The sequence below is a fragment of the Pseudomonas sp. UV AK001 genome, assembly GCF_046097675.1.
GTDB lineage: Bacteria > Pseudomonadota > Gammaproteobacteria > Pseudomonadales > Pseudomonadaceae > Aquipseudomonas > Aquipseudomonas kribbensis.
Window position 1 is genome coordinate 112,913 of record NZ_JBJUVZ010000007.1, and the last position, 56,328, is coordinate 169,240.

At 58.2% G+C, this 56,328-nt stretch carries 53 protein-coding genes (2 of these 53 only partly in view); 20 read left to right on the forward strand and 33 right to left on the reverse strand.

What is annotated here, in order from left to right; genetic code table 11:
• Both ACKLNA_RS19510 and ACKLNA_RS19515 read right to left on the reverse strand, forming a co-directional pair.
• Positions 1 to 700: the 5' portion of a putative 2-dehydropantoate 2-reductase gene (locus ACKLNA_RS19510; protein ID WP_408986795.1), read on the reverse strand. 257 nt of this gene lie to the left of the window's left edge; 700 of the gene's 957 nt are visible here — the first part of the coding sequence; its start codon is at positions 698 to 700; its stop codon lies beyond the left edge, outside the window.
• Positions 700 to 1,086 (reverse strand): thioredoxin family protein, encoded by a 387-nt coding sequence (locus tag ACKLNA_RS19515; protein WP_408986796.1) that lies wholly within the window; start codon positions 1,084 to 1,086, stop codon positions 700 to 702. The genes ACKLNA_RS19510 and ACKLNA_RS19515 overlap by 1 nt, the downstream gene beginning before the upstream one ends.
• Between ACKLNA_RS19515 and ACKLNA_RS19520 the strand changes: the two genes are divergently transcribed.
• Positions 1,085 to 1,528, forward strand: coding sequence for a PilZ domain-containing protein (locus ACKLNA_RS19520; RefSeq protein WP_085710771.1), 444 nt, complete (start codon positions 1,085 to 1,087; stop codon positions 1,526 to 1,528). The genes ACKLNA_RS19515 and ACKLNA_RS19520 overlap by 2 nt on opposite strands.
• A gap of 129 nt (positions 1,529 to 1,657) precedes the next feature.
• Positions 1,658 to 2,734: a 3-deoxy-7-phosphoheptulonate synthase gene (locus tag ACKLNA_RS19525; RefSeq protein WP_011335309.1), complete on the forward strand. Its 1,077-nt coding sequence runs from the start codon at positions 1,658 to 1,660 to the stop codon at positions 2,732 to 2,734.
• 70 nt (positions 2,735 to 2,804) lie between these two features.
• Here ACKLNA_RS19525 and ACKLNA_RS19530 read toward each other — a convergent pair whose 3' ends face one another.
• Complete coding sequence (locus ACKLNA_RS19530) at positions 2,805 to 3,086, reverse strand: GNAT family N-acetyltransferase (protein WP_007955658.1); 282 nt, start codon at positions 3,084 to 3,086, stop codon at positions 2,805 to 2,807.
• Positions 3,087 to 3,723: 637 nt separating this feature from the next.
• Between ACKLNA_RS19530 and oprI the strand changes: the two genes are divergently transcribed.
• Positions 3,724 to 3,975 (forward strand): outer membrane lipoprotei OprI, encoded by a 252-nt coding sequence (gene oprI, locus ACKLNA_RS19535; protein WP_003183784.1) that lies wholly within the window; start codon positions 3,724 to 3,726, stop codon positions 3,973 to 3,975.
• Between the two features lie 123 nt (positions 3,976 to 4,098).
• Here the strand turns inward: oprI and ACKLNA_RS19540 are convergent, their stop codons facing one another.
• From ACKLNA_RS19540 to ACKLNA_RS19550, 3 genes are all read right to left on the reverse strand, one after another.
• Entirely contained in the window at positions 4,099 to 5,070 is a 972-nt protein-coding gene (locus ACKLNA_RS19540) for a L,D-transpeptidase family protein (RefSeq protein WP_085710772.1), read from the reverse strand.
• Positions 5,071 to 5,218: 148 nt separating this feature from the next.
• Positions 5,219 to 5,512 carry a hypothetical protein gene (locus ACKLNA_RS19545; RefSeq protein WP_007908575.1) on the reverse strand — a complete coding sequence of 98 codons (294 nt, stop codon included), beginning with the start codon at positions 5,510 to 5,512 and terminating at the stop codon, positions 5,219 to 5,221.
• A gap of 57 nt (positions 5,513 to 5,569) precedes the next feature.
• Positions 5,570 to 6,175, reverse strand: a complete 606-nt coding sequence (locus tag ACKLNA_RS19550) for an arylesterase (protein WP_408986797.1) — start codon at positions 6,173 to 6,175, stop codon at positions 5,570 to 5,572.
• A 10-nt stretch (positions 6,176 to 6,185) separates the two neighbouring features.
• Here ACKLNA_RS19550 and ACKLNA_RS19555 point away from each other — a divergent pair, with 10 nt between their 5' ends.
• From ACKLNA_RS19555 to greB, 3 genes are read left to right on the forward strand one after another with little or no spacing between them, the layout of a single operon-like run.
• Complete coding sequence (locus ACKLNA_RS19555) at positions 6,186 to 6,869, forward strand: ABC transporter ATP-binding protein (RefSeq protein WP_114884579.1); 684 nt, start codon at positions 6,186 to 6,188, stop codon at positions 6,867 to 6,869.
• Positions 6,869 to 9,373 (forward strand): ABC transporter permease, encoded by a 2,505-nt coding sequence (locus ACKLNA_RS19560; RefSeq protein ID WP_408986798.1) that lies wholly within the window; start codon positions 6,869 to 6,871, stop codon positions 9,371 to 9,373. The genes ACKLNA_RS19555 and ACKLNA_RS19560 overlap by 1 nt, the downstream gene beginning before the upstream one ends.
• 34 nt (positions 9,374 to 9,407) lie before the next feature.
• A complete protein-coding gene (gene greB, locus ACKLNA_RS19565) occupies positions 9,408 to 9,905 on the forward strand; it encodes a transcription elongation factor GreB (RefSeq protein WP_003226818.1) in 498 nt (165 codons plus the stop codon).
• A 3-nt stretch (positions 9,906 to 9,908) separates the two neighbouring features.
• Here greB and ACKLNA_RS19570 read toward each other — a convergent pair whose 3' ends face one another.
• From ACKLNA_RS19570 to ACKLNA_RS19580, 3 genes are all read right to left on the reverse strand, one after another.
• Entirely contained in the window at positions 9,909 to 10,217 is a 309-nt protein-coding gene (locus tag ACKLNA_RS19570) for a hypothetical protein (RefSeq protein ID WP_085730569.1), read from the reverse strand.
• A 250-nt stretch (positions 10,218 to 10,467) separates the two neighbouring features.
• Positions 10,468 to 10,902: a DoxX family protein gene (locus ACKLNA_RS19575; RefSeq protein ID WP_007950955.1), complete on the reverse strand. Its 435-nt coding sequence runs from the start codon at positions 10,900 to 10,902 to the stop codon at positions 10,468 to 10,470.
• Between the two features lie 106 nt (positions 10,903 to 11,008).
• The gene (locus ACKLNA_RS19580) at positions 11,009 to 12,430 is read right to left on the reverse strand and encodes a transglycosylase SLT domain-containing protein (protein ID WP_408986799.1); all 1,422 of its coding nucleotides are present in this window, start codon (positions 12,428 to 12,430) and stop codon (positions 11,009 to 11,011) included.
• Between the two features lie 235 nt (positions 12,431 to 12,665).
• On the opposite strand from ACKLNA_RS19580, the gene ACKLNA_RS19585 reads away from it, so the two are divergent.
• The 3 genes from ACKLNA_RS19585 (at position 12,666) to ACKLNA_RS19595 (ending at position 15,549) form a co-directional block, all read left to right on the forward strand.
• Positions 12,666 to 13,472 carry a TatD family hydrolase gene (locus ACKLNA_RS19585; RefSeq protein WP_408986800.1) on the forward strand — a complete coding sequence of 269 codons (807 nt, stop codon included), beginning with the start codon at positions 12,666 to 12,668 and terminating at the stop codon, positions 13,470 to 13,472.
• A 109-nt stretch (positions 13,473 to 13,581) separates the two neighbouring features.
• Positions 13,582 to 15,063 carry a methyl-accepting chemotaxis protein gene (locus ACKLNA_RS19590; RefSeq protein WP_408986801.1) on the forward strand — a complete coding sequence of 494 codons (1,482 nt, stop codon included), beginning with the start codon at positions 13,582 to 13,584 and terminating at the stop codon, positions 15,061 to 15,063.
• 120 nt (positions 15,064 to 15,183) lie between these two features.
• Positions 15,184 to 15,549, forward strand: coding sequence for an Mpo1-like protein (locus tag ACKLNA_RS19595; RefSeq protein WP_119429646.1), 366 nt, complete (start codon positions 15,184 to 15,186; stop codon positions 15,547 to 15,549).
• A gap of 1 nt (position 15,550) precedes the next feature.
• Here ACKLNA_RS19595 and ACKLNA_RS19600 read toward each other — a convergent pair whose 3' ends face one another.
• The 3 genes from ACKLNA_RS19600 to ACKLNA_RS19610 form a co-directional block, all read right to left on the reverse strand.
• Positions 15,551 to 16,345: an acyl-CoA thioesterase gene (locus ACKLNA_RS19600; RefSeq protein WP_408986802.1), complete on the reverse strand. Its 795-nt coding sequence runs from the start codon at positions 16,343 to 16,345 to the stop codon at positions 15,551 to 15,553.
• 121 nt (positions 16,346 to 16,466) lie between these two features.
• Complete coding sequence (locus ACKLNA_RS19605; protein WP_408986803.1) at positions 16,467 to 17,234, reverse strand: CHAD domain-containing protein; 768 nt, start codon at positions 17,232 to 17,234, stop codon at positions 16,467 to 16,469.
• Between the two features lie 77 nt (positions 17,235 to 17,311).
• Positions 17,312 to 17,590: a hypothetical protein gene (locus tag ACKLNA_RS19610; RefSeq protein ID WP_041069470.1), complete on the reverse strand. Its 279-nt coding sequence runs from the start codon at positions 17,588 to 17,590 to the stop codon at positions 17,312 to 17,314.
• A gap of 218 nt (positions 17,591 to 17,808) precedes the next feature.
• Here ACKLNA_RS19610 and ACKLNA_RS19615 point away from each other — a divergent pair, with 218 nt between their 5' ends.
• Positions 17,809 to 18,846, forward strand: coding sequence for a patatin-like phospholipase family protein (locus ACKLNA_RS19615; protein ID WP_408986804.1), 1,038 nt, complete (start codon positions 17,809 to 17,811; stop codon positions 18,844 to 18,846).
• On the opposite strand, the gene ACKLNA_RS19620 is transcribed toward ACKLNA_RS19615, so the two are convergent.
• Genes ACKLNA_RS19620 through kdpF form a run of 6 tightly spaced genes read right to left on the reverse strand, consistent with a single transcriptional unit; the run spans position 18,843 to position 26,742 of the window.
• Positions 18,843 to 19,541, reverse strand: a complete 699-nt coding sequence (locus ACKLNA_RS19620) for a response regulator (protein WP_134827679.1) — start codon at positions 19,539 to 19,541, stop codon at positions 18,843 to 18,845. The two genes, ACKLNA_RS19615 and ACKLNA_RS19620, sit on opposite strands and share 4 nt — an antisense overlap.
• Before the next feature lie 48 nt (positions 19,542 to 19,589).
• A complete protein-coding gene (locus ACKLNA_RS19625; RefSeq protein WP_408986805.1) occupies positions 19,590 to 22,241 on the reverse strand; it encodes a DUF4118 domain-containing protein in 2,652 nt (883 codons plus the stop codon).
• 28 nt (positions 22,242 to 22,269) lie between these two features.
• A complete protein-coding gene (gene kdpC / locus ACKLNA_RS19630; protein ID WP_192552149.1) occupies positions 22,270 to 22,815 on the reverse strand; it encodes a potassium-transporting ATPase subunit KdpC in 546 nt (181 codons plus the stop codon).
• 57 nt (positions 22,816 to 22,872) lie between these two features.
• Entirely contained in the window at positions 22,873 to 24,939 is a 2,067-nt protein-coding gene (gene kdpB / locus ACKLNA_RS19635) for a potassium-transporting ATPase subunit KdpB (RefSeq protein ID WP_408986806.1), read from the reverse strand.
• Between the two features lie 10 nt (positions 24,940 to 24,949).
• On the reverse strand, positions 24,950 to 26,644 hold the full coding sequence (gene kdpA, locus ACKLNA_RS19640) for a potassium-transporting ATPase subunit KdpA (protein WP_408986807.1): 1,695 nt from the start codon (positions 26,642 to 26,644) through the stop codon (positions 24,950 to 24,952).
• 8 nt (positions 26,645 to 26,652) lie between these two features.
• Positions 26,653 to 26,742, reverse strand: a complete 90-nt coding sequence (gene kdpF, locus ACKLNA_RS19645; protein ID WP_007963673.1) for a K(+)-transporting ATPase subunit F — start codon at positions 26,740 to 26,742, stop codon at positions 26,653 to 26,655.
• Positions 26,743 to 27,044: 302 nt separating this feature from the next.
• Here kdpF and eat point away from each other — a divergent pair, with 302 nt between their 5' ends.
• Together eat and ACKLNA_RS19655 are read left to right on the forward strand one after the other, a co-directional pair.
• Positions 27,045 to 28,409 (forward strand): ethanolamine permease, encoded by a 1,365-nt coding sequence (eat, locus tag ACKLNA_RS19650; protein ID WP_408986808.1) that lies wholly within the window; start codon positions 27,045 to 27,047, stop codon positions 28,407 to 28,409.
• A 118-nt stretch (positions 28,410 to 28,527) separates the two neighbouring features.
• Positions 28,528 to 28,695, forward strand: coding sequence for a DUF2897 family protein (locus ACKLNA_RS19655; protein ID WP_065257130.1), 168 nt, complete (start codon positions 28,528 to 28,530; stop codon positions 28,693 to 28,695).
• A 46-nt stretch (positions 28,696 to 28,741) separates the two neighbouring features.
• Here the strand turns inward: ACKLNA_RS19655 and ACKLNA_RS19660 are convergent, their stop codons facing one another.
• Positions 28,742 to 29,593: an urea carboxylase-associated family protein gene (locus ACKLNA_RS19660; RefSeq protein WP_408986809.1), complete on the reverse strand. Its 852-nt coding sequence runs from the start codon at positions 29,591 to 29,593 to the stop codon at positions 28,742 to 28,744.
• 175 nt (positions 29,594 to 29,768) lie between these two features.
• Here ACKLNA_RS19660 and ACKLNA_RS19665 point away from each other — a divergent pair, with 175 nt between their 5' ends.
• The gene (locus tag ACKLNA_RS19665) at positions 29,769 to 30,326 is read left to right on the forward strand and encodes a TetR/AcrR family transcriptional regulator (protein WP_408986810.1); all 558 of its coding nucleotides are present in this window, start codon (positions 29,769 to 29,771) and stop codon (positions 30,324 to 30,326) included.
• Here ACKLNA_RS19665 and fabF read toward each other — a convergent pair.
• From fabF to ACKLNA_RS19690, 5 genes are all read right to left on the reverse strand, one after another.
• Positions 30,323 to 31,597, reverse strand: a complete 1,275-nt coding sequence (gene fabF, locus ACKLNA_RS19670) for a beta-ketoacyl-ACP synthase II (RefSeq protein ID WP_408986811.1) — start codon at positions 31,595 to 31,597, stop codon at positions 30,323 to 30,325. The genes ACKLNA_RS19665 and fabF overlap by 4 nt on opposite strands.
• Before the next feature lie 32 nt (positions 31,598 to 31,629).
• Positions 31,630 to 32,424 carry an SDR family NAD(P)-dependent oxidoreductase gene (locus ACKLNA_RS19675; RefSeq protein ID WP_408986812.1) on the reverse strand — a complete coding sequence of 265 codons (795 nt, stop codon included), beginning with the start codon at positions 32,422 to 32,424 and terminating at the stop codon, positions 31,630 to 31,632.
• A gap of 217 nt (positions 32,425 to 32,641) precedes the next feature.
• The gene (locus ACKLNA_RS19680) at positions 32,642 to 32,977 is read right to left on the reverse strand and encodes a ComEA family DNA-binding protein (protein WP_408986813.1); all 336 of its coding nucleotides are present in this window, start codon (positions 32,975 to 32,977) and stop codon (positions 32,642 to 32,644) included.
• A 110-nt stretch (positions 32,978 to 33,087) separates the two neighbouring features.
• Positions 33,088 to 35,082, reverse strand: a complete 1,995-nt coding sequence (locus ACKLNA_RS19685) for a polysaccharide biosynthesis protein (protein WP_408986814.1) — start codon at positions 35,080 to 35,082, stop codon at positions 33,088 to 33,090.
• Between the two features lie 80 nt (positions 35,083 to 35,162).
• Entirely contained in the window at positions 35,163 to 36,200 is a 1,038-nt protein-coding gene (locus tag ACKLNA_RS19690; protein ID WP_408986815.1) for an MraY family glycosyltransferase, read from the reverse strand.
• Between the two features lie 321 nt (positions 36,201 to 36,521).
• On the opposite strand from ACKLNA_RS19690, the gene ACKLNA_RS19695 reads away from it, so the two are divergent.
• The 7 genes from ACKLNA_RS19695 to ACKLNA_RS19725 are packed head-to-tail and all read left to right on the forward strand — an operon-like array spanning position 36,522 to position 42,533.
• Positions 36,522 to 37,541: a glycosyltransferase gene (locus ACKLNA_RS19695; protein ID WP_408986816.1), complete on the forward strand. Its 1,020-nt coding sequence runs from the start codon at positions 36,522 to 36,524 to the stop codon at positions 37,539 to 37,541.
• The gene (locus tag ACKLNA_RS19700) at positions 37,541 to 38,698 is read left to right on the forward strand and encodes an NAD(P)/FAD-dependent oxidoreductase (protein ID WP_408986817.1); all 1,158 of its coding nucleotides are present in this window, start codon (positions 37,541 to 37,543) and stop codon (positions 38,696 to 38,698) included. Before ACKLNA_RS19695 ends, ACKLNA_RS19700 begins: the two co-directional genes overlap by 1 nt.
• Positions 38,695 to 39,432, forward strand: a complete 738-nt coding sequence (locus tag ACKLNA_RS19705; RefSeq protein ID WP_408986818.1) for a glycosyltransferase — start codon at positions 38,695 to 38,697, stop codon at positions 39,430 to 39,432. The genes ACKLNA_RS19700 and ACKLNA_RS19705 overlap by 4 nt, the downstream gene beginning before the upstream one ends.
• Positions 39,429 to 40,376 carry an aldo/keto reductase gene (locus ACKLNA_RS19710; RefSeq protein ID WP_408986819.1) on the forward strand — a complete coding sequence of 316 codons (948 nt, stop codon included), beginning with the start codon at positions 39,429 to 39,431 and terminating at the stop codon, positions 40,374 to 40,376. Before ACKLNA_RS19705 ends, ACKLNA_RS19710 begins: the two co-directional genes overlap by 4 nt.
• A gap of 15 nt (positions 40,377 to 40,391) precedes the next feature.
• On the forward strand, positions 40,392 to 40,763 hold the full coding sequence (locus tag ACKLNA_RS19715; RefSeq protein ID WP_408986820.1) for a GtrA family protein: 372 nt from the start codon (positions 40,392 to 40,394) through the stop codon (positions 40,761 to 40,763).
• A gap of 32 nt (positions 40,764 to 40,795) precedes the next feature.
• Positions 40,796 to 41,290 (forward strand): hypothetical protein, encoded by a 495-nt coding sequence (locus ACKLNA_RS19720; RefSeq protein WP_408986821.1) that lies wholly within the window; start codon positions 40,796 to 40,798, stop codon positions 41,288 to 41,290.
• Entirely contained in the window at positions 41,271 to 42,533 is a 1,263-nt protein-coding gene (locus tag ACKLNA_RS19725; RefSeq protein WP_408986822.1) for a hypothetical protein, read from the forward strand. Before ACKLNA_RS19720 ends, ACKLNA_RS19725 begins: the two co-directional genes overlap by 20 nt.
• A gap of 523 nt (positions 42,534 to 43,056) precedes the next feature.
• On the opposite strand, the gene ACKLNA_RS19730 is transcribed toward ACKLNA_RS19725, so the two are convergent.
• The 9 genes from ACKLNA_RS19730 to rfbA form a co-directional block, all read right to left on the reverse strand.
• On the reverse strand, positions 43,057 to 44,436 hold the full coding sequence (locus ACKLNA_RS19730) for an FAD/NAD(P)-binding protein (protein WP_408986823.1): 1,380 nt from the start codon (positions 44,434 to 44,436) through the stop codon (positions 43,057 to 43,059).
• Positions 44,433 to 45,026 (reverse strand): adenylyl-sulfate kinase, encoded by a 594-nt coding sequence (gene cysC / locus ACKLNA_RS19735; protein ID WP_408986824.1) that lies wholly within the window; start codon positions 45,024 to 45,026, stop codon positions 44,433 to 44,435. The genes ACKLNA_RS19730 and cysC overlap by 4 nt, the downstream gene beginning before the upstream one ends.
• Positions 45,027 to 45,086: 60 nt before the next feature.
• On the reverse strand, positions 45,087 to 49,964 hold the full coding sequence (locus ACKLNA_RS19740) for a glycoside hydrolase family 99-like domain-containing protein (protein WP_408986825.1): 4,878 nt from the start codon (positions 49,962 to 49,964) through the stop codon (positions 45,087 to 45,089).
• Positions 49,965 to 49,968: 4 nt separating this feature from the next.
• On the reverse strand, positions 49,969 to 51,336 hold the full coding sequence (locus ACKLNA_RS19745) for an ABC transporter ATP-binding protein (RefSeq protein WP_408986826.1): 1,368 nt from the start codon (positions 51,334 to 51,336) through the stop codon (positions 49,969 to 49,971).
• Positions 51,326 to 52,144 (reverse strand): ABC transporter permease, encoded by an 819-nt coding sequence (locus ACKLNA_RS19750; RefSeq protein WP_085612176.1) that lies wholly within the window; start codon positions 52,142 to 52,144, stop codon positions 51,326 to 51,328. Before ACKLNA_RS19750 ends, ACKLNA_RS19745 begins: the two co-directional genes overlap by 11 nt.
• A gap of 117 nt (positions 52,145 to 52,261) precedes the next feature.
• Complete coding sequence (locus ACKLNA_RS19755; RefSeq protein ID WP_408986827.1) at positions 52,262 to 53,269, reverse strand: glycosyltransferase family 2 protein; 1,008 nt, start codon at positions 53,267 to 53,269, stop codon at positions 52,262 to 52,264.
• Positions 53,270 to 53,625: 356 nt separating this feature from the next.
• A complete protein-coding gene (locus tag ACKLNA_RS19760) occupies positions 53,626 to 54,588 on the reverse strand; it encodes a UDP-glucose 4-epimerase family protein (protein ID WP_408986828.1) in 963 nt (320 codons plus the stop codon).
• Positions 54,585 to 55,508 (reverse strand): glycosyltransferase, encoded by a 924-nt coding sequence (locus ACKLNA_RS19765; protein ID WP_408986829.1) that lies wholly within the window; start codon positions 55,506 to 55,508, stop codon positions 54,585 to 54,587. The genes ACKLNA_RS19760 and ACKLNA_RS19765 overlap by 4 nt, the downstream gene beginning before the upstream one ends.
• A gap of 58 nt (positions 55,509 to 55,566) precedes the next feature.
• Positions 55,567 to 56,328 carry the 3' portion of a glucose-1-phosphate thymidylyltransferase RfbA gene (gene rfbA / locus ACKLNA_RS19770; RefSeq protein WP_408986830.1) on the reverse strand. 129 nt of this gene lie beyond the right edge of the window, so only the last 762 of its 891 coding nucleotides appear in the window; its start codon lies beyond the right edge, outside the window; it ends in the stop codon at positions 55,567 to 55,569.

Here is a 56,328-nt window from a genome sequence, read left to right on the forward strand (position 1 = left end):
TCAGCGCCTGGATCTGCGCGCGGCTGTCGGCATCGGCCATCAGCGGCGTGGTACTCGCCCCGAGCAACACCGAAAGACCATTGTAGGGAATGTTCCAGACCAGTTTCTGCCAGCGCGCCTGGTGCAGGTTCGGCATGGCCTGGGAGTCAATGCCGGCGGCACGGAACAGACCGACGCCCTCCTCGACAATCGCCATGCGCGCCGCATCATCGGCTGCCGCTCCGCTGTGATAACCGACGTTCACCGCCCCGAGCGCCTGATGGGTGATGTGGCCCGGACCTTCCCGGTGAACGCAGATCAGGCACAGGCCGCCCAACAAGTGCAGGGAATCGGGCAGCAACGCCCTCAGGCTGTCTTCGACGTCGAGGCCGTTCTGCAGCACCAGCACTTTCGCGTCGGGTTGCGCCGCCTGAATGATCGACGGCGCCAGGCCGGCATTGCTGGTGGTCTTGGCGCCAACCAGCAACCAGTCACAGGGCGGCATGTCTTCAGCCGATGAATAGGCTTGCACCGGGTTCAGCGTCAGTGTGCCGTGAACCGCGCTGTCCACCTGCAAACCGCGCTCGGCGACCGCGGAAAACTCGCTGCGCAGCAAAAAGTGCACATCGAATCCGGCCCGGGCCAGCATCAAGCCGTAGAACCCTCCGATTGCGCCGGTGCCGATAATCCCTACCACCGGTTTCTTGACGACTGCCCCCATCACGGCAACTCCTCTGCAATTCGACCCAGCGCCTGCGCCACGGCTGCGTTCAACTCAGCGGCATTCAGACGCGCGTGTACTGCCCCAAAGAACTCGCCGTCGCGCACCACGAACAGCGCCGGCAAATGAAAGACCTGATAACGCTCGACCAGCCCGCCGTTGTCACCAGCATCGATCCAGCACAGGCGATCGACGGCCAGATCGAGCCCCGGCAACACTTCGCGGGCATAACGGCAACTGGCGCAGCCGACACTGGTGAAGATCACCAGCGAAACGCCGCTCATCGCCAGCAGCCGTTGGTCGGCGTCGAAATCGGTCAGTTCGGATTCGAACACTATACTGGGGGAAACAATGTCAGATGGCCGACACAGGGAGTCTGTGCTCATGGGACGGTTTATTCCTCATCCGGATGATGTGCCCGTCGAATTAACGTTGCTCAAACCTGAGTGCATTTCGCGGCAACAGCTGCACACTATCAGCCTCGGCGGCATCGCTTGCAATTACCACCGCGCCTGGCGCCATGGCACCGCGCTGCAAGTGCGCATGCCGACCCTCAATGCCGACATCTGTTATCCGGGTTATGTGGCCTGGTGCCTGCGGCGCAAGAAAGGCTATCTGGTGGGCATCGCCTTCACCGACGAGCAGACCCTGTTCAGCGCCCGAATGGGTGAGCAGGTGTGTCAGATCGAACGCTATTGCCGACTCAACGACGCCCACGACGACCTCCAGGATATTCAGGCCCTGGCCCTGCAATGGGTCGAACAACACGCCGACGAGTTCTCCCACGACACCGTTCGCAAGGCTTTTGCGCAGCCAGTACTGGACTGAACAGTGACTTGCCCATTGTCGACAGGCGCCTGACGCGCTAAGGTTCGGCTCCCCGACGCGCTTAAATCTGCTGTGCTCCGCCGCGCGGGGATCGCTGGCGGCCGGCACCCGTGACCTGACGAGTAACCGATGGCTGATTTACCGATCAACGACCTGAACGTCGCTTCCAACGAGACCCTGATCACTCCCGATCAGCTCAAGCGTGATATCCCTCTGAGCGACGCTGCCCTGCGCACCGTCACCAAGGGTCGCGAAGTCATCCGCAATATTCTCGATGGCACCGACCACCGTCTGTTCGTGGTCATCGGGCCTTGCTCGATCCACGACATCAAGGCTGCCCACGAATACGCCGACCGCCTGAAGGTGCTGGCGGCGGAAGTGTCGGACACCTTGTATCTGGTCATGCGCGTGTACTTCGAAAAACCGCGGACCACCGTCGGCTGGAAAGGCCTGATCAACGACCCGTACCTGGATGACTCGTTCAAGATCCAGGACGGTCTGCACATCGGTCGCCAGTTGCTGCTGGACCTGGCCGAGAAAGGCCTGCCGACCGCGACCGAAGCCCTTGATCCGATCTCCCCGCAGTACCTGCAGGACCTGATCAGCTGGTCGGCCATCGGCGCCCGCACCACCGAATCCCAGACCCACCGCGAGATGGCTTCCGGCCTGTCCTCGGCAGTCGGCTTCAAGAACGGCACCGACGGTGGCCTGACCGTGGCGATCAACGCCTTGCAGTCGGTCTCCAGCCCGCACCGTTTCCTGGGTATCAACCAGGAAGGTGGTGTGTCGATCGTCACCACCAAGGGCAACGCCTACGGTCACGTGGTACTGCGCGGTGGCAACGGCAAGCCGAACTACGATTCGGTCAGCGTCGCCCTGTGCGAGCAGGCGCTGAACAAGGCGAAGATCAAGCCGAACATCATGGTCGATTGCAGCCACGCCAACTCCAACAAGGATCCGGCCCTGCAACCGCTGGTGATGGAGAACGTCGCCAACCAGATCCTCGAAGGCAACCAGTCGATCATCGGTCTGATGGTCGAGAGTCACCTGAACTGGGGCTGCCAGGCGATTCCGAAAGATCTCGCAGACCTGCAATACGGCGTTTCGATCACCGATGCCTGCATCGACTGGTCCGCTACCGAAAACACCTTGCGCAGCATGCACGCCAAGCTCAAGGATGTACTGCCGAAACGTCAGCGCGGCTGACAGCCGTTTCGCAGGCATAAAAAAACGCCGGGCATTGCCCGGCGTTTTTGTGTGTGCGGTGTGAGGTCAGTCAGATCTTGGCAGTACGCCGCTGATGACGCTCCATGTAGCGCTCCACGTAGGAGCACGACGGAATGACCGTGTAGCCCATTTCATCGGCGTACTGCAGTGCCCGCTCGGTCAGGGCTGCCGCGATGCCTCGGCCACGCAATGCGTTGGGCACGAAGGTGCGGTAGATATCCAGGGTCTGTTTCCCCAGATCCATATAGGTCAGGTAGGCACGATGACCGTCCACATTGGTCTCGAACTGATGACCAGCCTGGTCATGGTGGATGGACAACGCCTCGCTCATCACTACTCCTCGCGGGTCTCGAATTCTGACCCCTACCTTACCGATGTTTTCCCGGCGAAGGAACATCTACGCCACCCCGTGCCTGATGGACACCGAGAAGAACCGCACCGATCTCGCGCAACCCGAGCACGTATCAAATAGTAGGCACCAATGACGAAAATGCTCAAGGCGCACTCGTCATCAGGCTGATTGACGGGGCAGTTCCGGTGGACTCAGGACCAGGTCGGGAGAACCTTGTCCCGAACCGAAAGGCTGAACATCGCCGGATGTTGAGACTTAAGACGTGCCTGGTTTTTTAAAGTCACCTGAACATGGACAAAGATATGCGAGCTGTCACGCAAAACCGGAACAAAAGTGTAGACGAACCCATATAGGCAGACTCTAGCCAAGATCGGCAAAACAGCACCTGACAACGGGAACTTTTTCTCAATAACTCGCTCACGACGGGCCTTACAGCTGAATATTTTTTATACAGCCCGGTTAAAAGTTGCTCGAAAAAGAATCAACGCCTACAATTTTTTTTGCTTCTTGCCTTACGTCAGTTTACTTACTACAAGTAATGGGTAGTATGTACGCCGGCTATTTCCTCAATCGGAGGAGACAGCCACTTAATTGAAAGTCCTTGAAGGGGAACACGATGAACAACGTTCTGAAATTCTCTGCTCTGGCTCTGGCCGCAGTTCTGGCTACCGGTTGCAGCAGCGCATCGAAAGAAACCGAAGCACGTCTGACCGCTACTGAAGACGCAGCTGCTCGCTCCCAGGCTCGTGCAGACGAAGCTTACCGTAAAGCTGATGAAGCTCTGGCTGCTGCTCAAAAAGCACAACAGACTGCTGACGAAGCTAACGAGCGTGCTCTGCGCATGCTGGAAAAAGCTAGCCGCAAGTAATAGTCCTTCGGGATTGTTATCAAGCCGACCCGTTTTTCGGGTCGGCTTTTTTTTGCCTGAAATTTTCTTCATGCAATAAAAAACCCGCCGACGCTCACGCATCGGCGGGTTCTGTTTTTCGGCTTACTGTTGCAGGTCGATCGGCGCGCTGGAAACGATCGGCGCCGAGGTGTTCGGTGTGCCGATTTCAGTTGGCAGGCCATCTTCCGCCGCCACCACATCACGCACCACATCCCAGTTCATGCGCAGGTTGTTGGTGATGTCTTCACGCTTGAGCATCGCGTTGATCACGGCGGTGTGCTTGTCGACCACCGACGGGTTGCCCTTGTCGTCGATTGGCGTGTGCGCTTCCAGGTAGATCTTGCCGCCACTGCGACCGAACTTATACGCGTCGTTGAGGATTCGTACCGAAGTCCCCACCGGCACCATGCTGGCCATTTCCAGCACGTTGTTGTTGAACATGCGGAAGCAGCCGTGGCTGGTGCGCATGCCGATACCGAACTTCTTGTTCGAACCGTGGATCAGGTAGCCCGGCGTGCCCAGGGTGAACTTGAACGGCCCCAGCGGGTTGTCCGGGCCGGCCGGCACCACGTTCGGCAGAGGATCGCCATCGGCGGCGTGTTCGGCCTTGATCGAGGCTGGCGGTGTCCAGGTCGGATTCGGCGTCTTGGCGGTGATCGTGGTGTGGGCGATTGGCGAGCCCCAGCCTTCGCGACCGATACCCAGCGGGAAGGTGTACACCACGTTCCGGCCTTTCGGGTAGTAGTAGAGGCGGTACTCGGCGAGGTTGATCACGATGCCTTCACGCGGACCCGGCGGCAGGATGAAGCGCGTCGGCAGGACCACTTCGGTGCCCGCGCCCGGCAGCCAGGCATCGACGCCCGGATTGGCCGCGACCATTTCCGAATAACCCAGATCGTAGGTGGTGCCCAGATCGGCAAAGGTGTCTTCGTACTTGGCCTTGATCACCTGCACCTGGCCGATGATGTCTTCACCAGGTGGTGGCAGGGGAAACTCCAGGGCGGCAACGGGACCGGCCACACACAGGGCGGCAAGAGACAGGCAGCGGGTGACGGCAGGGAAACGCGGCAACATCCGGAGAATCCTTCGCAAGATCGACAAGGGTATAAGAACGCAATTGTACACCGCGCCCAGGGAATTCGGGGAGATGCGCCGATGGGCTGGCAGAAGTCTTCATAATTGAAGCTGCCGCCAGCTCGGGGCGCGTTCTACAGATGCGCGCTTAAAGCTCGAAACGCAGTTCAGGCCAGATCGGCGAGGTTCCACGCTTCTGCGATTCGAGAATCGCCCGGCACAGCGAGCACAGGCGCTGATCCTGGAACACCCGGCGATCCACACTCGACCAGCGCGGTTGCGCCGGCAGAAGACTGCCGCACAGGGTCCGGTCGGCCGAGCCACCGAGCTCCAGTTGACGGGTCACCAGATGCACCCGCACTTCCTGGCAGGCGAACAGATCCAGCTGTTCGTCAGGCTCGATCAGTTGGTAGGCAAACAGGGACCAGGCAGAACGCGACATCGGGGGCTCCATTTAGGGGGGCGCCACATTAGCCGAAAGCCTGCCGCTAGAAAAGCCTCATAACAGCGGTTTTAGCGTCGGCCAGACATTTTCCAGCAACTTGCCCTGAGCCCCGGCTGCCGGGTGCAGACCATCGGCCTGCATCAAGTCCGGGTGCCCGCCCACACCCTCGAGGAAAAACGGCACCAGCGGGATCTTTTTCTCCTCGGCCAGCTTGCCGTAGACCTCGGCGAAGGCATCGGTGTAGCGCTTGCCGTAATTGGGCGGCAGTTGCATGCCGAGCAACAGCACCCTGGCACCGCTTTGGCGGGAGCTGTCGATCATCGAAGCAAGATTTTGTTGCAATTGCGTCGGCGGCATTCCGCGCAGGCCATCGTTGCCCCCCAACTCGAGGATCACCAGCTCCGGCTTATGCTCTGCAAGCAGCGCCGGCAGGCGCGCCTGGCCTCCGGCACTGGTGTCGCCGCTGATGGAGGCGTTGATCACTTTATCGTCAAAACCTTCGGCCTTGAGCCGCTGCTCAAGCAACGACACCCACCCCAACCGGGTATCCAGTCCGAAACCGGCGCTGATACTATCGCCAACGATCAGGACTGTACCCGCCGCTGCGTTCTGGGCCATGCACATCAAGGCCAGGCCAGCACTCAAAAACCACACACGCATCGGATTCTCCATGGGCGCAAGCATTCTCACCGCGAAGAACCTTAGCAAAGTGGTTCCCAGCGCGGAAGGTGAACTGACCATCCTGCACGAACTCAGCCTGGAACTGAACAAGGGCGACAGCCTGGCCATAGTCGGCGCGTCCGGCTCCGGCAAATCCACCCTGCTCGGCCTGCTCGCCGGCCTTGACCTGCCAAGCAGCGGCGAAGTCGTACTCGCCGGCCAGTCCCTGAGCGATCTCGACGAAGACCAGCGCGCGCGCATCCGTGCCGAACATGTGGGTTTTGTCTTTCAGTCGTTCCAGTTGCTCGACAGTCTCAATGCCCTGGAAAACGTCATGCTTCCATTGGAACTCGATGGCCGCAAAGACGCCCGTGGTCGCGCCACCGAATTGCTGCAACGGGTCGGCCTCGGCCAGCGCCTGACGCACTCGCCGCGCCAGCTCTCCGGTGGTGAACAACAGCGCGTCGCCATCGCTCGGGCCTTTGCCGCCGAGCCGGACGTGCTGTTCGCCGACGAACCCACCGGCAACCTCGACAGCCACACCGGCGAGCGCATCAGTGACTTGCTGTTCGAATTGAACAAGGAACGCGGCACTACCCTGGTGCTGGTGACCCACGATGAACGCCTGGCCCATCGCTGCCGGCGCCTGATCCGACTTGAAGCCGGCCTGCTGGTCGCCCCCCTGGAGCCTTGATGGCACGTCTGCCGCTGTTGCGCCTGTTCAGCCTTGCCCTGCGCCAGCTCCTGCGCGATGCCCGCGCCGGGGAGTTGCGGGTGCTGTTCTTCGCCTTGCTGGTGGCCGTGGCGGCGAGCACCGCCATCGGTTATTTCGGTGCCCGCCTGAATGGCGCGATGACGTTGCGCGCTACCGAGTTTCTTGGCGCGGATCTGGTGCTCGAAGGCAGCACCCCCGCACGACCGGAACAAATCAGGAGCGGCACCGAGCTGCGCCTCGACCATGCGCAGATCGTTGAATTCTCCAGCGTCATCGCCACCGACAACGGCATTCAGTTGTCGAGCATCAAGGCCGTCGACCGTGCCTATCCGCTGCGTGGCGAACTGAAAAGTGCCCCGGCACCGTTTGCTGCCGAGGAAGCGGGTGGCGAACCGCAGCCGGGCGAAGCCTGGGTCGAATCGCGCCTGCTAACGGCGCTGGACCTGAAGATCGGCGACAGCATCGACGTTGGCATGAAGACGCTGAAACTCACCAGAGTGCTGACTTACGAACCGGATCGCGCCGGCAACTTCTACAGCCTGACGCCACGGGTGCTGATCAACCTCGACGACCTCGCCGCGACCGGCGTGGTCCAACCCGGTAGCCGGGTGAGCTATCGCGAACTTTGGCGCGGCGAACCGAACGCGCTGGAAACCTATCGCCAGTTGATCAAACCGGGGCTTGCCGCCAACCAGCGGATTCAGGATGCCCGCGACGGCAACCGGCAGATCGGCGGGGCACTGGGCAAGGCCGAGCGCTATCTGAACATGGCAAGTCTGGTCGCCGTGCTGTTGGCCGGCGTGGCCGTGGCGTTGTCGGCGAACCGCTTCGCCAGTCGCCGCTTCGATGCCAGCGCCCTGCTCCGCTGCCTGGGTTTGTCGCGCCGGGAAACCATGGTCCTGTTCAGCCTGCAACTGGCGGTACTCGGCCTGTTCGCCAGCCTTAGCGGCGCCCTGCTTGGCTGGCTTGCTCAGTTGGGGTTGTTTGCGCTGCTGCATGATCTGTTGCCGACCGACGTACCACCCGGCGGCTTGCTGCCGGCACTGGCCGGGATCGGTACCGGACTGGTGGCGCTGGCCGGTTTTGCCTTGCCGCCGCTCGCCGCCCTCGGCCGTGTACCGCCGTTGCGAGTGTTGCGCCGCGACATGCTGCCGATTCCGTCGAGCACCTGGATGGTCTACGGCGCAGCACTCGGCGCGCTCGGCCTGATCATGTGGCGCCTGAGTCTGGATCTGCTGCTGACCTTTGCCCTGCTCGGCGGTGGCGTGGTCGCCGCGCTGGTGCTCGGTAGCTTGCTGTTGCTGCTGCTCAACAGTCTGCGTCGCCTGCTGGCTCGCGCCTCCCTGCCCTGGCGTCTCGGTCTGGGTCAGTTGCTGCGTCACCCGCTGGCGGCTGCCGGACAGTCCTTGGCATTCGGCCTGATCCTGTTGTCCATGGCGTTGATTGCACTGTTGCGCGGTGAATTGCTCGACACCTGGCAAAACCAGCTGCCGAAAAATGCTCCCAACTATTTCGCCCTGAACATCCTGCCGGCGGACAAACAGGCCTTCACCGATCACCTGATCAATGTCTCGGCCCACGCTGCGCCGTTGTACCCGGTGGTGCCGGGACGGCTGATCAGCATCAACGGCGAAGCGGTGCAGCAGATCGTCAGCAAGGACTCGGCCGGCGACCGGGCGATCCAGCGTGACCTGAGCCTGACCTGGGCCGCTGACTTGCCCGCGGGCAACAAGCTCACTGCCGGCGAGTGGTGGAAAGATCAGCCACAGGACGATGTGCCCGGCGTCTCGGTGGAAGGCAAGGTCGCCGAAAGCCTCAAGCTCAAACTTGGCGACCACCTGGTGTTCACCGTTGGCGGAGTCAATCGTGAAGCGAAGGTCACCAGCCTGCGGGAGATCAACTGGGACAACTTCCAGCCGAACTTCTTCATGATCTTCCAGCCCGGCACGTTGAAAGATCTACCGGCAACCTACCTGACCAGTTTCTATCTGGCGCCCGGTCATGACCAGCAGATCGTCGAGCTGTCACGAGCCTTCCCGGCGGTGACCATCCTGCAGGTCGAAGCCTTGCTCGAACAACTGCGCAGCATCCTCGCTCAGGTCACCCTGGCGGTGGAGTACGTGTTGTTGTTTGTGTTGGCGGCCGGGATGGCGGTGCTGTTTTCCGGGTTGCAGGCGACGCTGGATGAACGCATTCGCCAGGGTGCGTTGTTGCGTGCTTTGGGGGCGGAGCGGCAGTTGCTGGTCAAGGCACGGCGGATCGAGTTCGGCCTGCTCGGCGCAGTCAGTGGATTGCTGGCGGCCATTGGTACGGAAGTGGTGAGCCTGGTGCTGTATCGCTTCGCGTTCGACCTGCCCTGGCACCCGCATCCATGGTTGCTGGTGCTGCCGTTGATCGGTGCGGCCCTGATCGGTGGCGCCGGCGTGTTCGGCACCCGTCGGGCCCTGAATGCGAGCCCGCTGACAGTGCTGCGCGAGGGTTGATAGACTCCAGCCCTCAATACCACAAGAAGTTGCCATGAGCCGTTATCGCCCTCCCCGCACCGCTGGCACCGCGCTGATCACCCCCGAGGGTGAAGCGCGGATGCGCGCCGAATTCCATGAGTTGTGGCACGTACGCCGCCCGCAGGTGACGCAGTCGGTCAGCGAAGCGGCGGCTCAAGGCGATCGGTCGGAAAATGCCGAGTACACCTACGGCAAGAAGATGCTGCGCGAGATCGACAGCCGCGTGCGCTTTCTCACCAAGCGCCTTGAGGCGCTGAAAGTTGTCAGCGAAAAACCGAGCGATCCGAACAAGGTCTACTTCGGCGCCTGGGTGACCATCGAGGATGAGGACGGCAAACAGTCGCGTTACCGCATCGTCGGCCCGGACGAGCTGGATCTGAAACTGGGCCTGATCAGCATCGACTCGCCGCTGGCCCGCGCCCTGATCGGCAAGGCGCTGGACGCCGAAGTCCGGGTCCAGACGCCAACCGGCGAGCAATTCGTTTACATCGTGGCGATCGACTATCCCTGACGCTCAGCGCCGGGCAATCAGCCCCTGGCGGGCAACGCGTGTCAGTTGACGGATCATTTCCGGAGCGTCTTCAGCGCTGGGCGACTGGATCACTGCGAGGTCGAAACTGTCATCGGCAAAACGCGCCAGCGACTCGCCGTCTTCAACGAACTGGATCAGGAATGCGGCAGGACCGCCGCTGCGACGTGGCCAGCCATCGAGATAACGCAACAGCGTCGGCTGGTGTTTGCCGCCAAGCAGGATTTTAGGATTGCGCTGGGTGACATGTGCCGTGATCGGCGCGGGACGTGCTGGAGGGCGAAGTGCATTCATCGTGTCGTGTCTCTGCCTCAAAAGTCTGCATGGCAGGTGAGAGGCAACACCGAACCAGCGCTTTAGCGGTATTTCGAAGCCCTGTTCCGGCTTCTGACGGCAACTGAAGAATAGTCACCTGGCGCCCCGCAAGTAGCTGTTTAAATCGGCGCATGAGCGGCATCCTAGAGAACGTGACCAGCCAGTGTCAAGAATCAGCCGCAACAAAAAAGGCCCGCACAATGCGGGCCTTTTGCTTGAGCCAGAGCGGTCAACCGGCGATTGCACGATCCACCGAAAGCTTGCCGGCGCCTTCGATCAGTACCGCCAGGCTGCCACCGAGCAGGGCCAGGGCGAACTCGTAACCGTTGTTGGCCATAAACAGACCGTTGCTGATGTGTACGGTGAAGATCGCCACCAGCGACAGGAAGGTCAGACCGAGTGCCGCCGGACGCACCAGCAGGCCGATGATCAATGCCAGACCGGCGAAGAATTCAGTACCGCCTGCCAGAGTCGCCATCAGATAGCCTGGGGTCAGGCCGATGCTTTCCATGTATTGCGCGGTGCCCGCCAGGCCGTAGCCACCAAACAGGCCGAAGAGTTTCTGCGAACCGTGGGCGGCGAAGATCACGCCGACGGCAATGCGCAGAATGGTCAGACCGTAGCCGGCGCGGGTGAACAGGACCTTGTTGATCAGAGAGCTCATGTTTCGATTCCTTGTTGGAGAAGTGCTTGTTGGTTGGCCGCCATATTAATCAGTTAAATTTATGTTAAAAGCGCAAATATTCCGCCATAACAATCAATTTATTTGATCATTTGCGTGAGACAACTTTCTGTCCCCGGGGCTCCAACGACTCACGCTCCCGGTCGAACGCCAAGTAATACTTGTTCACACTATTAACATAGCTGACGGCGCCCATCCCCACCTGCTCCATGGCAATGCGCTCGACCTGGAAGAACCACTGGTTCGGATTAAGCCCGCGACGCCGGGCTTCGGCACGCATGCCCTGCACACGTTCCGGGCCGATGTTGTAGGCGGCCAGGGTGAACGCCATGCGCTCGCGCTCGTTGAGCTTGGGGCTATTGAAGAACTTGCGGCGGATCATCGCCAGGTACTTGGCCCCGGCCTGCACATTCGCATCGAGATTCTGGATGTTGTTGACGCCGACCCGCTGCGCGGCGGACGGCGTGATCTGCATCAGCCCGGTCGGCCCGCCGCCACCGCGTGCACTGGGTTGCAGCGCCGATTCCTTGAACGCCAGCGCGGCCAGGTTCAACCAGTCCATGTTCTGCGCTTCGGCATGCTTTTGCAGGGTCGGCCGCAGTTTTTCCAGGCGCTGGCGGTCAGCCTTGGCCAATGGATAGTGGACTTGATAGAGGCGACGGTAAATCCGCAGAAACGCTGCGTCTTCGTTCGACGGCGTCTTGTAGCCGGTCAGGAAGCGGTCGATGCTCGCCCGCAGCATCGAGGCATCGCGCCGCACGAACCAGTATTCCTCGCCCGGTTCGCTGATCATCAACTGCCGGTCGAAACGCAGCTTGGGCAGGATCTTGCCCCAGCGCTCGGCAATCGGTTGCTCGACGATGGTCAGGTGGAAGATGCCGCCCTGGACCATTTCCAGCACATCTTCAACAGCCAACGTGGGGTCGACCCATTCGATCTTGATCGGCGCCAGTTTGTGCAGCGCCAGTTTCTGGTTGAGCTGACTGACCGCCTCCCCCGCCGCACTGCCGGTGGGCAGCGCCAGGGTTTTGCCGGCGAGTTGCTCGACCTTGGTGTAGCGTTTTTCGCCCTTGATGCCGACCAGCACCAGCGGCACATTGCTGGCAATCGGCTCGCTGCTGGCGACCGCATGGCCCGGTTGCAGGTCGAGCAGTTCGCCCGGGGCCACCAGATCACCTTCGCCACGCTGCAGCGCGCCGAGCAATTGATCCTTGGCTTTGGGAATGATCTTGAGGGTGATTTCCTGGCCGTCGCGGGCGTGGCCATTGAGGTACTGCTCGAAGGCGCGCAAACGGTGGTATTCGACGCCGATGGTCTGGCCCTGGACTTCGCCGGAGCTGTTGCGGCTCTGGTTGACCAACACTCGCAATACACGGCTGTTGCGGATCTCGGTCAGGTCGCGAACCTTGGCGGCCGGCACGGCTTGCAGCGGCCCGGGCAGGCGCGCGACCGCCGTCATCGGCAGCAGCAACGAACCGCACAGCAGGAGCAAAACCGAGGGACGAACCATCCACTCTCCGGAAAGAATACGGGGCGTTTTGCCGCTGAACGGTCGCAAAACACCGACGAAAACAGAGCGCCTGAAGCGCTGATAAAGTGCGAGAGACTGGCACAGTGATAGCAACCGCGCCACCCTGTGTTGCCTCGCGGCCTCAACAGACAGCCATAAGCCGTTGTAGTTCTTGGCTTTTCTTTTAAATCTACCGCTCTGATATGCTTTCCGGCCTTCGGCCCGAGGTAGCACCATGCAACTCATCGATATCGGCGTCAACCTGACCAACCCCAGTTTCGCCGACAAACACCAGGCCGTGCTCGACCGCGCCTACGCTGCCGGGGTCTGCCAACTGGTGCTGACCGGCACCAGCGTCGAGGGCAGCGAACAGGCCCTGGAACTGTGCCGGCAACTGGATCCGGACGGGCAACGACTGTTCGCCACCGCCGGGATTCACCCGCATTCGGCCAGCGACTGGAACGCCGACAGTGCACGGCGCCTGCGCGCTTTGCTGAAAGAATCGAACGTGGTGGCGGTGGGTGAATGCGGACTGGATTTCAACCGCGATTTCTCGCCGCGCCCGCAGCAGGAAAAAGTCCTCGAAGAACATCTGGCCCTGGCCGTGGAGCTGCAACTGCCGGTGTTCCTGCACGAACGTGACGCGAGCCAGCGCCTTCTGGAAATCCTCCGTGACTTCCGCGATCAGTTGCCTGCCGCCGTGGTGCATTGCTTCACCGGCGAGCAGAAAGCGTTGTTCAGCTACCTCGATTTGGACCTGCACATCGGCATCACCGGCTGGATCTGTGATGAGCGTCGCGGCACTCATTTGCACCCGTTGGTGAAAGAAATCAAACGGGGTCGCCTGATGCTGGAAAGTGATGCGCCGTATTTGCTGCCGCGAACACTGCGACCGAAGCCGAAAAACGGGCGTAACGAGCCGGCATATCTGACCGAAGTGCTGCGTGAAGTAGCGTTGCATCGAGGGGAAACCGAGGAAGATCTGGCGGCCCACACCACCGCATGTGCTCGGGCGTTCTACGGATTACCTGCCCTGCCCTGATCCACAGGGAACGCACCACTTGTTGATGCATATCAAGATCCGGACACCTGCGTAGCGGCACAATAATGGCACCTTGCCAAAACTGTTTCCGCTATCAGAGAAGACCTCCATGGGTGCCTGGCTTAGCAATATCTCGCTGAAATACAAATTCTGGGCGGTCAACGCGGTCGCCTTCGTCACCACCCTGTTGCTGGTGCTGTACGCCGTACAGCTCGAACAACAGGCCCGCAGTCACGCCGCGCAAAACTCCGCCCAGGCCCAGGCGCAGCTGCTGAAGGCCTGGCCGGCCGGACAGGCGCTGCCCAAATCCGATCAGGTGCTGACGTTCAAACGCGGTGAAGCGCCGCGCCTCAACGATCAGCCGCTGCTGGAGATCACCGACAGCAACGGCTGGATCGAAATCAGCCACCTGCCGTTGTTCGGCGAAAACCCGCTGCTCGGCGCCGAGGTGTTCAGCCGTGCCGATGGTCAGCAGGTCGCCGTGATTGCCTACGCCCCGAGCCTCAGCCAGGTGTTCAGCGAACGCTTCGCCAACTACGCGGTGGCGGTGTTCATCCTGATGCTGGCGATGCTCGGTGCTTCGCAGCTGCTGATCCGCTTTCTGCTCAGCCAGCTCAACACGCTCAAGGATGTGATGCTGCACGTGGAGAAAACCGGCGACCTTTCGGCCCGGGTGCCGCTGGCCTGCAAGGACGAAGTCGGTCAGATGGCCAATGCCTTCAACGCGATGCAGGCCGGCTACCAGCGCGTGGTAACCACCGTGGCCAACACCGCGCGGCAACTTGACGTCGGTGCTGCACGGCTGGCGTCGAGCATGAACGAGGTGCGCCACGGCATGCTCGGCCAACAGAGCGAAACCGATCAGGCCGCCACGGCGATCAACGAGATGACCGCCACCGTCTACCACATCGCCCAGCACGCCGGCGCCACGCGCGACCTGTCGCAGACCGCCGATGGCCTGGCCGGCAGCGGTCAGCAGGTCGTCACCCGCGTCCAGCATTCGATTGCCGGCCTGTCCAGCGGCGTGCAACAGACTGCCGAGATGATCCAGCGTCTGGCCGAAGACAGTCAGAAAATCAACGGCGTGGTCAGCGTGATCCACAGCATCGCCGAACAGACCAATCTGCTGGCCCTCAATGCCGCCATCGAAGCGGCGCGCGCCGGTGAAATGGGTCGCGGGTTTGCGGTAGTTGCCGATGAGGTGCGCAACCTCGCCAAGCGCGTGCAGACGTCCACCGATGAAATCACCACCATGGTCTCGGCGTTGCAGGCCGGCACTCGCGACGCGGTGGACTTCATGCAGGAGAGTTCGTACAAGGCCGACGACTGCGTGCAGCAAGCGCAAGAGGCAGGAGAAGCACTGGCGGAAATCACCGGGGCGGTAGCGCAGATGCGCGAGAGCAATACGCAGATTGCGGTAGCGGCGGAACAGCAGAGCCAGGTGGCCGAAGAGATGAACCGCGCGGTGGTGAGTATTCGTGATGTGACCGAAAACACTGTGCAGCAGACCGTGGATTCGGCGACTACCAGTAACGAGTTGGCGACGCTGGCCGGGGAATTGAACAAGGCGATCGGTCAGCTGAAGCTCTAGGGGACAACATCAGGAACAGTCATTGTCCCTATCACTGCAATAGCCAACCTTGATTCGCCGCCCTGCCCGCCCGGGCCTATTCTTCAACCATGAATCGAACATGGATTGAGGAGCAACAACATGGGCAAACGTCACCCCAACCTTCCCGCGTGGCAATGGCGCGCGTACCCGGCCAATCACCAGCACCCGACCAATCTGGTGCTGCACCTGATCGCCGTGCCGCTGTTCATCGTCGCGTTTCTGTTGATCGTCTCGGGCGTGTTCAGTCTGAGTCTGGCGAGCGTGGCGATTGGTGTGATCGGGATCGTCGCGGCGCTGGGTCTGCAGCGCCATGGCCACAGCCTGGAGGCGCAAGCCTCCGAGCCGTTCAGTGATCGCAAGGACGCGGTATCGCGCCTGCTGGTCGAGCAGTTTCTGACCTTCCCGCGCTTTCTGCTCAGCGGCGGCTGGTACCGCGCCTGGCGTGAACGCCACCGCCGGCATTGAGTCAGGCGAAGATCGTCACTGTCTGCCGGCTCATGGCGATCAGTTCTCCCTGGGCGCTCCACAGTTTGGCGGCGACGTGGCCGTAACCGTCGGCGGCGTACTCGATGTCCGCCAGATACTGGCACCAGTCCAGCGTGCTCAAATCGTGTAACGGCTGAACGAATTCGATGGTCCAGGTCAGCGTGCTGCCCGGTGCCGGTTTCTTCAGATACGGCAACAGCGCAGGCGGCCAGGCATCGACCAGCGCCAGCAGATGCGCCTCGTTGACCGGCTCCTCCTTCACATCCCCACGCAAGCGCACCCAGCCGCCCATCAGCCGCGATTGAATGCCGGTGAACGGCATGCCGCCGACACTCCAGCGCATCGCCAGATGACGCATGAACTCCGGGGTCACGCCTTTGATGTAAGGCAGCTCAGGGCACTCGTCCCAGTGTTTCATCTCCGGCGCCGGGTACGCTTCAACCGCCACTTCCGACGGGCGCGAAGCACCGAAGCTGCCTTGCACCATCGTCACCACCTGGCCGTTCTGCACGGCGCGCCCCAGCACCTGGATGACCGCTTTGCCTTCGCGCAATACCTCGACCTCAAAGCTCACCGGCACTTCGGGCTCGACCGGCCCGACGAAGGTGATCGCCAGCGAACGCACCGGCCGTTCGGCTGGCACCCGAGTGCGCATCACTTCAAATTGCAGTGCGGCAACCAACCCGCCAAAACTGGCCCGACCCTGGCCCCACTCGGCCGGAATGGTGACCTCCGGTTGACGGCGGACAGCATCGATCAGATCGCAAAAGCGCATGGGAACCTCGGACACGAAAAAGGGAATGACCGGATCTTAACCAGCGCGGCAGAGCGGCGCAGCGTCCATTCCGGTCAAAGAGACTGACAGATAAGACAGCCACGCCGAGCTGTTGAGGGATTCAGGATTTGAAGCAGGTGGCGCTGAGTTTTTCCAGCACCCGGTCAGCCTTGCTTTCAGCCTTGATCATGGTGGCCTGCCAGGTGGCGACGCAGGGTTGCAGATCCGCTTCCTGCTCGGCTTTTGCCAGCCATTGCCAGCAATCATGCCAGTCACCCAGGGCGCCCTGTGCGGACTTCAGACGAGCCAGCGCCGCTTTCGGCAGGCGATCGAGTTCGGGATAAGCCTCGATGCCGTAACGCACACGCTTGATCAGCAGGCGCAGACGATGGCGGTCGTGGGCCGGATCGTGCAGCGCCACGTCGAGGTTCTTCCATTGTTTGCCCAGGCGTTTTTCGATGCGCTTGTCCAGGTCATCAAGCAACCCCTGACGCTGGGACGCCCGCAGGAAACGCGGAAACGCATCGAGGATCATCAGCAGCGAAGCCACTTCCGCACTCGCCGCCAGCGCAGGATACGCCTCGGCCATCTGCGCCATGCGCCGCTGCGCGGCTTCAGGCTGACCATGTTCGAGAAGGTACGCCGCCAGCACCTCGCGATCGCGCCATGGCGTGGTCACTTGCCCGACGCCGGCCGCCGCGACTTCCAGTTGCTCGACACCGGGCAAACCGCGCAATGGCCGCAACAGGCTGCGCAAGCGGCGCACGGTGGTTCGCAAATCATGCAGCGCCTCAGGGTCGGTCCGGGCGGTCAAACGTGCCTGACAGGCCAGCAGCCTGACTTCCAGGCTCAGGACATGAGCCACCAACCGGTCAACCAACGCAGACATTAATTGCTCCTGAATTCAATGGCGCTGCATGAGTGTGTACCTGCGCAAGGCATCTGCACTTGCGCTACGTCAGCAGCTTAGCGCCCGGCGCGGGATTCGCGAATGTAGAAACGCGCCTTCTCGGCTTTTTTGCTGCAACCCTCGAACCCTTCGAATTGCTGCTGAGTCTTGGCCGCTGTCAGCAACGACAGGGCCTTGGAATAGCTGACCGTGCCGGCAAAGCCCTCGGCCTTGGCCAGATCCAGCTCATGCCATGCCGCATCGAGCTGGCTGCCGCAGCTGTCGCGGTAGGCGGTCTTGCCGGCGCAACCGGCCAATGCCAGAGCAATCAAGGGCACACAGATCCAGGCTTTCATCACTTACACCTCAAAGATAGGTCAACAGTCGTGCAATTAAGACGTTGGGGCGGTGAAAAAGTGCCTTGTGCCCCGTGAATCCACCGCACGGCAAAAGATAACGCCAGCGGGTCATGAAGTATCGAAATAACGACGCCAGCGCCACCCCGAACGACCCTGACGATTGTAGCCCGGCCCTCGATGGGTGCATTGTGGAAACCTGTCGGGGAGGAAGTCTGATGAAAAAGCGTGTCGCACTGGTGCTGGGCTCCGGTGGCGCCCGGGGCTATGCCCATATCGGGGTCATCGAGGAGATCGAACGGCGTGGTTACGACATCGCCTGCATTGCCGGTTGTTCGATGGGGGCGGTGGTTGGCGGCATCTACGCCGCCGGCAAACTCGACGAGTACCGACGCTGGATCGAAGGCCTGGATTACCTCGATGTGCTGCGGTTGGTGGACGTGAGTTTCCGCCTCGGTGCAATCCGTGGCGAAAAGGTCTTCGGCCAGATCCGCAAGATCGTCGGCGAAATCAACATCGAGGATCTGCGCATCCCCTACACAGCCGTGGCCGCCGATCTCACCAATCAGCAGGAAATCTGGTTTCAGGAAGGCTGCCTGCATCAGGCCATGCGCGCCTCGGCGGCGATTCCCAGCCTGTTCACCCCGGTGATGCAGGGCAACCGGATGCTGGTGGACGGCGGCATTCTCAATCCGTTGCCGATCGTGCCGGTGGTGTCGAGCCACTGCGATCTGATCATCGCGGTCAATCTCAACTCGACCAACCAGCGCCATTACAAATTGCCGGTGATCCAGCGCCCTGCCGCGTTTCGTAGCCGCTTCGACAATCTGATCAGTTCACTCGGTTCAAAGATGCCGTTCCGCCGCACACAAGCCGAGCAACTGCTGCGACTGGAACAAGAAGCGCTGCGTGCCGAGGCCGCCGAGATCAATCCATGGGTCGAAGGCGCAGAGCCCGAAACCCAGCAACCGGCCGCCGCTCCCGAGCGCGACGGCGCACCGAAGTCCGCCACCGGTTCGTTCATCGTCGATAACGTCGGGCCGGCGTCATTGCTGGACCTGATCAACCAGAGTTTCGAGGTGATGCAGACCTCGCTGGCGCAATACAAGATCGCCGGGTATCCCCCGGACATCCTGATCAACGTGCCGAAGCGGGTCTGCCGGTTCTTCGAGTTCTACAAGGCGCCGGAGCTGATCGCGCTGGGTCGCGAAATTGCCCGGGATACGCTGGATCGCTATGAGAGCGAGCAGAGCTAAAGGCTGTTCTCGTTCAACAATCGATAGCCGACACCGGCCTCGGTCACGATGAATCGTGGCCGCGTCGGATCGTCCGCCAGTTTCTGCCGCAGATGGCCGACGACGATCCGCAGGTAATGACTGTCCTCGGTGTGGGTCGGGCCCCAGATATCCTTGAGCAATTGCTGCTGGGTAATCACCCGCCCCGGATGCCGCGCCAGTTGCGCAAGCACGGCGTATTCCTTGCGGGTCAGGGCAACTTCGACGCCGTCGAGCAGCACCCGGCGATAGGCCAGATCCACTGTCAGCGGGCCGAAGGCCAGCGCTGCCTGTTGCGCTTCGCCGGCCGGCGCCTGACGCAACAATGCTCGCACCCGGGCGAGAAACTCCTGAATGCCGAACGGCTTGGTCACGTAATCATTGGCGCCGCCATCCAGCGCCTGGACTTTCTGCCCTTCGCTGGCCCGCACCGACAGCACCAGCACCGGCGCCGTGGCCCACTCGCGAAACTCGCGCAGCACTTGCTGGCCGTCCATGTCCGGCAGGCCGAGGTCGAGCACCAGCAGGTCAGGCTTGTTCAGCGCCGCCTGGGCCAGACCCTCGGCGCCGGTGCCGGCCTCCAGCACTTTGTAGCCCTGGGAAGCGAGGCTGATGCGCAGGAACTTGCGGATCTGCGGTTCATCGTCGATGACCAAAATGGTCGCGGTCTGAGTCATGAGTTCACATCAACACAAAAGATTGGCAAGAGAGTAGCGCAGGCGGATTCAGGCTTCACCGTCCATCCCCGGTTGCGCCTGCAAGGGCAGGTGCAGGGTGATGCAGGTGCCGTGTCCGTCGATGCCGTCGCCGACACTGATCCGCCCGCCATGGGCGCCGACCATGCCCTGACAGATCGCCAGCCCCAGGCCGGTGCCCTGCCCGCCACGATCGCCCCGGGCGGCGGTGTAGAACATGTCGAAAATCTTCGCTCGTTCATCGACCGGAATCCCCGGTCCTTCATCGCTGACGGAGAAAAACACCTCGCTGTCATCCGCCCCGGCGCGCAGTTGCAGACGGCCGTGGGACGGCGAGAATCGCGCAGCGTTTTCCAGCACATTCACCAGCGCCTGTTCGATCAACGCGGCATGGACGAACAGCAGTGGCAACTCGGCCGGTACATCGGTGCTCACCTGCAAAGATGAAAGCACGGCGCGCAGGCGATTGAGCGCACTGCCGACGATGTCCGCCGGTGACACCCAGTCCCGCGCCAGTTTCAGGGCGCCGTGACCGAGGCGGGTCATGTCCAGCAGGTTCTGGATATAGCGGTCGAGACGCTCGGCTTCATCACGGGTGCCTTCGAGCAATTCGCGGCGATCCTCCAGCGGGATCGCTTCGCCGAGGGCCAGCAGGCTGTCGATGCTGCCGCGCATCGAGGTCAGCGGCGTGCGTAGATCGTGGGACACCGAGGCGAGCAAGGCACTGCGCAGTTGTTCGGTTTCACCGTGCAGACGCGCGGCTTCCAGATCATCGGCCAGTTGCGCCCGGGCCAGTGCCTGGGCCAGTGGCTGGCTCAGCGCGGTTAACAGACGCCGGCGTTGGCCACTCAATGTCTGGCCTTCTTTGGCACACACACCGAGCAGTGCGAGCGGCCCGTCTTCAACCGACAGCGGCCACCACCACCAACGCCCGAACGGCAACGTGCCGGTGCCCATGCCCGCCGGTTGATCGTGTTGCCAGGCCCAGTCGGCAGCGGCGCGTTCGGATTCAGTGAACTGCAACGGCCCACCGGTCTCGACTTTCCAGCCGCCCTGCCCGTCGCGATTGAGCAGGCACAATTGCAGATCGCTCCAGCCATTGAGGTGCTGGGCGGCGGCGCTGACCACGGCCTGACGGTCGGTGGCGGCGGTGAGTTTGCGCGACAGGTCGAGCAGCTCGGTGGTCTCTTCCTGGGTATCGCGCAACGCCTGCAATTGCCGCCGCTGACGCGCCGCCAAATTGCCGGTGAGCGCCGCCATCAGCAGGAAGAACAGCAAGGTCAGCACGTCTTCTTCGCGCTGGATGGCGAAGGAAAAATTCGGCGGAATGAACAGAAAGTCATAGGTCAGAAACGACAACGCCGCACAGGCCAGTGAAGGCCCGAGACTGCTGCGCACCGCCACCAGCAACACTGCCGCGAGGAACACCAGCGAGATGTTCGGCAAAGGCAATACGCTGGACACCGCCCACGCCAGCGCACTGGCCAGAATGGTCGCCACCAGCGCCAGCGCATAGTCGAACCACACCAGCGTCGGCGCGGTCCGCAGGCGTGGCGCGTGCTGCTCGTGATCGCTGTCCAGCACGTTGATTTCCAGGCCATGGGACTGACGCAACAGACGCGCCGCCAGTCCACCACCGAACAAGCGCCGGCGCAGGCTCGGCCTTGACTGGCCAACCAGCACCAGACTGGCCCGGCGCTCGGTAGCGTGCTGGATCAGGGTCTTCGCCACTTCACCGGCCCGCAACAGCACCACTTCCCCGCCAAGCCGTTCGGCCAGTTGCTGGGCGCCTTGCAGGCGCAGCCGCGATTGCTCGTCGCGCACACTGCCGTTATCGACGTGCACCAGACTCCACGGCAAATGCCGACGCTGGGCGACACGGCTGGCGTGACGCACCAGACGTTCGGCATCGGCATTGCCATCGACGCCGACCAGCAGGCGACCGCGCACCGCCGGCGCGGCCTGACCGAGCTTGCGGTAGCCCTGGGCCAGATCGTTGTCGACCTGCGCCGCCGCGGTCTGCATCGCCAGTTCCCGCAACGCGGTGAGGTTGGTCTGGGTGAAAAACGCATCGATCGCGGCCCGTGCCTGCTCCGGCACATAGACCTTGCCTTCGCGCAGGCGCTCGAGCAACTCCCGGGGCGGCAGGTCGATCAACAGCAGTTCGTAGGCTTCCTGCAGCACCCAGTCCGGCAGGGTTTCGCGCACCTGCACGCCGGTGATGCCACGCACCTGATCGTTGAGGCTTTCCAGGTGCTGGACGTTGACCGTGGTGTAGACGTCGATACCGGCGGCGAGCAGTTCCTGAATGTCCTGCCAGCGTTTCGCGTGGCGACTGCCGGGGGCGTTGCTGTGGGCGAGTTCGTCGACCAGCACCAGTTTCGGTTTTGCTGCGAGCAGACCGTCGAGGTCCATTTCCTCCAGCGTCACGCCACGGTATTCCGAACGCACCAGCGGCAATTGCGGCAAGCCGCCGAGCAACGCTTCGGTTTCGGCGCGGCCGTGGGTTTCGACCACACCGGCGATGACTTTCACGCCCTGGCGCAGCTGGCTGTGGGCGGCCTGCAGCATGGCGAAGGTCTTGCCCACGCCCGGCGCGGCGCCGAGAAAAACCTTGAGCCGGCCGCGTCCGTCGCGGGGCAGTTCTGCTAACAGCGCGTCGGCGCGGCCGGAGTCACTCATGCTTGAAGCTCTCTTCCTGAAGGATTCATTACAGCTTTTCCAGCGCCATGTTCAACGCCAGCACATTCACCACCGGCGGGCCCACCAGCGGCTGTTCGATGTGCGCGTCGAGCAACTGCTGCAAAGTCGCCACCGGCAAATTGCGCGCGTGGGCGACACGCGCCAGTTGATAGGCAATCGCGGCCGGTGGCAAGTGCGGATCGAGACCGCTGCCGGAGGTGGTCAGCAGCGCCAGCGGCACCGGGCCCTGACCGGGCACCAGCAGCTTGTTGGCGTCATCGATCACCCGAGTGGCCAGCGCCGGATTGCTCGGCGCCAGGTTGCTCGCGCTGCTCGAAACGGTGGCAAAGGCACCGGCCGAAGGACGTGGATGGAACCAGGCATCGCCGACAAAATCCTGAGCGATCAGCGACGAGCCGCGCACCTTGCCTTCGGCATCGCGCACCAGGCTGCCATTGGCCTGCTCAGGGAAGGCGACCTGGGCAACGCCTGTGACGACCAGTGGATAGGCAACGCCGGTGACCAGGGTCATCAGCACCAGCAGGCTCAGGGCCGGACGTAACATTGTGGACATTTCAGAATCCTCGAATTCGTGCTTGAAGCGGTGTGCCCGGCACACCGCTGTTCAGGTTCAAACCAGATGCAACGCCGTCAACAGCATGTCGATCGCCTTGATCCCCACGAACGGCACCAGAATCCCGCCCAGGCCATAGATCAGCAGATTGCGTCGCAGCAGCGCCGCCGCACTCGCCGCCTGCACTCGCACGCCGCGCAGGGCCAGCGGGATCAGCACGACAATGATCAGGGCGTTGAAGACGATGGCCGACAGGATTGCGCTCTGCGGGCTGCTCAAGTGCATGATGTTCAGCACGCCCAGTTGCGGGTAGATCGCAGCGAACAGCGCCGGCAGGATCGCAAAGTACTTGGCCACGTCGTTGGCGATGGAAAAGGTCGTCAATGCGCCGCGAGTCACCAGCAATTCCTTACCGATCTGCACCACGTCCAGCAGTTTGGTCGGGTCGCTGTCGAGGTCGACCATGTTGGCCGCTTCGCGGGCGGCCTGAGTGCCGTCGTTCATCGCCATGCCGACGTCAGCCTGGGCCAGCGCCGGGGCATCGTTGGCGCCGTCGCCGCACATCGCGACCAGACGACCGTCGTTCTGTTCGTGACGGATGCGGGCGAGTTTTTTCTCCGGTGTCGCTTCGGCCAGCACATCGTCGACGCCTGCCTCAGCGGCAATCGCCGCAGCGGTCAGCGGGTTGTCGCCGGTGACCATCACCGTGCGGATCCCCAGTTTGCGCAGCTCGGCGAAACGCTCGCGGATGCCCGGCTTGACCACGTCTTTCAGATGGATCGCACCGAGCAGCTTGCCGTCGGCGCAGACCAGCAACGGGGTGCCGCCGCTCTGGGCAATCTTGTCGATTTCACGGGACAGCGCCGGCGCCAGATCCTTGCGTTGTTGACCGAGGAAGGCCAGCAGCGAATCCACCGCGCCCTTGCGGAATACACGGCCCTGATAGTCGACGCCGGACAAGCGGGTTTCGGCGCTGAACGGTACGGCAGTCAACGTTTCAGTTGCGGGTTCCGGCTGCGGACTGGAGCCGCGCAGGTACTCGACAATGGACTTGCCTTCGGCGGTTTCATCGGCCAGCGAGGCGAACAGCGCGCCTTCGGCCAGCTCACGGGCATTCACACCCGGCGCGGCATACACCGCGCTGCAACGACGATTGCCGAAGGTGATGGTGCCGGTCTTGTCCAGCAGCAACACGTGCACATCACCCGCCGCTTCCACTGCGCGACCGGACTTGGCGATCACGTTCAGACGCACCAGACGATCCATCCCGGCGATACCGATGGCCGACAGCAGGCCACCGATGGTGGTCGGAATCAGCGTGACCAACAGCGCCACCAGGAACACCAGCGGCAGGCTGCCGTTGGCGAAGTGGGCGAACGGTTGCAGGGTCACGACCACCAGCAGGAAGATCAGGGTCAGGCCGATCAGCAGGATGTCCAGCGCCACTTCGTTCGGGGTCTTCTGGCGTTTGGCGCCTTCGACCAGCGCGATCATGCGGTCCAGAGTCGACTCGCCGGGGTTGGCGGTGATCTTCACCAGCAGCCAGTCGGACACCAGACGTGTATTGCCGGTGACGGCGGAACGGTCGCCGCCGGACTCACGAATCACGGGAGCCGATTCACCGGTAATCGCCGCTTCGTTGACCGCCGCGATACCTTCGATAACCTCGCCGTCGCCGGGGATCATTTCCCCGGCTTCGACGCGCACCACATCGCCCTTGCGCAGGCTGGCGGCCGGCACCACCTGGAAGCTGCCGTTGGCCAGTTTACGCCGGGCGCTCAGGCCTTCGCTGCCGGCCTTGAGGCTGTCGGCACGGGCCTTGCCGCGACCTTCGGCCAGCGCTTCGGCGAAGTTGGCGAACAGCACGGTGAACCACAGCCACAGGGCGATTTGCGCTGCAACGAAGGTCGGCACGACGTTGTCCGGGATGAAGCACAGCACGGTGGTGAAAATCGCGGTCAGTTCAACCACCAGCATCACCGGCGAGCGCACCAGCTGGCGCGGGTCAAGCTTGACGAACGCTTGCACCAACGCCGGACGCCACAGGGCGCTGATCGCGGTTTTGGGCGCTTCTGCCGACTTGGCAGCTACCGCAGGTTTTGAAGCTGGAACATGCATATTCATGATGGATTCCTTAGAAGCCCATGCTCAGGTGTTCGGCAATCGGGCCGAGCGCCAGGGTCGGCAGGAAGGTCAGGCCGCCCACCAGCAAAATGGTCACGGTCAACAGGGTCACGAACAGCGGGCCGTGGGTCGGGAAGCTGTTCTGGCCGATCGGCGCGGTTTTCTTCATCGCCAGGCTGCCGGCCAGGGCCAGTACCGGGAGGATGTAACCGAAGCGACCGATCAACATGCCAAGGCCCAGCATCAGGTTGTGGAACGGGGTGTTGGCACTCAGGCCACCGAACGCCGAACCGTTGTTGGCACTGGCCGAGGTGTAGGCGTACAGCAGCTGGCTGAAACCGTGGGGGCCGGGGTTGCTGATGGTCGCCGCCGGGCCAGGCAATGCAGCGGCAATCGCCCCCAGTACCAGCACGCCGACCGGCATCACCAGCAGGGTCACGACCAGCAATTGCACTTCGCGGGCCTGGAGTTTCTTGCCGAGGTATTCCGGGGTGCGGCCGATCATCAGGCCGGCGAGGAACACCGCGATCAGCACGTTCAGCAACATGCCGTAGAGCCCGGCACCGACGCCGCCGAAGATCACCTCGCCGACCATCATGTTGACCAGCGCCACCATGCCGCTGAGCGGGTTGAGGCTGTCATGCATGCCGTTGACCGAACCGTTCGACGCCGCCGTAGTGGTCACCGACCAGAGCACGGTGGCGGTAGTGCCGAAGCGCGATTCCTTGCCTTCCAGCGGCGCGGTCTGTTCGACGGCCACGTTGTTCAGGGCCGGGTTCGGCTGATACTCGGCCCACATCGACGTAGCGCCGCCGATCAGGAACAGCGCGAGCATGCAACCGATGATGGCGCGGCTCTGACGCAAATCCTTCACGTAGTGACCGAAGGTGAACACAAGCGCGACCGGGATCAGGATGATCGAGGTGACTTCGAACAGGTTGCTCCATGCGGTCGGGTTCTCGAACGGATGCGCCGAGTTGACGCCGAAGAAACCACCGCCGTTGGTGCCCAGCTGCTTGATCGCAATCTGGCTGGCTGCGGGGCCGAGCGGGATCACCTGATCGACGCCTTGCATCGTCACCGCATTCACATATTGCGCGAAGGTCTGCGGCACGCCCTGCCATACCAGGTACAGCGCCAGCAGCAGGCACAGTGGCAGCAGGCCGTAGAGGGTGGCGCGGGTCATGTCGGCCCAGAAGTTACCCAGGGTCTTGGCCGATTTGCGACCGATGCCACGGCACAACGCAACGAGCACGGCGAGGCCGGTGGCGGCGCTGACGAAGTTCTGCACGGTGAGACCGGCCATCTGGCTCAGGTAGCTGAGGGTCGCTTCTCCGCTGTAGGACTGCCAGTTAGTGTTGGTCATGAAGCTGACGGCGGTGTTGAACGCTTGCGTCCACTCCTGGCCCGGCAGGTTTTGCGGGTTCAGCGGCAGGTGATCCTGGAACAACAGGATCGCGAACAACAACAGGAAACCCGCGAGGTTGAACGCCAGCAGCGCCAGCGTGTACTTCTGCCAGCTCTGTTCGGCTTGCGGATCGACCCCGGCAATGCGGTAACAGCCGCGCTCGACCGGGCCGAGAATCGGCGTCAGCCAGGTGCGCTGACCTTCCATCACCTTGTAGTAGAAGCGCCCGAGGAACGGCGCCGGCAGCAACACCAACGCGAAAAACGCGAGGATCTGCCAATAGTCATAACTGTGCATAGCAGCTCCTAGTTCCGGTCCGCGCGCAACAGCGCAACCAACAGATAAATGAACAGCCCCGCTGCCAGCAGCAGGGACACCCCGTCCAGAACGCTCATGGAAGATCTCCGTGTTACGGCGTATTGCCGCGTGTGGAGGCATTGTCGGAAAGGAGGCTGTAAAGGAACGAGACCGAGGGTGCGGGCGGGGCATAAAGAATGCGTAAAGAGTGGGTTTATGCCTTCTTTACGACTGCTCTCGAGGGCCGACGCACCTGACTGGCGCACAGAAATGTGGCTATCGAGTCGCGAACATCCCCGATACGACAGCTTTCAGCCCATTGCGACCCGCCAATACAAAATGGCACGCCCACTGCACACGCCCTCCCCCGAGCTTTCCAAACCGTTCAGGGAGCAAACACATGAACACACAACTCAAACCCACGCTGGGTACGCTGCATCTGTGGGGCATTGCGGTGGGGCTGGTGATTTCCGGGGAGTATTTCGGCTGGAGCTATGGCTGGGGCGTCGCCGGAACATTGGGCTTTCTGGTGACCTCGTTCATGGTCGCGACCATGTACACCTGCTTCATTTTCAGCTTCACCGAACTGACCACTGCGATTCCGCACGCGGGCGGGCCGTTTGCCTACAGCCGCCGGGCTTTCGGTGAAAAAGGCGGATTGATCGCAGGCCTGGCGACGCTGATCGAATTTGTCTTCGCCCCACCTGCCATTGCTTTGGCAATTGGCGCCTACCTCAACGTGCAGTTTCCCGCCCTCGATCCGAAACACGCAGCGGTCGGCGCGTATATCGTGTTCATGGGGTTGAACATCCTCGGTGTGAAACTGGCGGCGACCTTCGAGTTGATCGTCTGCGTGCTGGCCGTCGCCGAGTTGCTGGTGTTCATGGGCGTGGTCGCACCCGCCTTCAGTTTCAGCAACTTCGCGCTCAATGGTTGGGCCGGCGCGGACGTGTTCGGCGCACCGGCGATTGCCGGGATGTTCGCGGCGATCCCGTTTGCGATCTGGTTCTTCCTCGCGATTGAAGGCGCGGCCATGGCGGCCGAAGAAGCCAAGGATCCGAAACGCACGATTCCCAAGGCTTACATCAGCGGCATCCTGACCCTGGTGCTGCTGGCGATGGGCGTGATGTTCTTTGCCGGCGGCGTCGGCGACTGGCGCACCCTGTCGAACATCAACGACCCGCTGCCACAGGCGATGAAAGCTGTGGTCGGCGACAATTCCGGCTGGCTGCACATGCTGGTGTGGATCGGGCTGTTCGGTCTGGTGGCGAGTTTCCACGGGATCATTCTCGGCTACTCGCGGCAGTTCTTCGCCCTCGCCCGCGCGGGTTATCTGCCCGCCTCGCTGGCAAAGCTGTCGCGCTTCCAGACGCCGCACCGGGCGATCATCGCCGGCGGAATCATTGGCATTGCGGCCATTTACAGCGACGGCCTGATCAATCTCGGCGGCATGACCCTCACCGCCGCGATGATCACCATGGCCGTGTTCGGCGCCATCGTGATGTACATCATGAGCATGCTCAGTCTTTTCAAGCTGCGCAAAAGCGAACCGAATCTGGAGCGGACTTTCCGCGCGCCGTGCTACCCATTGATCCCGTTCATTGCGCTGGTGCTGGCGATCGTGTGCCTGGTGGCAATGGCCTGGTTCAATGCGCTGATCGGCCTGATTTTCCTGGGCTTCATGGCGGTCGGCTTCGGCTACTTTTTGCTCACCGGGCAATTGCGCGCGAACGCTCCGGCGGACACCATGCTGACCGGGCTTTAACTGCACCGGGCATAACAGGCCTAAAATGGAACCACTGCGATTTCCCATCGCTCAAACGTGGTAAGCAGCATCGCCGGCGAAATCCTCGCCCGGCGACCTGCCATTAAGGAGAGCCGCTATGCCCTGGTATGCCTGGTTGATTCTGGTCGTTGCAATCGGCTCGATCGTGGGGGGTCTGATGATGCTGCGCGACACCGCCAACAAGGTCGAACTGACCGAAGAACAACGTCAACGCGTTGCCGAGCGCAATGCCGAAGCGGACATCAAGGACGCGCAGGACCGCTGAACGAAAAACCCCGCCTGAATCGGCGGGGTTTGTTTTTTTATCGCGGTCACTTTTCCCATTCGGCCCTGGCAATGTGCAAGCCATGCAGGCCTTTGTACGCCGCGCGCTCCGGTTGGCTCCAGCCTTCGAGCAGCGCATCGTCCAGACGATAGATTTCCACGCCGAGCGGTCGGCACACGGTCAGCGGATCCTGCGCGTCCGGGCCCCACATCGCCAGCGACAGATCGCCGCCGGGACACGTCGACAGCGCACACAGCAAATCGATTTCCGCGAAGAATTCCAGATAATCGCCCTTCTGCGCCGGGCAGGCCTTCATGAAGTACAAGTCATCGTGATTCAGACCCGTGCACTGGAAAATGTTCAGTACGTCATGCACATCGAATTCGGTCAGGCCGTGCGGTAGTACGGCGCGGGTCAGGTTAGAGTGGCAGTGGTGGTGGAAATCTTCGCCGGTGAGCATCTTGTTCACGTAGGGATCACAGCGCGTACCGAGCAAATCGTGCAGGCGCCCGCCATGCTCATCGATGCCGTAATCGGCGAGGCTGTCGTCGGTAATGGTCACCAGCGGTCGCAGAAAAGGTAGGTTCGACCAGAGGCGGTCATGGGTGCTGACATGGGCGCCCTGCAGTTGCCGAGTGCGCGCCGCCCACATCCGTTCACGCGGATCGTGGGCATTCCACACATTGAAGTCGCCCACCTGAGGCCCCACCGGTGTGGTGACACGAAACACATGGCCCGCCGGAACATGCCAGGCGCGGCCGGTGCGGATCGGCACTTCGAATTGCTCGATCAGGGTCCGCGCGTCCTTGCGGTCGCGAATCCGCTCGTAGAACGGTGCATCGACCTGCAAGGCCGAGCCCTTACTGACTTGATAGGCGGCCGGATAGTCTTTGTACATGGTTCTCCTGCTCCTTCGGTGATGGCAACTTTGTGAGCTGCAACCACTATCCGTGCCAACCGTTGATGGCTGTTACGAACTTGTTGGATTCAACGGCAGGCTTTTTAGAAGTAGAAGTACAGTCACCATTCAATTTTCATTGGTTAAGATGGTGATCCTGTTGCGGAGAGTTTAAATGCGTTACTCGCAAGATCATAAAGCCCAGACCCATCAGCGCATTATCAAGGAAGCATCCGAGCGCTTCCGCAAGGACGGCATCGGTGCGACCGGTCTGCAACCTTTGATGAAGGCGCTGGGCCTGACCCACGGCGGCTTTTATTCGCATTTCAAATCCAAGGACGATCTGGTCGAAAAAGCCCTGCAAGCGGCTGGTGACCAGGTTGCAGGTTTGTGCGAGGAGCTGTTCGCCCAGGAAAAACCGCTGGAAGCCTTCATTGATACGTACCTGTCCGAATGGCACCAGACCTCTCCGCATGAAGGCTGCCCGCTGCTGACCATTTCTTCGGAACTGGGATTGCGCGGCCAACCTAGCCCGACCAGCGACGCCGTGCTGAAAGCGCGTCTGGATCAGATCCAGAACACCCTCGAAGGCGAGAACGCGGCCGAACGCAGCATCGTCATCATGGCGACACTGGCGGGCGCGCTCCTGCTCTCACGCAGCGTCGCGGATGCCGGGTTTGCCCAACAGATCCTCGACGTCACCCGCGAACACCTCAAGCGCTCCGAAGACTAAGCCTGCCAGCGCTTGAACAGCACGCTGGCATTGACCCCACCGAAACCGAAACCGTTGGACAGCGCGTATTCGATCGGCATTGACCGCGCCTGACCGTGGACAATGTCCACTCCTTCGCTGGCCGGGTCGGGATTGTCCAGGTTGAGGGTCGGCGGAGCGGTCTGGTCGCGGATAGCCAGCAACGTGAAGATAGCTTCGAGGCCACCGGCAGCTCCCAATAAATGGCCGGTGGCGGATTTGGTCGAGGTCACGGCGATCTTGTTCTGCGTCCCGAACACCGACTTGATGGCCGCCAGCTCGCCGAGATCGCCAACCGGCGTCGAGGTCGCATGCGCATTCAGATGCTGCACCTGATCCGGCGCGATACCGGCTTGAGCCAGCGCCAGCGTCATGGCTCGTCGAGCTCCGCTGCCGTCTTCCGGCCCGGCAGTCAGATGATAGGCGTCGGCGCTGGTGCCGTAGCCGACCAGTTCGGCCAGTGGCTTTGCACCACGGGCCAATGCGTGATCCAGCGACTCGATCACCAGCAACCCGGCCCCCTCGCCCATCACAAACCCGTCACGCCCGCTGTCGAACGGGCGCGACGCACGCTCGGGCGTGTCGTTGTAGCCACCGGAGAGCGCCCGCGCCGCTGCAAATCCGGCGAGGCTCACGCGGTCGATGCATGCTTCCGCACCACCGCACACAGCAATGTCGGCCTCGCCGGCACGAATCAGCCGAGCGGCGTCACCGATCGCCTGCACGCCAGCGGCACACGCGGTGACCGGCGCACCTAGCGGCCCCTTCAGACTGTGCTGGATCGAGACATGGCCCGCCGCAAGGTTGACCAGAAACGAAGGGATGGTGAACGGCGACAAGCGACGCGGACCACGGCTGTCGGTGGTGCGCACAGCATCGGCAATTGCACCGAAGCCACCGACACCGGAACCGATGATGGTCGCCGTGCGCTCTTGAGCGTGGGAGTCAGACGGATGCCAGTCAGCCTGCTCAAGCGCCTGCCGTGCAGCCTCCATGGCAAACAGAATGAAACGATCCATCTTCTTCTGTTCTTTGGGCGGCGTCGCCCGATCCGGATCGAAACCGGCTTCGGCGTCCTCCTCCATCGTCGGCACTACGCCACCAACCCGCGTCGGCAGATCCGCAACGACCGCCTCCGGCAGGTTGCGTAATCCGGATCGCCCGGCCAGCAAACGCTGCCAGACAACTTCGACGCCACTTCCCAAGGGCGATACCAGGCCCATACCCGTGACAACTACTCGACGCTGATCCATATCGGGTTGACCTCTCACGACTCAAAAGTCATCTACTTGTATCGGCTGGCCGCCGAGCTGTGGGACAGATTGGGGGCCATCACATGACGTGCAGCAACGAAAGCTTGCCATTCATTGGCATCGGGCAGCGAAGGAATCGTCACGAGTTCGCCCTGGTCCAGACCCGACAGCGCCGCATCCACCATCTCGCCTGCCTCCATGACCATCTCAGCCGGAATACCGCTGGCATCAAAACCGGAACGCGCCCAGATTTCGGTGCGGGTAACACCTGGCAATACCGCTTGTACCTTGACCCCGGTGCCTTCGAGTTCCGTATTCAGCGATTGAGTGAGGCTCAACACGTAGGCCTTGCTGGCACTGTAGGTGGCATTGAAGCGCTCGGGGAACAAGGCGACCACTGACGCGATATTGATGATCGTGCCGCGCCCGGCGCGGGTGAACGCGGCTGCCGCTGCGGCTGCCAGGCGAGTCAGGGTTGTGACATTCAACTGAATCAGTTGCTCCAGCACCTCGGGGTCGGCGTTGGCCAGCAACCCATTGACCGCTACCCCCGCATTGTTGACCAACAGGCTTATGCCGGAGTCGCTGCGCAGGCGCTGCTCAAGCTTGAGCACTTCATCCTTTTGCGTCAGATCGGCCTTGAGCACTTCGACCTGAACGCCATGGTCGTTTCGCAATTTGCTGGCAGCAGACTCCAGGCGTTCCTGATCGCGAGCCACCAGCAACAGATCAAAACCACGCGCCGCCAGACGCTCGGCATACACCGCACCAATGCCGGAAGAAGCGCCCGTGACCAGCGCCGTACCTTGGGATTTCGGGGAATTCATGACGATACTCCTGGAATACGTAAGGGATGAGCGACCGCTGAAAAGCAGAGGCTTCAGTGGCGACTGAAATTATTATAGGCATAATTTAAAGGCAATATGATAGCCGTAATTTTCCACTTTCCGACGGAAAGTCAATTGACCCTGCTGCGACGCTTCAAGGAAGCTGGAAACAAAAAGGGCCGGTCAATGACCGGCCCCTTGGCGTTGAACAATCAGCTTAGTTCACTTCCAGCTTGTCGCGATTGCGATCCAGGATCGCCTTGCCAATACCTTTCACCTCCAACAACTCATCCACCGATGCAAACGGCCCGTTTATTTCACGATAAGCAACAATCGCTTTCGCCTTGGCCTCACCCACTCCTGCCAGCTCCTTTTGCAGAGTGGCCGCGTCGGCACCGTTCAGATCGACCTTCTGATTTTCAGAAGTGGCTGACGTGTTCATCACCACGGGAGCCTTGTTCGCTTCGGAGGAAGCCAGAGGCGCAGCAATGGCGGCAATCGAGGCGCTGGTCAGCAAGGCAAAAATCAGGGAGTAGAAATATCCGGTACGCATAAGTGACGCTCCATCATCAATTGAGAAAGCAGCTTTTCCGAAGCTGCTCTCCAAACTTAGGCGATGATGGGAGCCTGTCAAAAACGCGTCCGTTACAGGATGTGAAACAATCAGGGTTCCAGGCGGCGTTGCTGATAGATCCAGTCAACTATCTCGCCATCAGGGGTATACCCGCTGACCGTCTCTCTCAGCAACTGACGAACCCTGGAATAATCATCGCGCTCAACGGCGTCCAGCAACTCACTCAATCGCGCCTTCAGGACATCCCAGGACAAATGATCCTCATTGGCCGTCATGATCATCGGATGGGAAGTGGCTGCCACGTTGTCGCCAATCAACAATTCTTCGTAAAGCTTTTCCCCTGGTCGCAGGCCGGTGAATTCAATGGAAATATCGCCTTGGGGATTGCGTTCTGAACGGATACTCAAGCCGGAGAGATGAATCATTTTCTCCGCCAATTCGACGATTCTCACCGGTTCTCCCATATCCAGCACAAACACATCGCCACCCTGTCCCATCGAGCCAGCCTGAATGACCAGCTGCGCTGCCTCAGGGATGGTCATGAAATAACGGGTGATTTTCGGGTGTGTGACCGTCAGGGGACCACCGGATTTGATCTGGCTGTGAAACAACGGAATCACCGAACCGGACGATCCCAGCACATTACCGAAACGCACCATGGTGAAACGGGTCTTGTTGACGCGGGAAACATTGGCCTTGTCGCCGAACAACACCGGCGCGACTTCACGACTCAAAGCCTGAAGCGTGAGCTCCGCAAGGCGTTTGGTGCTGCCCATGACATTGGTCGGACGGACAGCCTTGTCAGTCGAGATCAGCACAAAATTCGAAACGCCCGACTGCAGCGCCGCTTGCGCCGTGTTGAGCGTGCCAATCACGTTATTCAACACGCCTTCGGCGATGTTGTGCTCGACCATCGGCACATGCTTGTAGGCCGCCGCATGATAAACGGTGTCGACCTTCCATGTTTTCATCACATCCAGCAGCTTGTCCTGATGGCGGATCGATCCAAGGATCGGCAACAGACGAACGGGTGTCGATTCACGACTGCCACGCTGTTCGAGTTCAGACAGAATGCTGTAAAGGTTGAATTCGCTGTGTTCGAACAGCAGAAGCGTGGTCGGCTGCAAGGAGAATATCTGCCGGCACAGCTCCGATCCGATGGATCCCCCTGCCCCGGTGACCATCACGGTCTTGCCCTTGATGCATCGCTCGAGCAAATCCGGCTGGGCCGGCACCGCATCACGCCCCAGCAGATCGGCAATATCGACTTCTTGAATGTCTTCGACTTTTACCCGGCCACTGGCCAGATCGGTAAAGTTGGGGACGCTGCGAACGTGCAGCGGGAAACCTTCCAGGAGGTTGAGAATTTCCCGACGGCGGGCACGTGTCGAGGAAGGCAGCGCCAGAAGAATTTCCTGGGCACCGGTCACGTCGATCATTTGCTGGATATGTTTGGGCTTGTAGACCTGCAGGCCGGAAATCGAGCGGTCCGAGATACCCGGATCATCATCGATGAACGCCACGGGACGCAGCACCCGGCCCATGCGAAGTGCCGCAACCAGTTGATTGCCCGCCACGCCGGCACCGTACACTGCCACTTTCGTCAGCCCGTCGTCACGGTTGGTGAAGGGCACGTGCTGGGCTGCGGTAAACCAGTCGCCCATGAAATATTGGCGCATGCACAGGCGCAGGCCGCCGATGATGACAAGGCTGAGCCACCAATAGTTGAAAATGATGGAACGGGGAACCACGGCCTCGTGGTTGCTGTACCAATAAACCACCAGCGCCAGGATCAGCGATGAAAGACTGACGGCCTTGACGATCGCGATCAGCGCATCGTTACCGAAGTAACGCATGACTGCACGGTACATTCCGAAGCGGATGAAAAGCGGAATTGCAACGATCGGGGCACTGACGAACAACCAGAAATGTACTTTAAGCGGGTTGTACATATCGTCGATGCCGAGCCGGACGATGAACGCAAGCCAAAGAGAACCCCAGACCAGAAACACATCTGTGGCAACTTGAATCAGTCGTTTTTGCCTGCGTGGCAAACCTAACAAAAAGGCGCGTAATTTATCCATAAACCTCAACCGACCAGGCACGTTGGCCTACTTAATCCGCCTTCATTGTACGTAATAATTAGAGGCCAGACGGATTTTGTCTAACGATCCTTGCCCTGCACAGTTTTGACTTCAGACTCACCCGCATGAAACTTTACCGCCAGAACCAGCAATGGCACATAGGCAATTATCAGGCCTGCCGCTCCATCCAGCCCCGCCACTACTACGGCGATGGCAACCGGCAGTAGCCACAGCACATTGATCAACGCCACGGCTGTGGTCACCGGCAAATGCCTTCCATAAACCCGCGAGGCGTATTGGTAGGCATGACTTCGATGAGCTTCATACACCTTCTCGCCTCGCAGCAAACGCCTTAGCAACGTAAACGTCGCATCGACGATAAACACGCCCGGCAGGATCAGCCATGCCCACAAGAGATCCGGGCTGAGCGATGCCGCCTGTAGTGCAAAGACCCCCAAAATAATTCCCAGAAATCCGCTTCCGGCATCACCCATAAAAATTTTTGCCGGTGGAAAATTCCAGACCAGAAACCCCAGGACCGCCATTGCCAACAGCAATGGCGCCCAGACAAAACCCTCATGACCGGTGATCCAATAGAGAAGGCAGGCTGAACCACAGACACTGATTGCCTCGACGCTGGCCAAGCCGTCGATTCCATCCATGAAATTGTATAGGTTCAACATCCATACCAGATAAAAAAGTGCGAAGACATTGCCGACCCAGCCTGGATCCAAGGTCATACCAAACACTTCCACCGGTGCCAGTCCGCCGGTCCACCACAACACCCAGGCCGCCGCAGAAAAATGGCCGAGCAAACGCCAGCGAGCCGCAATATGGCCATGATCATCCATGAATCCGATCACCGCCACCAAGCCGCCCGCACCGGCAGCGCCCAGAAAAAAGCCGGAATCGATCAACCCTGCTGACCACATTGCCACCAGGCCAGACAAAAAGGTCACGACGATCGATACCCCACCACCACGCGGAGTGGGAACAGTGTGAGAGCTGCGATCATTCGGCACGTCGAGCATGCTGCGAGCCAACGCATATCGGCGAAGGCCGGCAGTCAATGCAAACGAGAGGCCGCAGATAGCAGGTATGAGCCACCAGAAAGTCATCGAGTACATCACTCCAAAAGGTAAAACATGTCACACGTGATGCCCCACGCTCTCTTTGATGAAACAAGTGAGCAGGCAAATGAGGGGAGACGGCGGCAGGCCGCGCCCGGTGCACCAAAACGACTTAGGATACACGACGGATTGTCCCTCGGATGGCTGCCTGCAATCGTCGTGAGTAGCGGATAGGGTGTTTTTGCAGGTTTTCGTGCGGAAGGCCACGAACGAAAAGGATGACGCGACCTACCTTGCAGATTAAGATTACGGGCTTTTTTTTCGAAATAATGGACGACAGCCGACGGCTGACGTCTCGAGGGACTTTAAATGGTATTTTTTCCGGTATTTCTTTCGGTTGTCTTTGTAGTGCGCAACCAATCTAACCATATTGGAAGTATCCTGGCAGACGCAGTTGAACGGATGTCCACGCTCGTTAGCGACTATGAACTTATTGTTGTCGATAATGCTTCGGATGACGACAGCATATCGATACTAAAAAGCCTGACTGGCGAAAACGGCCTGCCAAACTTGCAAGTCTATGCACTGACCAAAGAGGTCGATGCCGATACCGCATCGTGGGCTGGCCTGGAAAATGCCTTGGGCGATTTCGTCGCGGTGATTGATCCGCTCGTTGATGACATCGCTTTCTTGCCTGAAATGCTGGACAAGGCAGTCAGCGGTGCAGACGTGGTTTTTGCCAAGAACAAACAGAAACCCGCACAAAGTCTCGCTTACGAAGTCGCCTATTCGGTCTTCAACAAAGTCTACAAATCGTTCAACGGCATACATCTTGCCACCGAGGCGCCGCAATATCGGGTGCTCAGCAAACGCGTCATCAATTTCATCCTGCAACACCCTCAACCGTCGGTAACCTATCGACACCTCCCGGCGACAGGCGGTTTTGCCCGTGCCAATCTGAACTACAGTTCCAGCCCCCGGGTTACACAGAAAAAACGACTGCGCGAAAGTATTGATCGAGGCATGCTCCTGTTGGTGTCGACCACTCGGGCGCCGATGCGGCTGGTTACTTCCCTTTCGCTGTTTGGAGCAGTCGCGAATCTCATCTACAGCTTCTATGTGGTCGCCAGTGGCCTTCTCAAAACAGATATTGCACCGGGCTGGATCAGTCTCTCCTTACAGCAATCCGGTATGTTTTTCCTGATTTCGCTGGTGCTCCTGGTACTGGGTGAATACATCCTGCACATGACCAGCCTGACCAATGAAGGGCCGCTCTATCATATTGCCCAGGAGTTCACCAGCGCGCGCATAACCCGCCGGGAAAAGCTGAATATCGAAGAAGTCGCATCGCCTGCAACGCCTCAAACCTCCTCAGGCAGAATGGCGTGATGTCGACGACCAATATGCAGGATGCGATCGTTATCGGAGGGGGATTCTACGGCGCAGCAATCGCGGTTTACCTTGCCAGACAACGCGGGATGAAACAGGTCACGCTTATCGAGCGCGAATCTTCGCTGTTGAGCCGGGCCTCTTATAACAATCAGGCTCGCGTACACAATGGCTACCACTACCCGCGCAGTTTCACCACGGCTTACCGCAGCCGGATCAACCTTCCGAAATTCGTTCAGGACTGGCCTGAAGCCGTAAAACAGGACTTCACCAAGCTGTATGCGATCGCGCGACGCAATTCGAAGGTTACTGCCAACCAGTTCGAACGCTTCTACAGGGAAATTGGAGCAAAAATCGAACTAGCCAGCCCTGCACTTCGATCTCTATTTGAGCCTCGGCTGATCGAAGAGGTTTTTCTGGTTGAGGAGTACGCATTCGATTCGACCCAACTTGCCAGATGGGCGTTAAGTGAACTGCAGGAGAGCGGTGTCCGCATTCGCCTGAATACCCAGGCCATAGCTATTGCCAACAGCCCGAATCAGTCGCTGAACATTACACTGGCCCCCGAAGGCAAAGATCGGGAACAGATCAGCGCTCGATACGTCTTCAACTGCACCTACAGTGGCCTGAACCAGTTTGGCGGCGACTTTCCTGGCACTCGCACTGCGTTGAAACAGGAAATAACCGAAATGGCGCTCATGCGAATGCCGCCAGCACTCAGCGATCTGGGCATCACCGTAATGGATGGACCGTTCTTTTCCGTTATGCCCTTTCCAGCTCGCGGCTTGCATACGGTTTCGCATGTTCGCTACACGCCCCATCTGCACTGGGCCGACGACCCCAATACAAATCCCTATCAAAAGCTGGACGGCTACCAAAGGGATACCCGGGTCGATCGTATGATCCGCGACATTGGACGCTACTTGCCTTCAGTACTGGGCTCCGAATACATAGACTCACTCTTCGAGGTCAAAACCATTCTCAGCAAAAATGAAGGTGACGATGGCCGACCTATTTTGTTCGAGAAACACGAAACCCTTCCGGGCTGTTATTCCATCCTGGGTGGCAAGATCGACAATATTTATGACGTGCTGGAAAAGCTCGAGACTGAAAACCTGTCCGGCGCGCAAATCACTTCTTCCGAGCAAGCACAATGAACTCGCTGATTGAAATTACCATCCCGGTCCTGAACGAAGAGTCAACACTGGCCGAACAGGTTCGTAAAACCCACGATTATATTCAAGCCAACCTGAGTGATATCGGCACCATTCGCATTGTCCTCGCGGACAATGGATCCACCGACCGAACTCAAGAGATCGCTCTGGAGCTGGAAAAAAGCCTGTCCGACGTTCGCTACCTGCGCCTTGAACAGCGCGGAGTCGGTCGTGCGCTCAAAGCGTCCTGGACACAATCGAGCGCCGATATCGTCGGCTACATGGATCTGGACCTGGCGACCGACTTGAGCCACCTGCGCCCGGCGCTCGAAGCGCTGAAAGCCAACAAGGCAGATATCGTGACTGGCTCGCGCCTGGCCAAAGGCGCCAAGGTCATCGGGCGCAAACCCCTCAGAAACGTTACCAGCTTTGGCTTTAACCTCATCGTCAAACTGATTTTCCGAACGTCATTCAGCGATGGGATGTGCGGGTTCAAATTTCTCCAGCACAGTGTTCTCGCCCCTTTGATGCAGACAGGCGCCAACAGTGACGGATGGTTTTTTGCAACCGAGTTGCTGATCACCGGCGAACACTTGAAATACCGCGTGATGGACCTGCCGGTCACCTGGACTGATGATCCGAACTCGAAAGTGAAAGTGCTCAAACTGACCATCGAGTACCTCAAAGCGATGTTTTCCCTGCGCCAACGCCTGCACAACTCAAAGCGTGAAGCATGAAGAACTCGAATCTCTCGCCAGACCATAAACAGTTGGTATTGGGCACCGCCCTCTGGGGCTGGGGTATTGACCGCGCCCAGGCCTATGAGTTGCTCGAGCAGTTTTTGCTCAGCGGCGGAACAATGGTCGACACCGCGACGAACTACCCTATCAACAAGCGTCAGGAGGACTTCGGTCTCGCTGTTCGCTGGATTGCTGACTGGGTCAGGCAAAACCCCAAATCCAACCTCGCACTGACTGTCAAAATCGGTTCGAAGGACAATATGGGTTCGCCTGACGTCAGTCTGGGCCCGGATGATATAGATCGCGCGGCCAGTACCCTGCACAGTCAATTTGGTTCGGCACTTTCCTGCGTTTCGATCCACTGGGACAATCGCTCGGATGACAGCATGTACGGCGCAACCATCGCAGACACCGTCGACGCCATGTCCAGGCTTGACCAGCAGGGTCTCGGTATCGGTCTTTCGGGAATCAAGCATCCCGAGCTGTATTACAAGGCCAATCCGTCGCTCTCTCGCAAATGGGCCATTCAGGTCAAAGAGAACCTCAAGACCCATGCTGCTCGCGCAGCTTACGAAGCCTGGTTTCCCGATGCAAAGTATCTGGCCTACGGTATCAATCTGGGTGGCCTTAAGACCGAAGCCAGCAAGACGAACAGCTCGATGGAACTGCGCAACATCAGTATTCCTCAGGCGTTTACACAGAAACTCGTCGACTTCATCAACGAGCCGCATGCATTCGAACCAAGACCCACAACGCTCAATGAGCTGGCGCTCGCCGCTTCCTTCGTAAACCCGTCACTGTCCGGGATAGTCATTGGCCCCAGAAATACCGACCAATTAGACAATACCCTCAGCTATTGGAAATCGCTGCAAGCACAAGCAGGCACAAGCACAGGGCAGAAAATCTTCACTCGACTGTTCGAAGAATTACCGTCCGACTAGGAAGACTCGCTGAAAATGCAACCGCTCAAATTCATATTTGCAGGCGTCGCCAATACGGCCATCGGCTATGGCGTTTTCCTGCTACTTGTCACATTGCTGGACATGAACCCTTCCTATGCGAATGCCATTGGCTATGTGATTGCCTTGATAGCCGCGTTCATCCTCAACAAGACTTTTGTGTTCAATCAATCCACCACTGATCGAAATACGATACCGAAATTCATTGTTGCTTTCGGCATTGCTTTTGGAATCAACCAGCTGGTGTTGATCTCCGGCTATCGCCTGGCGGGACTGGATCCGAAAATCGCGCAAGTATTCGCAATGATCTCTTATACCGCGGTGTTTTATATATTGAATAAAAAATTCGTATTCAGCGAAAACAAATAATTAGATTCTGGCAACACACATGGGGCTCCGACGTGCCAAAATATTTTTCCTCAATGTTAAAAAAAACATTTGATCCCTGGGCAATAGGATATGTGCTAGCGCTGCTAACAGCCATACTGATAGGCGCCGCACTATTTCTTGCAAATAACACCACAGAGCGCAAACCCCTTCCCCCGAAAGAAAACTACATACCCGAACTGAAAGCCAACTTTGATAAATGTGAGATAGGCGCCTTCTGGATATCCGCCAGCGGGTGGGCACTTCTGGACCTACCCGATGACACCATTAAAATACACCTTTTTGCCAGCGGCGACGGAGGAGCAATAAAACTACTGACAAGACGTATTTACAGAAAAGATGTAAGCGACTTCCTTAAAATAAAAAGCAAGTTCCACCTCCATGGTTTTCACGTTTCCGGCATTGCATACAACCTACGCCTTTACTACGGAAAGTCGCTTGAATTATATGTCGAAGATTCTAAAGGTGTAATGCACTACGGAGGCGCAAATGACTGCACCAGCAAGTAACTACTCACGATACAAAATGCTTTCTTTTCTGCTTTTTCTAGCAGCATTTTATCTGAGCTTCTATTTCTCCCTGAATTTCAATCCTTTCTCGGACGACCAGACTTTCCTAGAAGCTGCAACTTCAGGAACTCCCCTCCTGCAATACTTATCTGAACGCTATTACACCTGGACAGGGCGTATAGCAATTGAAAGCATTATGTTTTTAACCATTGCAACACCTTCACTCTGGAAATTGGCAATTCCGACTTTTTTACTGCTGGCCGCTTATTCCACTTGGAAATCTTTTTTATCGGATAAAATTGATTACAACCATGGGATTCCGCTCTGCCTGTTTTTCCTGCTGCTCATCAATCCTGCCATTCTCGGCACTACCGTTTTTTATGTAACTGGCTTTTATAATTATCTTCTACCGATCTCTTGCGGTCTGTTCGCAACTGCCATCTTCATTCGACCTAAGAATTTTTCCACCGTCGAGAAATTTATAGCCATTCCGCTAGCCTTCATCGCCTCTCAATCAGAGCAGGTCGGCATCTCGATGATCGGAGCATTTACAGCCTTTCTCATTTGGGATCACAAGAACCTGATAACCTTTAGAGTCACGTTATATTTGGTTGTTAGCGCTGGCTTCACCCTACTGATCACAGCCCCCGGAAACTATCTTCGCCTGGCCTCAGAAGTACTTTACATGCCGGAATTCAAGGATTACTCATTCTTGAGAAAGGTTTTGACGGGTTTTGATGTATTCAATGCTCACTATGTTGATCCTGGCAATCTCTACCCTAAAGCAATTGCATTGCTTCTCGTCCTGCTTTCGATAGGGAAAAATTTTGCATTCAAACGAACTGCATTAATACTACTCATGTGCGGAGCTTTCCAGGGTGGCATCTTCTCCTACATATTTCTAACCGGCGACAACGAATATTACTCCATTCGATATTTGAGCTCCGGTTTTGGACTTGCATATTTCTCATCTTACACGCTATCCATTACATCACTGATCAGCATGATCTATATAATGAGAAAGACCCTCAATGCAAGCTCTGCATTTTACCTTGGCGCACTTCTAGTGCTATTACATACAGGCGCAACTACTATCGTAGGGCTATCCCCCACTGCGTACGAGTCCGGATCCAGGGTTTTACTAACCGGAGATATTATCAGCCTCGTGCTGATCTGCTTACTGCTCAAAAATACCATAGAGTGCTACTCCAACCGTATTTCAAAGCTTCCAAAAATTTGTTAAAGCTCTAAAATCGAGCGCTGCCTTTCGGCAGCGCTCGGGTTCAGCTCTAACTTTCAGTATTTGACGAACCCAAACTACGCTGCCGAGCATCAGCCAACCGACTGATGACCAAGATGATGCCCTGTACACCCATCGTATTCGTGTAAACAATAAGCGAGCATCCGCCACGTTTCCAAACAATGCCGAGCCGGAAAAATAGAAACCCGCTAACAAGAAGATTACTATAACTTCGACATTGATCTTGTTACGACCAAGCGTATTGGTTTCCGCATAAAAACAATCCTGTCCTTATGAACGGCAGCCAATCCGAAAACCAGAATCAACGAGTGCAACAACGATGAATAAAAAGCGGCTCCTTTAAGACATATTGGAGTCAAGAATCTCACAATCCGTCTGCCCAGCGTCTGTATTTCCAGCCAGGCCGACGAATTCGCCCAAGTTTGAAGGGAGGCCTGACTAAAGATCGATCAATAGGATTTACCGCTACGGTGCCAAGCCGCGGGAAAGGCTGGCACCGTGCCTGTCATTTCCCGATGTCGTTGACCAACTTGACTGCCAGATTTTTAGAATATTGCCGTAACTCAGGAACAGCGGTCGCTTCCCAGTAATCAGCCTTCAGCATCGGTCCGACGTAATGCAACCACGAGGAGCAAGCACCTGAAGTGTTTTTTACGGCCAGTTGCCCGTCGACGCACAATCCCAAACCGAGAGAGTCAACCTGTATCAGGCCATCCGCGCAGAGCTGCTGGATAAGCGGATCGTTCACTCGATACAAGTTGGTCGTGGGGCCAGTGCAATTGATAACTTGCTCGACTTCCAACTCTTCGAGTCTCTGTTCGTCGCGCGTTTGAATACCAACGCGTAAATGGTCGAGGCCGGCTGTGACGTTTTTGATACGCCCTGCCAGGAATCGAATTTGTCCGCTCGCCAACGCCTCTTCAAAACGCTGGTACGCCACCGGGGCCACTCGATGACGGTGGACATCCCAATATGGCTGGAGATGACGCAAGAAACGCCGACGCTCGGCAAGGGGTAACCGCCCCCACAATTGCGCCGTGACAGGACGCAGGGCCGCAACCCAGTCACGCCAGTCCAGACCTGAGTGCTCGGAAGCCTTGATCGCGCCTCGCAGCAATTGAACGTATGCACGCACCGAAGGCGTCGAACGCAAGAGTCGGCCGGCAAAGTCGGCCGGGACTTCCTCAACCGTGCGTTTCGATCGATGAGGCAAAGGACGCAGCCCGCGACGAGAAACCATATAGATAGGGCCTTGATGTCCGCTTTGCAGCAAGCCCAGCGACACATCAAGAGCCGTGAGCCCGGAACCCACCAGTAACACAGGGTGGTTCAGATCTGCAGATTTCCTCGAAACGCCAGCCCACGGATCGGACTGGTACCGGTCGACACCCATCGACGAGCAGAATCCCGGAGGGTCGAGCGGCGAAAAATTGCCGAATGCCAGAACTACCTGGTCAGCAATAATGGACTGACCGCTGGCCAATTCGACAACAGCTCCAGACTGCCGGGGTTGAAGGCTTCGGACTTCAGCAACAATGCGTTCCAGCGTCACGCCCTTTGCACAATGCTTTTCGGCATCATCCAGAACCGACGTCAGATACTCTCCATAAATCTTGCGCGGAATGAATGACGATGCCGTACAGGCAGGATCCCTCGCCTGGCAGAAGCGCAGAAAGTGCTCAGGGTCATCGACGTCCGCACTCATATTGCCCGCAGGCACATTGAGCAGGTGTAACGGGCTGTTGGTACCGTACGCCAATCCTCGCGCCATGGTCCCGGAGCGGTTGATGAGTACGACTCGGACATCGGAGGGGCTGCGACGCAAGAATTGTGCTGCCGTTACTGCACCGCTGAAACCAGCGCCAATGATGACGAGGGTTTTCATTGATCAAACCTTTTATCCAGATATTCCAGCACTCTTGCGATGGATTCGGACAGGTCTTCGGCAACGGTGTTGATGCGAATATCCGGATTGACCGGTGCCTCATAGGCAGAGTCGATCCCGGTGAAGTTCTTGATCTGGCCCGCCCTTGCCTTGCTGTAGAGTCCTTTCGGATCGCGTCGCTCACATTCTTCCAGCGAGGTATCGATAAAGACTTCGACAAATGCTTGATTGCCGATGACGTCACGCGCCATGGCGCGATCACGATGAAACGGAGAAATGAACGCGGTGATCACGATCAACCCCGCGTCGATGAGTAACTTCGACACTTCTGCAACACGTCGAATATTCTCGACGCGATCAGCATCGGTAAAACCCAGATCCTTGCACAAACCCATGCGCAAGTTGTCGCCGTCCAACAGAAATGTGTGCCGGGCCTTGGCCACGAGTGCCTGCTCCAGGGCATTGGCGATCGTCGACTTGCCCGAGCCGCTCAAACCCGTCAGCCAGATAACAGCCGGTTTTTGCCCCTTTACCTGAGCTCTTGCCGACGCACTGATGGCGGTAGCGTGAAAAACCAGATCCTTGCTCATACGATTAACCTTATTCGAATCAGACTACAAGGCCCGCCAGCAACTGGCGGGCCTTCTGCTCTAAGCGTGGGGCAACAGGCGATCACGCAGGGCCTTGATGCGAGCCTCGCAGATCCGGTAAGACTCGCTAGCCAGCAAGTCCGCACGCTGTTGCTCATCAGTCAGCGCAAGCGTATGAGTATCGCAACCGATCCGGTGAATGTAATCGCCGATAAAATCACAGGAACGCAGTGACGCCCAATCCGTACCGTCGCGCGTGAACAACTGCATGGTCAGATAGTAGTCTTCCATGTACTTCATATCATCGAAGTAGGTGACTGCTTCCAGGTCGCACTTGTTCAGATCGAGCAGAAAACTGTGCAGCGGCGCGTGGTTATGCTCGATGAAATCACGGTAGTTATCACCGTAATCGTAAATCTTGTCACGCTTGACGATGCAACCCGTCGCCGAATCCACCATGGTGGAGTAGACACGTGCAAAGGTTGCATTCTTGCCACTGGACTTGATCTGTTCCAGTTGTGAGCTGTAAGCCGTCGGAAACAGCATGTCGTCATAATCAAGAAATGCTGCATAACCACTGCCGACTGCCTTGAGCGCATCGTTCAACATCAACGAACGCAAATCCGGCGCTTGCTCCGTCGAGAAGTAACGGCGAATCACCGGAGCACAATGCTCATTCCACGGCAATTGAGCGAGCTGCGCTTCGAGTATTGCGATTTCCTGGTCATCCATATCCTGGATAGCCAGAACAGGCAAAACCTGACTACCGGACTGAGCGATCAACGAAAGAAGTGCATTGATCAGCGATGCACGGTCACCACGACGGTGGTAACGCACGATGGTCGATACCGTGTCGAGCGATGATCCGTGGATGCCGTTGTCCGGCAGCAGTCGGAAACATGAAGCCTCACAGCAGATCTTGTAGCCGATCGTCGGTGCAGTCGGACGCAACTCCATGCAGGCAACCTGATCAGGCTCGATACTGAAGTTGACAGTACTTTCGCCCTGCACAAACGACGGATCGTTTCGCAGACTGGCCGACACGGAATACCCCTTGTGCCGCTTGGCCATTTTCAACAACGACTCAATGGCCGTTGCAGGGAACAGGCAAATATCGCTGAAGCGCAGCGTGAAGTCGGCTTCGCCAGGCGCATGCACGGAGACATTCACACCTTTTGCCTGTAAAGCTTGCTGAAGCTCTGCGTTTTCTACAGAAACCGAGCAAGCCTTGAACGCATCTGAATTGGCAAGGCATGCCAGGAACTTGCGGCTCGACTCCGGCTCAGCCTCCAGGCGTGCCACTGCTTCAGGTGTCAGCACCACATTCAGCTTCATTTCTGCCGGCAGGACACAATCGGTGGTCGCCGAAAACGACTGGCCGGACAACGCACGTCCGATGGAGTTGAGGTAGCCGTAACCAAAGCGGGTATCGGGCTCAAGATGCGCCCCCTCAGCCCATTCGTTCCAGGCGTTTACCACTACGTAGCGGCGATCTTCCGGCAGGTTCCGCTCGGAGTAATCCACCAGAAACTCCATCCAGCTCTGGAATTTTTCCGTAGTGAAGTGGTTAAGCACGTACGCCCGGTTACCGTAACGAGCGGTGTTATCCCAGGTTGGAACCAGCGACCGGAACAGCGTGAAATCCTTGCCCAGATCCTGCCCCATGTAGTGATCGGCAACTTCACTGTAGTTAATGACGTTACCTTCCAGAGGCCAGTAAGGGCGCAACTGGCTGCGAGTGTCTTGTACAGCATCGGCAGTCCAGTCATGCAGTACCCGCTCGACGGCAGAGTCCATGCCATGGTCTTGCGGATTTGTCGCACCGCGCGTCAGCGTCGCCACCATATATGGCGCCTTGAGACCCTCGCGCTCGCACTCTTCGCGCCAGACAGCCAGGTATTCATCGATATGCTCGATCGACGACGGACGATACACGTGCAACATCGGACGTCCATCTACTTTGATATAGCGCTCGTCTTTGAAGAACGGGATGAGATAGCGAATAAAGCCACGGGCGTCCTCTTTCGAATAGACCTGCCCCAGCAGTATTTCCGCCTCGTTACCATCCCAGCGGCGAGTCCAGTTCTCGTTCGCCCAGCAGAAACAGAACGGCATATTGATCTGCTGATTATCCAGCAGCATCTGTGCCGGCTTCTCGAGGATCATTCTGCCAGTGAACCAGTAATGATAGAAAATCAGGCCGTGAACACCTGACTTCTGCATCATTTCGGCCTGCTGCTCCAACCTGGCCGGGCCGTCCAGATGGTAGTAACCGATGTCCTCGTGCGGGACATGTTGCTGGTAATGACCGTAGAACAACGGATTGGCCGAACGGACTTTGTACCACTCGGTAAATCCGGCTCCGTGCCACTCATCATTTTCAGGCGTAGGGTGGAACTGCGGCAGGTAATAGGCCAGCACTTTGACAGTGTCGTGGCTGATGCAGGCCGAGTAATCTTCCTGTGGCTCGTAATAATCCCGAGGCTCGTGCGAAATCTGCGGAGCTTCCAACTGATAGTTACGTCCCTCACTGGTGGTCGTATTGACCAGTACCAGACGTTCCAGCGAACGACTCAGCAGATCACCGGCAGCGGCGTCTTCGTTACTCGCGAAGTGCGAGAATTGCAATGGCAGTTGCAGCAGATCACTGATGGTGCCAACCCGTGCCCAGAACAGCCCGACTCGAGGGAATTGCGCACTCGGGAAAGTAGTCGCATCGATCTCGCGGTACTTTTCCAAAGCCGTGGCAATCACGTTTCCGGCATCAGTCCAGCCAGCCTGGTGGTAGATGACAGACTCAGGTCGGGTATCGACGGAATACACAACCTTCGCGTCCCCACCGAGCAATTGAAGAATCTGCCCGACATTGGCAGGGGAACCGCATAGAAGCTCCAGGCGCTCTTTCCCCCCCGAACCGTCTTCGTTATCGGCGCTACCGGCTTCATCATGGAAGTGCGCTATTACGTCGTACGCTTTCAATCGACTGCCGAACTGGACAATCAGCGAAGCAATCGCTCCAACCTGGCCTGGGATGACTTCAACGACCAACTTGCGCAACAGAGGTACTGCTGCGCGCAACGCTCTGTCATCAAACTTCGAGCTATCGCTGCCGCTGCGAGAAATGAACAGATCGAATTCGACAGGGACATTCTTGAGACAACTGAGCCAATGCCCCGACAATTGCTCACCGCTCAAATGAAGATGAACGGCAACCATTCCAGGCGCTGTTGTTGGTACCTCTGCCAGGTAAGGATCCAGGTAGTAAGGCACCACTTTGAGTAGTTCGTACTCAGTCAGCGCTGCATCGCCAAGCGGTTTGGAAACCTGGTTCAACGCCAGCCGCTTCTGGCTGAGCTTGAGCTTGCGAACTGCAATAGCCAGTGCATGACGCAGACCGCCACGGCGGGCCTCGCGTACGAAACGGCCCAGCAATGCGGGTTGTTGCGCAACCAGATTCAACAATTGCACGACAAGGCGTTGACGACTGAGCTTACGGGAAAGATGGTAATTACGACCTTTGGTGTCGTAGATCGAACGGCCCTCATAGTAACCGTGCCGCAAATAATGTATCAGCGGGTTGATGCGACGCAGGCGCACATCCTGATAATTGTCCAGGTACGCTTTAGTGGAAAAGGCGGCCGAAGGATCGCGCCCTTCACGCCAGCCTTGCTCAATATAATGCTGCAACGGATTGACGCCCGCCGCCCGAACATCTTCGTAGGTACTGAGGTAGTAATCGGCATCGAACAGCTCGCTCTGAGCCGGATGATCATCTCGATAGCGAAGACCGAACCGCTCTGCAATATGCGAGACAAGGGATTTGAGCAAAAAGCGACCAGAAGAATAACGACGCAGGTCAGCCTCGAGGCTCTGAATTGATTGCTCCGAGTCCAAAAGGGACGTCTTGAAAGCACCATATTCGGTTTCGAGCCAACGACGGTGTCCGTCGAGGTTCGAGTAATCGACCTTCAACTCGTCGTGTCGTTTCTCGAGTTTGCCGTAGTCGGCGGCAAGCGTCGTGATGCTCTGTTCTTTGAGCCTCAGTTGCACATTCAGATCAGCGTTACTTTGATCGAAACGACGCATGAGTCGATAGGCAGGCAAACGCTCGTTCATCGCCTCGCAAAGGCTGTTGACCGTGCTGACGACCGCTTGGTCATCTGCACGCTCATCACGCGAGAGCTCCAGAAGCAGAAGGCTGAGATTCAAGACGTCGGCCGGTACAGCGGAATCTTTTTTTAGCTCGTCCAGCGTAAAGCTGTTGTGCTGCAGCGACCGCTGGAGAAAGTTGCTCTGATATTCCAGGAACTCTGGGCCCTGCGGATCAAACGGCAACCCCAGCGACTCAGACATGCGTCGCAGCTGCTTTTCGGGCTCCTGAAGCATCAACTCGTAATTTACAAAAACGCGCGATGCGCCCTGGCTGTATTTCAAACTGAACAGCATATGCTCAAGCCAGAGAAAGTAGCCTTTCTCAACTTCAAACTCGTTCCGCTTGACCAACGAATGCGCAACATTTATCGGATTACGGAAAGCAATGACATAGCTGACCTGCAGACCCAGCTCGGCAAAGATCTCCTGCCAGAATGGCAGCAGTCGGGACATTCGCGGATCTTTTACGCCGAAACACTTGATCTCACTGAGCTTCTCGCGCAGATGCTCGATTGCACGCGCTTTGTGGTTCTGCGCGACCGGCGAGTCCAGCTCTTCCCGGCGGATAGGAATCAGGCTGTCCCAGCTGTGCCCCAGATCAGCCAGCAGCTCTTCGTTGTAAGCAGTGATGGTTGCGTCTTCAAAAAAGCCTTTTTCGTTATTGCCCGACTCGGCAGGCAACAGGTTATCGCCCAGATCGACACCAAGGACTTTCAAACCACGCGTAATGGCACTCGTACCGCTCCGGTGCATGCCCAAAACTACGACTATTTGTTTATGATCCATAAGATTAATTATGCTCAACACTTGAAATGGTAAAAGCTGGGATACATTTGAAATCGACTGTTCCGGTTGCAGTGATCGCAGTCTCCGGCAGAACGCGAAACAGGCAGGCATCGATCAAACGATGCAGATAGGTCTCCGCTTCCCCTACGACACCGACCACCCCTGAGTTGAGGAAATACGTTCCGGGGTTCAAATTGCACTCAAACTTGAATTCAACATCGACTTCAGCTTCAGCAGCCACGTAGGCGATGGCGTCCTGAGCGCTCGCCGCGCTCGCCGCCCCACCGATCTCGATACCGGCGAGCGTTTTGATCATCATGCCAAAGCGTACAGCCCCCGCCCCCGTCGAAAAAGCTACGCGATAGGTATAACGGTAGCTGTCACCGCGCTTGAGGCAGTTAACCTGTTTACCGGCCGCATTGAGGATGCGCGGCTCGCTGATCAGAACACCATGAGATTCGTAGGACATCACACTTTTGGAAACGATATGAGGATCGAAGTACTCCTCAAGTCCGTTGTCCTTCGCCTGTGACGCCTCGACTGCCACCTCGGTGCGCTTGGCCTCCCGCTGGAGTTCAAGGCGCTCGAGTACACCGGTCTTGATCGATTCGCGGATTTCCGCAACCTTGTCCGCAGGCGCATACAGCAGCTTCTGGTACTGGCCGACAATGACCTTGGGCACACCTTCGGCGAGCTTCTCTCCCTTATCCAGCAGAATCGCCCGCGTACACAGTTCGATGACGGCACTCCCGGAATGCGACACAAACAGAATGGTCGCGCCACTGGCCTTGATCGCCTCGATCCGCGCGAAGCATTTACGCTGGAACAATTCATCGCCGACCGACAACGCTTCATCAACAATCAGGATTTGCGGGTCAACATTGATCGCCACGGCAAAAGCCAGGCGTACCATCATGCCACTGGAGTAGGTCTTGACCGGCTGATCGATGAATTCGCCGATTTCCGCAAAGGCTTCGATCTCGGCAAAACGGGCTTCAGTCTCGTCTCGTGTAAGGCCAAGTACGGCAGCATTCATGTACACGTTTTCGCGACCACTGAATTCAGGGTTGAATCCGGAACCCAGCTCCAGCAAGGCTGCGACACGACCGTGAGTCATGATGTCGCCGTGTGTCTGATTGAGCGTGCCGCAAATCATCTGCAAAAGTGTCGATTTACCGCTACCGTTTCGCCCGAGGATACCAACGGTCTCGCCTCGGTCGATGGTGAACGAGACACCCTGCAGGGCCCAGAACTCACGAAAGTATTGCTTGCGTCCGCGTGCGAACATCTGCATCAGCCGATCTCTCGGCTTGTCGTAAATATGGAAACACTTACTCAGGTTGTTGACGGCAATGGCGGTATTAGAGGACATCGGCGAACCCTTTACGCGTTTTTTGGAACCACGCAAATCCTAGCCAAAAGACAAGAGCTGCAGCGATATAGTAGAAACCAAGGTGAATCAGACTCGGCAGTTCGCCCCTGAAGAGCAGCGCCCGGGTATCTTCAATTGCCGGGGTCAGGGGGTTCAAAAAGAGCAGATGTCGGTATTCTTCAGGCAGCGCCGTGATCGGATAAAAAATCGGTGAAAGAAACATCAGGACGGAAGTGCAGACACCGATGATCTGACTGACATCTCGCAGGTACACGCCCATTGAGGCGAGAAACCAAACCAGGCCGACAACAAAAATGATCAGAGGAGCCAGAAATACCGGGAGCAACAGAATGGTGTACTGAAGCTTTCCGAAGAAAATCAGATAAGCAATCAGCCAGACACTGAGACTGACGAGAAAGTGAAACATAGCCGCGCCCAGCGTAACCCATGGAAGTATTTCCAGCGGGAACACCACTTTCTTCACGTAGTTGACGTTGCCAATAATCAGTCCCGGGGCTCTGTTTATACACTCGGCAAACAGATTGAAAACGATCAGACCCGCAAACAACATGAGCGCAAACTCGGTTTTCGAGCTGCTATCGACGCTCCATCGGGCTTTGAACACGACGCTGAATACGAATGTGTAAATCACCAGCATCACAATCGGATTGAACAGTGACCACAGCATGCCCATGATCGACCCGCGATAACGCCCAACGATCTCCCGCTGCACCAGCGCCCGGATGAGACCTTTGTTGCGCCAGATGCTATTGAGCATCTCCTTTGGCGAAGCAGAAAAGTTCAGCATTGTCTCAAAACCTCAATAAATCCGAGGGAGTTTAAATTCCTCAGCAAACTCTCTCGTCCTGCCATCACTTGAATTACCACAACACTCTTCCTGAAAGGGGCCAAGTCCGACTGCGTATCAGATTCCATTGAATACCGCCGCCAAAAGCAGCCCAAGGTTGCCCCATAAGGATTGCCGGTAGACACCAGATCGCCGTAACCACATGATCCGGGCCAATCCGCGAGAACTTCGTGCCCGCTGAAACAGATCCAGCCTCATCCGGTTTTCTTCATTCAACTGGAATCTGGTCGACTCCAGCGCCGCAATATTCTTTTGATTCCACCCACGGAAACGACCGCGGAACTGCATCCGTATTCTATTCAATTGCGCCATCAGGCCCGATGTAGAGCCGATGAGGTTTGCTTCGTGCTGCCTGTAGAGAATGGTTGGACAAACGTCGTAAGTGACTCGCCCTCCAGCACCTGAAACGAGGAGATACGCCCACCAGTCATGCGAAACGATGTCCAGACTGGGGCCTGCCTGCAGGAACAGCTTACGGGCGGCCTGATTGAAGACCATTGTGTTGCCCCCTCCCACGCTTTGCACTAGCGCATTGGCAAATCCGACGGGACGCTCAAACAGAGGAGACAAACCTATGGGTGCCCCCTCCTCATCGATCAATTCGGTCCTGCCACAATAAAGAGCCGGCTCCTGTGGAGGGGTGCCCTGAAGCTCGCACAAGGCGCGCTCCAGCTTGTTTTCCTGCCAGATATCATCCTGATCGGCCCAGGCATAGAAATCGGACTCGATGGATTGGTCACAGGTCAGCGAAAGGAAGTTGGCGGCGTATCCACGTCCCGGTCCCTGGCGAATCGACAGTTTGCCCTCCCCCCAGCGCTCGGCGTATTCGCGTAATAATTCCAGGGTAGAGTCGTCAGAACCATCATCTGACACCACGACAAACCAGTGGGGATAGCTTTGGCGCGCAATGGAGTCCAGTTGCTGTGCCAAAAAACGTTCGCCATTGAAGGTGCACAACAGAACGGCAACACGTCCGGAAGGACCACCTGGTTCCTGCTGAAGCCGGTCGACAATGCGGTGATCCGGACTGCTGTTTTGAACATCCGGGAAAAGAGGGGCTACCACCGAGCACTCCGTTGCTTAAAGGAGAAAATTTCACCTGTGCCGATTCGTTCAACACGAGCGAGCATTCGACGGGCAACGAAAGCGCCATCGGAACGGCTCATGCGCCACTTCCAGCTGCGCAAAATTTGCAATTATAACGACGAAACATTGTCATTTGATAGCCCAGTGACATTATCGCTTTGCAAACGCTGGAAGCAGGACCGTCAGCCCCGACAAGACATGGATAACGTGAATATTGCAGATGAGCGCCGCGGTGGCGGCGCGTAGGGTATCAAGCCGCCATCGTTAGAAAAAGGGTGGCAGTTTGCCAATGTCGAAGTAGCAGGCAAAGGTCATCAACGGTCAAACATCTCCACTCAAGTACGCTGCCGCGAGTGATACTGGCACGCGGTTCGCTTCAACGCATCATCGACGCCAATGACAGGCGACCATCCCAACCTATCGATGGTTTTACTGATATCGACCTGCAACGACCCACACAATCGCTGCGCGAGATCAGCACGACCGATCAGCGATGCGCCCATCTTCAATACCCAGGAAGGAATCGACAGCAAGCGAGGCTTTACACCCAGGGCACTCGCCATGCGCCTGAGCAATTGAGTGGTGGACAAGTCTTCTCCATCACTGACCAGAAAGGTGTTTCCCGCCGCCTCTGGATGACTGATACAGACATTGAGCAAATCCACCAGATTCTCAAGCGCAACAAGGCTGCGATGGTTATGTATCGCCCCAAGCGGTAGCGGAGTACCACGCTCAAGCCAGCGCATCATGCTCAGGAAATTGGCCCCGACACCGGGGCCGTAGACCAATGGCGGCCGGATGACGACAACCTCCATACCTGTCTCGACGCTGATTGCTCGCAAGGCGTCCTCTGCTTCGCTTTTTGATAGGCCGTAAGGATCGAGCGGTGCCGGCACATCGTCCGCCTTGAAGACAACTCCCGGCAGGGTCATTTCACCATTGACCTTGATCGAACTGACGAAAATGAATCTTTTAACGCCTGCTTCAGCTGCACTGCGAGCCAGACGAACAGTCCCTTCGACATTGGTTTTGCGAAACCGCTCAAGAGCCCCCTCTGCCGACTCATTCATCACATGCACTCGCGCAGCACAATGAACAACCACATCAATGCCAGCCAGAGGAGGTAGCAGGGCCCTGTCCCCCATGTCAAATGCCACAACCCGGCATAGACCACTCAACCTCGTTTCACCGCGCACAGCAGCAACAGGACTGAATACCTTGTCGCGCAGCAGTCGAAACACAAGCGCCTCTCCGACAAACCCGGTCGCGCCAGTCACCAAAACTTGAGTACCGATCATTTAGCCTTGCTTCCAACCAGCGCCGTAGCCCAACAGATGCAAAAGAAAAACAGCTTGTCTCGTGCTCTGCGCCGACAGTCTCTTGCACTGAACGAGAGCCTTATCAGTTGACGGCGCCCCAAAGGCAGCCAGGGCTCGACAAATGAATTGCGCTCAAGCCCCACCAGCCGAACGATCTGCCTGACCTGAGAAAACCACCACCCGTCATGAATGGTCTTGTAGCGCATGATCAGAGAACCGATGCCGGCGTTCGCGCCTACCTGATTACTTTCATGCTGGCGATAATCCATGGAGGGACGCGCGTCGATGAACCAGCGAAATCCACGACTACGTGCGAAAGAGTAAAAATACCAATCGTGCAGACTGACATTTTGCAAGTCGCTCCAACTGCCCAGCATAGCGGTCTTGAGTGGACGCATCAGCTCACGAGTGAAGACGTATGTACATCCCGGCCCAGCGGCCTCGAACAGGAAATCCCAGGAGGTCTGGGGCTGAGCCTTGTCCAGCAGTTGCGTGCGACCATCCGGCCAGAACGCGACAACATTGCTGGAGTAGGCATCCACGCCTCGCGCCTGAATTTCGCCGATCGCCCTCTCGAGCTTGTCCTGATACCAGACGTCATCCTGATCGGAGAACGCGACGTAGTCGTATTCTTCGACGGATACATCACGGATCAATCTGAAAAAGTTGCGCGCGGCACCACCGAACGTACCGACACCAGGGAGCACATGAACACTCTGGTGCCTGGCCGCACAGGCCAGACACCAGGCTTCGGTACCATCAGTCGAGGGATCAACACTGATATAGACGCTCAGGTCTACACCGGATTGCCGAAGAATCGAATCGAGTTGCTCTTCGATCCACTGCATTCCATTGAAGGCCGCCAGCAAAACCGCAACCTTGGGATGTTTTACTGGCATAGCTTTCCTGCTTGCACCGATTTTGACTTTCTCACTCGAAAACGCTTTGTGATTCGAATCAGTGAGAAGGCGAGTCCAGCAACTTCTGCAGGTATTGACCGTAGCCCGTCTTCTTCAAGGCATCAGCTTGCTCAGCCAGCTGATCGGCGGTGATCCAGTCGTTGTGGTACGCAATCTCTTCCAGGCAGGCCACTTTCAAACCCTGACGTTGCTCAATGGTATGAACGAAGTGACTGGCTTCAAGCAAAGAGTCGTGAGTACCTGTGTCCAGCCAGGCAAAGCCGCGACCGAGCATCTCGACATTCAGCGATTTTTGCTCCAGGTAGGCGCGGTTCACATCAGTGATTTCCAGCTCTCCCCGCTCGGAAGGCTTGATGTTCTTTGCGATCTCCACGACTTGATTGTCATAGAAATAAAGACCTGTAACCGCATAGCTGGATTTTGGCTTCAGTGGCTTCTCTTCAATACTCAACGCGCGACCGGACGCATCAAATTCCACAACACCAAAACGCTCGGGATCAGAGACGTGATAACCGAATACAGTCGCGCCGTGCTGTTGAGAGCTGGCCGAACGCAAGTTGTCAGAGAAGTGCTGACCATAAAAGATGTTATCGCCCAGGATCAGACAGCAAGGATCCTTTCCGATGAATTCTTCACCGATGATGAAGGCCTGCGCCAGACCGTCCGGGCTTGGCTGCTCGGCATAAGTCAGCTTGATTCCGTAACGACTCCCGTCGCCCAACAATTTGCGGAAACAAGGCAAATCTTCCGGTGTTGAAATAATAAGAATTTCACGCATCCCGGCAAGCATCAGCACTGA

What these genes read in the sequence shown, in the direction of transcription:
- ACKLNA_RS19620 (WP_134827679.1), bottom strand. Translation starts at nt 19,541, where the DNA reads ATGACTCAGACCGCGACCATTTTGGTCATCGACGATGAACCGCAGATC.
- ACKLNA_RS19605 (WP_408986803.1), bottom strand. Translation starts at nt 17,234, where the DNA reads ATGTCTGCGTTGGTTGACCGGTTGGTGGCTCATGTCCTGAGCCTGGAA.
- ACKLNA_RS19580 (WP_408986799.1), bottom strand. Translation starts at nt 12,430, where the DNA reads ATGGTTCGTCCCTCGGTTTTGCTCCTGCTGTGCGGTTCGTTGCTGCTG.
- cysC (WP_408986824.1), bottom strand. Translation starts at nt 45,026, where the DNA reads ATGAGCAAGGATCTGGTTTTTCACGCTACCGCCATCAGTGCGTCGGCA.
- ACKLNA_RS19665 (WP_408986810.1), top strand. Translation starts at nt 29,769, where the DNA reads ATGCGTTACTCGCAAGATCATAAAGCCCAGACCCATCAGCGCATTATC.
- ACKLNA_RS19685 (WP_408986814.1), bottom strand. Translation starts at nt 35,082, where the DNA reads ATGGATAAATTACGCGCCTTTTTGTTAGGTTTGCCACGCAGGCAAAAA.
- ACKLNA_RS19730 (WP_408986823.1), bottom strand. Translation starts at nt 44,436, where the DNA reads ATGAAAACCCTCGTCATCATTGGCGCTGGTTTCAGCGGTGCAGTAACG.
- greB (WP_003226818.1), top strand. Translation starts at nt 9,408, where the DNA reads ATGAGCCGTTATCGCCCTCCCCGCACCGCTGGCACCGCGCTGATCACC.
- ACKLNA_RS19625 (WP_408986805.1), bottom strand. Translation starts at nt 22,241, where the DNA reads ATGAGTGACTCCGGCCGCGCCGACGCGCTGTTAGCAGAACTGCCCCGC.
- ACKLNA_RS19760 (WP_408986828.1), bottom strand. Translation starts at nt 54,588, where the DNA reads ATGATCGGTACTCAAGTTTTGGTGACTGGCGCGACCGGGTTTGTCGGA.
- ACKLNA_RS19520 (WP_085710771.1), top strand. Translation starts at nt 1,085, where the DNA reads ATGGGACGGTTTATTCCTCATCCGGATGATGTGCCCGTCGAATTAACG.
- ACKLNA_RS19655 (WP_065257130.1), top strand. Translation starts at nt 28,528, where the DNA reads ATGCCCTGGTATGCCTGGTTGATTCTGGTCGTTGCAATCGGCTCGATC.
- ACKLNA_RS19595 (WP_119429646.1), top strand. Translation starts at nt 15,184, where the DNA reads ATGGGCAAACGTCACCCCAACCTTCCCGCGTGGCAATGGCGCGCGTAC.
- ACKLNA_RS19515 (WP_408986796.1), bottom strand. Translation starts at nt 1,086, where the DNA reads ATGAGCACAGACTCCCTGTGTCGGCCATCTGACATTGTTTCCCCCAGT.
- ACKLNA_RS19545 (WP_007908575.1), bottom strand. Translation starts at nt 5,512, where the DNA reads ATGTCGCGTTCTGCCTGGTCCCTGTTTGCCTACCAACTGATCGAGCCT.
- ACKLNA_RS19690 (WP_408986815.1), bottom strand. Translation starts at nt 36,200, where the DNA reads ATGACTTTCTGGTGGCTCATACCTGCTATCTGCGGCCTCTCGTTTGCA.
- ACKLNA_RS19585 (WP_408986800.1), top strand. Translation starts at nt 12,666, where the DNA reads ATGCAACTCATCGATATCGGCGTCAACCTGACCAACCCCAGTTTCGCC.
- ACKLNA_RS19765 (WP_408986829.1), bottom strand. Translation starts at nt 55,508, where the DNA reads ATGCCAGTAAAACATCCCAAGGTTGCGGTTTTGCTGGCGGCCTTCAAT.
- ACKLNA_RS19705 (WP_408986818.1), top strand. Translation starts at nt 38,695, where the DNA reads ATGAACTCGCTGATTGAAATTACCATCCCGGTCCTGAACGAAGAGTCA.
- ACKLNA_RS19750 (WP_085612176.1), bottom strand. Translation starts at nt 52,144, where the DNA reads ATGCTGAACTTTTCTGCTTCGCCAAAGGAGATGCTCAATAGCATCTGG.
- kdpA (WP_408986807.1), bottom strand. Translation starts at nt 26,644, where the DNA reads ATGCACAGTTATGACTATTGGCAGATCCTCGCGTTTTTCGCGTTGGTG.
- ACKLNA_RS19615 (WP_408986804.1), top strand. Translation starts at nt 17,809, where the DNA reads ATGAAAAAGCGTGTCGCACTGGTGCTGGGCTCCGGTGGCGCCCGGGGC.
- ACKLNA_RS19590 (WP_408986801.1), top strand. Translation starts at nt 13,582, where the DNA reads ATGGGTGCCTGGCTTAGCAATATCTCGCTGAAATACAAATTCTGGGCG.
- eat (WP_408986808.1), top strand. Translation starts at nt 27,045, where the DNA reads ATGAACACACAACTCAAACCCACGCTGGGTACGCTGCATCTGTGGGGC.
- ACKLNA_RS19675 (WP_408986812.1), bottom strand. Translation starts at nt 32,424, where the DNA reads ATGAATTCCCCGAAATCCCAAGGTACGGCGCTGGTCACGGGCGCTTCT.
- ACKLNA_RS19710 (WP_408986819.1), top strand. Translation starts at nt 39,429, where the DNA reads ATGAAGAACTCGAATCTCTCGCCAGACCATAAACAGTTGGTATTGGGC.
- ACKLNA_RS19745 (WP_408986826.1), bottom strand. Translation starts at nt 51,336, where the DNA reads ATGTCCTCTAATACCGCCATTGCCGTCAACAACCTGAGTAAGTGTTTC.
- kdpB (WP_408986806.1), bottom strand. Translation starts at nt 24,939, where the DNA reads ATGAATATGCATGTTCCAGCTTCAAAACCTGCGGTAGCTGCCAAGTCG.
- ACKLNA_RS19530 (WP_007955658.1), bottom strand. Translation starts at nt 3,086, where the DNA reads ATGAGCGAGGCGTTGTCCATCCACCATGACCAGGCTGGTCATCAGTTC.
- ACKLNA_RS19600 (WP_408986802.1), bottom strand. Translation starts at nt 16,345, where the DNA reads ATGCGCTTTTGCGATCTGATCGATGCTGTCCGCCGTCAACCGGAGGTC.
- ACKLNA_RS19570 (WP_085730569.1), bottom strand. Translation starts at nt 10,217, where the DNA reads ATGAATGCACTTCGCCCTCCAGCACGTCCCGCGCCGATCACGGCACAT.
- ACKLNA_RS19660 (WP_408986809.1), bottom strand. Translation starts at nt 29,593, where the DNA reads ATGTACAAAGACTATCCGGCCGCCTATCAAGTCAGTAAGGGCTCGGCC.
- ACKLNA_RS19725 (WP_408986822.1), top strand. Translation starts at nt 41,271, where the DNA reads ATGACTGCACCAGCAAGTAACTACTCACGATACAAAATGCTTTCTTTT.
- kdpC (WP_192552149.1), bottom strand. Translation starts at nt 22,815, where the DNA reads ATGTCCACAATGTTACGTCCGGCCCTGAGCCTGCTGGTGCTGATGACC.
- ACKLNA_RS19575 (WP_007950955.1), bottom strand. Translation starts at nt 10,902, where the DNA reads ATGAGCTCTCTGATCAACAAGGTCCTGTTCACCCGCGCCGGCTACGGT.
- ACKLNA_RS19550 (WP_408986797.1), bottom strand. Translation starts at nt 6,175, where the DNA reads ATGCGTGTGTGGTTTTTGAGTGCTGGCCTGGCCTTGATGTGCATGGCC.
- ACKLNA_RS19540 (WP_085710772.1), bottom strand. Translation starts at nt 5,070, where the DNA reads ATGTTGCCGCGTTTCCCTGCCGTCACCCGCTGCCTGTCTCTTGCCGCC.
- ACKLNA_RS19715 (WP_408986820.1), top strand. Translation starts at nt 40,392, where the DNA reads ATGCAACCGCTCAAATTCATATTTGCAGGCGTCGCCAATACGGCCATC.
- ACKLNA_RS19610 (WP_041069470.1), bottom strand. Translation starts at nt 17,590, where the DNA reads ATGAAAGCCTGGATCTGTGTGCCCTTGATTGCTCTGGCATTGGCCGGT.
- kdpF (WP_007963673.1), bottom strand. Translation starts at nt 26,742, where the DNA reads ATGAGCGTTCTGGACGGGGTGTCCCTGCTGCTGGCAGCGGGGCTGTTC.
- fabF (WP_408986811.1), bottom strand. Translation starts at nt 31,597, where the DNA reads ATGGATCAGCGTCGAGTAGTTGTCACGGGTATGGGCCTGGTATCGCCC.
- ACKLNA_RS19695 (WP_408986816.1), top strand. Translation starts at nt 36,522, where the DNA reads ATGGTATTTTTTCCGGTATTTCTTTCGGTTGTCTTTGTAGTGCGCAAC.
- ACKLNA_RS19680 (WP_408986813.1), bottom strand. Translation starts at nt 32,977, where the DNA reads ATGCGTACCGGATATTTCTACTCCCTGATTTTTGCCTTGCTGACCAGC.
- ACKLNA_RS19525 (WP_011335309.1), top strand. Translation starts at nt 1,658, where the DNA reads ATGGCTGATTTACCGATCAACGACCTGAACGTCGCTTCCAACGAGACC.
- ACKLNA_RS19560 (WP_408986798.1), top strand. Translation starts at nt 6,869, where the DNA reads ATGGCACGTCTGCCGCTGTTGCGCCTGTTCAGCCTTGCCCTGCGCCAG.
- ACKLNA_RS19700 (WP_408986817.1), top strand. Translation starts at nt 37,541, where the DNA reads ATGTCGACGACCAATATGCAGGATGCGATCGTTATCGGAGGGGGATTC.
- ACKLNA_RS19555 (WP_114884579.1), top strand. Translation starts at nt 6,186, where the DNA reads ATGGGCGCAAGCATTCTCACCGCGAAGAACCTTAGCAAAGTGGTTCCC.
- oprI (WP_003183784.1), top strand. Translation starts at nt 3,724, where the DNA reads ATGAACAACGTTCTGAAATTCTCTGCTCTGGCTCTGGCCGCAGTTCTG.
- ACKLNA_RS19740 (WP_408986825.1), bottom strand. Translation starts at nt 49,964, where the DNA reads ATGGATCATAAACAAATAGTCGTAGTTTTGGGCATGCACCGGAGCGGT.